The sequence below is a fragment of the Sinimarinibacterium flocculans genome (genome assembly GCF_003201205.1).
Taxonomy (GTDB): Bacteria; Pseudomonadota; Gammaproteobacteria; order Nevskiales; family Nevskiaceae; genus Solimonas; species Solimonas flocculans.
On record NZ_QICN01000001.1, the window covers coordinates 342591 to 400261 of the forward strand.

Below are 57671 nucleotides of genomic sequence, written 5' to 3' on the forward strand. Positions count from 1 at the left end.
CGTTGCGCGCATCCGGACTGAGCAGGCTGCCGACGTAGATCGGCTTGCCCAGCGCGACCTCGCGCAGGCGCAGCAGTTCGTCCTGCGTTTCAGGGAAGTCCTCTATCAGATCGCGGATCGTGATCAGGTCGCCGTCGGCCTCGATGAACTCGACATTGCTCAGGCTGGTGACCTTGCGCGCGAACGGCACCTCGGCTTCGAGTGCGCGCGTGAGTGCGTCGATCTGGCGCATCACCTCGATGTCGAACGGCCCATGTTCGCGGCTGGGCGCGCGATACAGCAGGTAGACGACCTCGTCGGACGAGAAGTCGCGGATGTACTGCTGGTAGGCCGCGAACGCCGCGTCGGATTCGTTGAAGTACGAATCCATGCTGTTGTCCTGGCGGACCTTGGCGGCGCCCCAGAGGCCGACGGCCAGCAGCGCGACGGCGCCGAGCATGACCGTCTTTGCACGTCGGGCGGACCAGTCCGCCATCGATTCGAACAGCCGATCGAGTGCACCCTGCAGGCCGCGCACGCGCGGCGAATGGTCGTTGGTCATCGTTCCTGACTGCTGCGGCTGAAGGGCACCGCGCGACGTCAGGCGGTCCCCTCACCCAGATAGAGGTCGATCATCTTGCGCAGGCCGGCGCCGACCTGCACGTCATCCGTCAGCGGCCCGACGACCGCGGCCTTCGCCGCCTCGACGGGCGTCAGGCCCTCGGCCACCAGACGGCCGGCGGCGATCAGCACCCGCGTCGATGCGACTTCGCGCAGTCCGCCGGTCTCGAGTCGCCGGATCGCCTGGGCCAGGCGCACGAAATCGGCTGCCGTCTTCGGATCGACACCGGACTCGGCGGCGACGATGCGTTCCTCGGCGTCGGCCGGCGGATAGCCGAACTCGATGGCCACCATGCGCTGCCGCGTCGAGTCCTTCAGGTCCTTGAGCACGCTCTGATAGCCGGGATTGTACGAGACGACCAGGCAGAAGCCCGGCGCCGCATCGAGCGTCACGCCGAGGCGCTCGATAGGCAGCTGGCGCCGGTGATCCGCCAGCGGATGCAGGACGACGGTCGTGTCCTGCCGGGCCTCGACGACCTCGTCGAGGTAGCAGATCGCACCATCGCGGACGGCCTTCGTCAGCGGGCCGTCGCACCAGGTGGTCCTGCCGTCGTTGAGCAGGTAGCGCCCGACGAGATCCGCGGTCGTCAGGTCGTCATGGCAGGAGACGGTGATCAGCGGGCGCCCCAGCTCGTGCGCCATCGCTTCGACGAAGCGGGTCTTGCCGCAGCCGGTCGGCCCCTTCAGCAGGATCGACAGCCCCTGTCGGTAGGCGGCCTTGAACAGGCGCTCCTCGTTGCCGCAGGCGAGGTAATAGGGGCGTGCCGTCTGCGCGTGGTCCGGTGGTGTGGAGTCCATGGTGTTCATGTCTATGGGCTTGTGCGGGACGCGTACTCAGAAGTTGTAACGCAGGCGGGCGCCGATGAAGCGTGCGGCGCCGACGTTGCGCGACTCGATGCCGAGCGGCCTGAAGGTCCCTGTCGTGAACACGACATATTCCTCGTCGAGGACATTGGTGGCGAACACCGTGAGGTCGTAGGGTGCCCCGAGGATGCTGGTCCAGCCGATGTTCAAGTTCAGCAGACCGAAGCCGTCGAGCACCGCAAACGGCGAGGAGCTGGTGGCGGCGACGCGTTGCGCGCCGGTGTGCGCGTAGGTGGCGCCCATGTCCACACGCCCCCAGCGCGGGGGCAGCGGAGCCGTCCAGTTGATGTGCGCGACGTAGGTGTGGTCCGGCGCAAACGGCAGTTCGTCGCCGGCCTCGGCGATGGGGGTGCAGGTGAAGCCCTCGATGAATCCGACCGCTTCGACGCGCGAGCAGAAGTCGGCCGACTTGACCAGCTTGGTATCGAGGAACGAGTACGACAGGCTGACGCTCAGGGCCTCGAGCGGCTGGAAGAAGGACTCGATCTCGATGCCGCGGGAGGTGCCTTCACCGGCGTTGAAGATCGCTGTCGTCGGTCCTGAGGTCGTCGACACGTAGCCGCCCTGCAGCTGCATGTCGGTCAGCGTGTTGTCGAACAGCGCGATGTTGAAGCGTCCCGGCACCAGTCCGCCGAAGGTGCTCTTGAAGCCGATCTCGTAGGTGTCGACGGTTTCCGGATTGTGCGTGTCGAGACCGGGATCGGCCAGCATGTTGACCGTACCCTGGCGGTAGCCGCGCGTGTACTTGGCGTAGGTCATCACATCCTCGCGTGGCCGGAAGGCGAATTCGAGGATGCCGGTGGGCGCGGTGCTCTTCACGGTCGGCGTCTGCACGGTGATCTCGGGTGCCTGCTGCACCGTGAGCACGTACGGGAAGAATTCCTTGACGCCGTGACCCCTGGTCTCGTCCCAGGTGTAGCGCAGGCCGAGCGTGATGCTGAAGGGATCGGCAACGTGCCAGGTGCCCTGGGTGTACACGGCCTTGTTGATGTACTCGGTCTTGACCTGGTAGCGGTAGGGGCCGCCGACGATGCCGGCGAGCGGATCGAAGCAGTCGTACTGAGAGGGATCGTTGGTCTCGATCGTCGAGATGTCGCAGTACACCAGCGCCACCGAACTGTTGCCGGAGAATCCGTCCGGACGGCTGTGCTCGTAATACAGCCCTGCCTGCCAGATCAGGCGATTGTCGAAGGACTCGCCCTGCAGCTGCATCTCCTCGACCCAGGTCTCCTGGCGGGTGACGGGCATGTCGGTACGCGGAATCGTGTGGCCGATGCCCAGCACGCGCCGGCCGGTCAGATCGGAAGGGTCGGGGAAGCGGTTGCCGAACACGTTGGAGCTGTTTTCGGTGTGCAGATGCGCATAGGCGAGGATGTTCTTGAATGCCAGCGTATCCGACAGCGTCCACGTGGTCGTGTTGATCAGGCGCCGTTCGCGGATGTCGGTCGACGCGCTCTCGATATCGCTGACGACGTCGAAGCGGCCGGCCTGGCCGGCGGCAGCCTGATCGGCGAGCTGCTGTTCGCAGGCCTGGAACGTCAGCAGGCCCAGCGGGCTGCCGCCCAGCGGAACGCCGGGCAGGGGATTGGTGAGGTCGATGTCGCCGCCGGATGCGATGAGGTCGACCAGGCCGTTGATCAGGGCCTGCACGTCGTACTCGCCCACTTCGGTCAGGTTCTCGACGAGGTTGTTGCAGGCGTAGAGCTGCGAGGTGCTGCCGTTGGTATCCGAGTTCACCATCGAGGCAATCGTGTAGTTCTCGATCGTGTCGGTGACGTCCCAGACCAGGCTCAGGCGGCCGGCGGTGTAGTCCAGATCGGCCAGCTCGTCCGGGCCGATGCCGCTGACGTTGTTGAGCAGTCCGTCGCGCCGGTTGTGGTCGATGCCCAGGCGCAGGCGCAGGCGATCGTTGACCGGATAGTTGAACACGCCCTGGCCGCGCAGGCCGCCGAGCTCCGCGCCGGTGAATTCGGCATAGCCTTCGATCACGTCGGTGGGCTTCTGCGGCACGATCAGGATCGCGCCGCCGGTGGTGTTGCGGCCGAACAGGGTGCCCTGCGGTCCCTTGAGCACCTGGATGTTCTGGAGGTCGAACAGCGTGCCGGGGCCGGCGCCGTCGCCCGAGGTCTGCGTGCTCTGTCCGCGCGGCGCGACCACTTCGGCGAAGTAGGTGCCCACCGACGCCGTGGTGCGCAGGTCCTGCGTGAAGCCGCGGATCGTGAACGTGGCGTTGTCGGTGCCGAAGCGCGTGTTCGCCGACAGCGACGGCGTGTAACGGGCGATGTCGGCGGATGTAGTCATGTTCGCCTTGGAGATCTGCTCCTGGTCCATGACCGTGATCGAGATCGCGACGTCCTGCAGGTTCTCTTCGCGGCGTTGCGCGGTCACGATGATCTCTTCGATCTCGCGGGCCGGCCGGAACATGCGCCTGGCGAGACTGTCCTCGGCAGGCGCCGGTTCGGCGACCGGGACGGTCTGCGCGTAGGGCTCGGGTGTGCGTTCCGGCACGGGGTCGGCGGAGCCCGGCGCTGAGTCCGGGCGGTCCGACGCGCCGTTGCCCTGCAGCAGTGCGTCCAGATCGGAGGCGTCGTTCTGCGCGGTCGCGGCTGTCGCGCAGCCGAGGACGGCGAGCCCCAGCAATGCGAGTGCAGACTTGAAGGTGCCACTGTGCATCCCGTTCTCCTCCCCGGTGCCGGCGGTGTGTCCCGCAGCTACCGGTTATGCGTCCTCAATACCGGCCCGGGCCGGTTCCCCGAAGCGTCAGGCGATCCGCCGCTTCGCCTCTCCATTGCGCAGCGCCGAGCGGAACAGCGGGCCGATCAGCCCGGCCAGCCGATCCGCCTTCGGCACGCTGGCGTGCGCCGCACTGCCGAAGATCCGGCGCAGCGATTCGGTGTCGGTGCTCGCGCCCACGCTCAGGCACAGGCACCCCACGCCGTCGCGGCGTGCTTCAGCCAGCGCCTTGCGTGCGTCGGCGCGGCCGTAGCCGGGTTCGTAGCCGTGGTCGTAGGCGAGGCCGTCCGACAGCACGACGAGCAGGCGCCGCGACGTGCCGCCCTGTTCGATCAGCACGCTCGCGCCGTGGCGGATCGCCGCGCCCAGGCGCGAGTACGCACCCGGCACCAGCCCGAACAGCCGGCGCATGACGGCGCTGTCGAGCGCCTCGTCGAAACGTTTCACCGGCGTCAGGTTCACCGACTGCCGGCCCTGCGAGTGGAAGGCGTAGAGGCTGACGCGATCACCGACCTCATGCAGCACCGTGGTCAGTGCGGCAGCGACGTCCCGCTGCTGCACGTGGACACTGCCGCCTGCGGGACTGTCCTGGGTCGCCGAGCCCGAGACGTCGAGCAGGATCAGCACCGACAGGTCGCGGCGCAGGCGCAGGCTCTCGACGTAGACCGCCTCGTCGGGCGCCGATCCGGCGAGCCGTTCGAGCTGCGATTCGATGGCCGCGTCGATGTCGATGTCGTCGCCCTGTGCACGGCGGTGAATCCGATCGAGACCCATGCCGAGGCGGGCGAGGGGCTTGCGCAGCGCGTGGCCGGCGAGCCATTCCACCGATGCATGTGCGTCGGCCTGCGCCGCGACTTCGTTGACCGTGCACCAGTCAGCGCGGTAGGCGCCACGATGCGTGTCCCACTCGGGGTAGAGGATGCCGCGTCGCGGGCCGAGCAGGCCGTCGAGGCTGTCGGCGCTGGCGCTGGAGGTCACGCTGCGCACGGCGCCGCGCGCGCCGCTGCGGGAACTGTGTGTGGGCGCATCGGCGCCCGGGGCGCCGCCCTCCTTGAGGCTGCGCACCTGCTCGAACAGGCGCTGCAGCAGCTTGCCGATGCCGCCGCCGCCACCGACCGGGCTGCTGACCGTGTCCTCGCCGTCCTCCTCGTCCGCCTGCGCAGTGTCGTCCAGCTCGGTCAGCGCCTGCTGCGCGCTCCGGGGAATGTGCCGGGGGGCGTCAGTGGAACTGCCGGTTGCGACCGGCGCTGCGGACAGCAGCGCGCGGACGTTAACAACGCCGAAGTCGGTCGGCGTCGCCGGCAGCGGCTCGGACGTGCGTGCGAGTGACAGCGAGTCGGCCGGCGATGCCGTGCGCCCGGCGAGTCCGGGATCGATCAGCGAGCGCGCAAGCGGCGGCAGCACCGCATCGAGCGCGAGCAGTGCGCGGTGTGCTTCTAGAACGAGATAGCGTGCCGCAAGCGTTGGCCGTCGCTTGACGGCCTTGAGGAGTCCGGCCTCGAAGCTGCCCGCGGCCAGCAGGGCGCACTGCACGCAGAGCTGGCGCAGCTGCGTGCGTCTCGGGGCCGCGAGATCGACGAAGATCGCGGTGCCATCCGTCCACGGCGCTGCGCCCGGGCCGGCATCCTCGACGCGCACGCCACGCTTCGACAGCGACGACGCGAGCATGTCGAGATCCACGAGATCGGTGCTGCGGGAAGGGGCGGACATGGGCGTCGCTTCGTCCAGCTACGACAGCCGTTGCAGGTCGTCGACGATGGTCTGCAGACGCTCGGCCGGCATCCGCGCCTGCGGGAAGCCGGAGATCTGCCGCAGCGTCAGGCCACGCCCCATGCGCAGCAGCGGACCGGCCGTGGCCATCTCCGGGTAGTGCCGCGCCATCACCGCCTTGGCTTCGGGATGGTCGAGGATGTCGCCGAGCTTGCTGTCGGCGCTGAACGGCGTGGTCCCCGAGGCTTCGGAGGCGCTGTCCTGGCCAAGGCCGCGTCGCGCGCTGATCTGCATCACCTCGTCGACGATCGACGTCGGAACCGTGAACGGCTGCGTGCCGGAGATCTTCGCGAGATTGGCGGCAATGTCTTCCGCGGTCGGTTCGGTGCCGGCCGGCGCGAGCCAGCCCTCGCCGAGTCCGGCGAAGACACGGGCATAGCGTCCGGCACCGGCCGAGTAGTTGTGGTGGCTCAGGGCGCAGGCGCGGCTCGCGAGGAACACCACCATCGGCACGACCAGTCTGGGGTCGATGATCTGCAGGAAGGGAATCTGCGCGGCGGCCTCGTCGCCACCCACGGTTTCCGTGACCATCCGCGAGAAGCCGAAGGGCAGCACGCAGTTGGCCTTGATGCCGTGCTCCTCGCCTTCGATGGCGACGACGTTGGCAAGGCCGAAGGTGCCGGCCTTGGCCGCCGCGTAGTGGGCTTCCTGCGGCTGCCCGAACATTCCGGCCGACGAGGCGGTGAAGACGAAGCGGCCGTAGCCCTGGGCTTTCATCGCACGGAAGGCCGGCTGGCTCAGGTAGAAGCTGCCGTCGAGATGGACGTTGAGCATGCGCCGCCATGCGTCGGCGCTCAGGCGTTCGAAGTCCACCGAGCCGAAGATGCCGGCATTGCTGATCACGGCGTCGAGACGGCCGAAGTGTTCGAGCGCGGTGCGCACGATCGCCTCGCCGCCTTCGGGCGTGGCCACCGAGTCGTGGGAGGCCACGGCCTTGCCGCCGGCCCGACGGATCTCGTCGACGACCTGGTCGGCGACACTGCCGTCGGCGCCGTCGCCGCCCATCGAGCCGCCGAGATCATTGACGACGACGGCGGCGCCGCGACGCGCGAACTCCAGCGCGTACAGGCGTCCGAGACCGCGGCCGGCACCGGTGACGATGACGACCTGGTCCTTGAAGTCGATGGCCGTGGTCTGATGCGGACTCAGAGGCGCGGCGGCCGTCGCGACGGTGGTAGGTGCGGGCGACGGGCTGCGCAAGACGCCCATGCCGGGAATCTTCATCGCCATGCGCACGATGTGATGTACCCACAGCCCCGGTACCCAGCGTGCCATGAAGGCCAGCGCGCCGGCGTCGGGGCCGACGGTGCGGCGCACGATCGGTTTGCGGTCGAGCACGGCCTGCGCCAGCGCGCGCGCGAACTTCTCCGGCGGACTGGCCTTGGCCACGGCCGCCTTGCCGGCGGCGTGGATGCCTTCGTACATCCGGCCGTAGGGGCCGTGATGGTCGCCGTAGTCGGGCGTCTGCTCGGTCAGGATGTCGGTGTTGAAGGTGCCGGTCACCAGAATCGACACGCCCAGTCCGAACGGCGCGATTTCCTGCGACAGCGCTTCGGCCCAGCGTTCGAGCGCACCCTTGGAGGCGGAATAGGCACTGATCACCGGCATGCCGCGCACGGCGCCCATGCTGGAGATGGCGACGATGCGGCCGCTGCCGCGCGCACGCATCGCCGGCAGCAGCGCGCGGGTCAGGGTCACCGGGCCGAACAGGTTGGTGGCAAAGAGCTGCTGCCACGCCGACTCCGGCGTTTCCTCGGCACTGCCGGCGGCGGCCACGCCGGCGTTGTGGACGATCACGTCGGGCGCACCCACGGCGTCGAGCATGGCCTGTGCCGCGACCGGGATCGACGCCGCGTCGGCAAGATCGAGCTTCATGCCGACGATGCGCGGATCGTCGGCCGGGGCGCCTGCCGCCGCGCGCAGCCGTTCCAGGCCGGCATCGACCGAGCGCATCGCGGCGACCACGCGCCAGCCCTGTCGGTACAGGTGAACGGCGGACGCCAGGCCCAGCCCGCGCGACGCGCCGGTGATCAGCACCGTGCGCATCAGCCATTCCCCTTCGGCAGGCAGCCGGGCTCGTCGACCAGCGGATTGACGGCGGGCCGACCGTCGGGCTGGCCGATGGTGATGCGGTTCCAGTAGCCCTCGAAGTACGGTCCGGGCTGGCCCTCGCGCTCGTAGTAGCCCTGCGGGTCGTAGACCTTGGCTTCCGGGTACGGGTAGGGGCAGGCGACCGAGGTGGCGAGGCCGGACACGCGGATCAGCGCGAAGGCGCCGCCGTAGCAGAAGTAGGCGACGTTGAGGAAGCCGAACATCATCAGGAAGCTCGCGAGTACCGGCCGGTGCTGCAGGAAGCGCAGCCGCTGCGCGAGCTTTTCGGCCACGGTACGCCCGGTATCGTCGCGGTAGACGAGGATGCCCGCGGGAATCATCACGAAGGTGACGAAGGTGGATTCCCAGATCAGCGGGAACTGGTACGTGGTGCCGGCGAAGATCGTCCCGAACGGGATGGCCTGCGAGTAGATGTACATGCCGGTCCTGACGAGCGTGACCTCCAGCATCATGTCCATCACGAAGCCGAAGACGAGGATCAGTCCCGCGAGACTCCACAGCGGGTGGCGCCAGACGAAGGCGTCCATCGTCCGCTTCGCCTGCATGCGCCGCAGCATCCACACCGCGGGAAAGTAGGGGCCGAAGTAGAACAGCGCGTAGCCGATGACGACGAAGGGTTCGACCGTCGGCGACAGGTTGATCAGCGGCCAGTCCTCGGGCCAGTGCCACAGCTGCGGGTTGTACACCGCGTACGGCGCCCAGTTCATGATCGGGTCCTGCCAGACGATCGCGGTCGATGCGATCGCCATCAGCACGTAGGGGTGCCCTGGCTGGCGGCGCCATGCCTGGATGCAGACGACGATCAGGACGATCATCGCGACGACGCAGAAGAACTGCTGCAGCTCCAGCCAGTAGTCGAAGCCGAACAGCACCTCGACCGGTCGCGGCACGCCGGTGACCTCGGGGTTGGCGATGCGCGGCGACACCGCGCCGGTACGCGCGAACCACGCAATGACGCCGATGAGTGCTGCCGGAAGCAGCCACCAGAGCCAGCCGGCCGGACTCCGGCCCGGCGTTCCCACCGCTGCGACGCGACCGCTCATGCCCTCTATCTCCTCGTGGACGCCGCTTTCTTCTGGCGGGTGCGGCGCTTGTGGGTGTCTTGAATGCCCAGCAGATGGCGCATCGCGCGCAGGACCTCCCGCTTGAGTCCGGCGACCTGCTCCGCTTCCATGGATGCGGCTTGGTCCTGCTGCGGCACCAGCGTGGCCAGTGCGCCGGCGTAGAAGATCGTGGTCCCGACCACCGAGCTGGCGACCAGAAAGACGTTGTCCTCGACGGGGCGCAACTCGCCGCTGGCGCAGCCTTCCTCGAACAGCGCGAGGAAGCGCATCGCCACCTGGTCGTCGTCGGAGAAGATGCCGTGGGCATGCGGCTCGGGGCCGTCGGCGACGAAGCGCATCAGCAGCCTGGCCAGCGTCGGGCGCGCGACCAGCGTGTCGATCCAGGCGCCGGCAGCCATCTCGATGCGCTCGGCAATGCTGCGATCCGATGCGGCGAGGATGCGCTCGAGCTCGTCCCTGAGCGGACCGAACGCATCCTCAAACATGGCGTCGTACAGCGCCTGCTTGTCCTTGTAGTAGTAGAACAGGGCAGCGCGCGTCATCTGCACGGTGTCGGCCACATCCTCGAGCCGCGCGGCGGCAAAGCCCTTGCGGGCGAACAGATCCTCGGCGGCCGCGAGGATCGCGGCGCGCGTGCGCTCGGCCCGGGCGCTGGTCGGTTCGCTGACGGTGGCGTTGGTCACTGGATGGCTCCTGCACGTGGTTGGGACCGGCATTCTCGCCGCCCGACCACGGGCGGGTGGCGATCTCTCCATGGAACTCTACTTGCGCGACAGTTGAAATTCAACTGGCGAGTCAGTAAAGTTTTGACTGTCGAACAGAAACACGACTGATCCCGATTGGGGCGAGGAGAACGACATGCTTGAGCTTCTGTTGCTGGACGGCCTGCGGCTGTTGTTCGCGTTCGGGGTCTGCGGCCTGGTGATCTGGTTCTGGTACTGGTTCATGGATTCGGTCGGCACGTTCTGATCCGGCGCGCCTCGCGACTCCGCCATGTCGTCCGTCAATGCGCTCGGAATGGAGCGAAGCTGCGCGGTCATCGCTTCGGCGCTGTCCGACGGGCGCTGCGAGGGCGTGCGCCTGATGACCGGGGAGCGGCGGACGTTTGCGATGAACCGGGCGCGCACCGTTGCGCATGTGCCGGTGCCGGCGCTGACGCCGGGGTGGACCCTGCGCACCTGGAGCTGCGGCATCGCCCTGCAGTGCGCGCCGTCCAAGGCGCGGATCGCCGCCTTCACACTCAAGGCCCTGTCGCCGCGTCAGTCGGCAGCGCTGTCCGTCGTCGAAGGGGGCGTCGCGCTGGGGTGGTTGTCCACGCGCTGGCCTGGCCTGGTGCCGGAGCTGCGGCGGTTCCTGCCGGAGCTGCCGATGCGGGATGCCGATCTGGACGGCGTCACGATCCTCGAGGCGGCGATGGCGCTGGCGGATTCACCTGCGCCGCTTCAGCTTCACCCGGTGCTGGGCCAGTTGCCGGTCGGTCTGGCGCCGAGGCGCGGTTTGCTCGAAGCGCTGCGGCGCCGCCAGGGGCGCATGCCCTGGTCCACGCGCAAACGCTACGTGTCGCCGGGCTATGAATCCATCCCGGTCGGAGGGGAGGGCACCATCAAGAGTGCGCGCCTGCCGCCGCCGAGCCGCCCCGAGGACGACGATCCGGAGATCCGTGCGGACCAGCGTGCCGGCGTGCCATACCCGGAATGGAACCTGTGGACGCAGAAGTTCCTGCCGGACCATGTCGCGGTGCTCGAGCGCAAGCTGCCGGTCAGTCGCAAGCCGCCGCGCGCGGTGCCAGCCAATTTGCGGCGCTGGTTCGAAGAACACACGCACCGGGTGATGCAGCGGCGCCTGGAAGACGGCTCCGACCTCGACATCGACCAGTACATCGAATTCCACGTCGACCGGAAGACCGGCAAGGCGTCCGAAGCGCGGGTATTCCGCGACCTGCAGCCGAGCTTTCGCGATGTGACCACCGCCCTGCTGCTGGACGGCAGCGCTTCGCTGGGCGGGCGCGGAGGAACGAGTTTCAAGCTGGAGCTGGATTGCGCCGACGCGCTGTGTCACGCAATGGCGCTGGCCCGCGAGCGTCACGGCCTGTTCGTGTTCAACGGCAAGACGCGCCATCGCGTCGACGTGACCTGTCTCAAGGATTTCAAGGACCCGCACCCGGTGATTCCGGGCGATCTCGGACTCATGACCGGCGGCTACACGCGGCTGGGTGCGCCCCTGCGTCATCTGACCAGTCGGCTACTCGCTCAGCCGACCGAGCGGCGCCTGCTGATCGTCATCGGCGACGGCCTGATCTCCGACGAAGGCTACGAAGGCCGCTACGCCTGGGCCGACAGCGCCCATGCGGTCAAGGAGGCCGAGGACGCCGCGGTGTCGCTGTACTACATCGGTGTCGGGCAGACCAAGGTCGATCCGCTGCCGGACGTGTTCGGCCCGCAGCGCTCGATGCGCATCCGCCGGGTCGAGGAACTCCCGCGCGTTCTGGCGCAAGTACATCGTGAACTGGTGGCCGCGTAATGGATAGCGAACGCATGCAGCAGCATTTCTACCAGAGCAACGGCAACGAGGTTGCGCTGTTCCGGCGCGCCGCCGAGCAGCGCGTGCCGGTGATGCTCACCGGGCCGACCGGCTGCGGCAAGACGCGCTTCGTCGAGTACATGGGCGAGGTGCTCGGACGCCCGGTGGTGACGATCAGCTGCCATGACGACCTGACCAGCTCCGATCTGGTCGGGCGCTTCATGGTCACCGGTGGCGACGTGGTCTGGACCGACGGACCGCTGACGCGCGCCGTGAAAGACGGCGCCATCTGCTACATGGACGAGGTCGTCGAGGCCCGGCACGACTCGCTGGCCGTGCTGCACTCGCTGACCGATCACCGCCGCACGCTCTACCTCGACCGTGCCGGCGAAGTGGTCCGTGCACCGGACAGCTTCATGCTGGTGTGCTCCTACAACCCGGCGTACCGCAGTTCGCTCAAGGAGCTCAAGCCCTCGTTCCGGCAGCGCTTCGTCACCGTGGCCATGACCTATCTGCCACCGGAGCGCGAGGCCGAAGTGCTCGTCGCCGAGGCCGGCATCGACGCCGCTGTCGCCAGGCGCCTGGTCAACTGCGCGACCGCCATCCGCAACGCCGATGACGTGTTCCACTTCGAGCCGCCGTCGACGCGCGTGCTGGTCACCGCGGCCAAGCTCGTCGCCTCCGGCGCCACCGAGATCGAGGCGGCCGACGTCTGCATTCTCGCGCCGTTGTCGAACGACGGCGCCATCACCGACGGATTGCGGGAGCTGGCCGCAGCCAGCCTGTTGGGCGCCGCGACCTCGGACCCCACCGCCACGCACACCCCAGGAGGATCCAGGACATGAGCGGGCACAGCGTCAGTGAGCAGGACCGGCGTCGCAAGAAGGCCATGATCGTGTTCCAGATCCTGATCTACAGCTGGATCTTCGGGACGTTCCTCGTCCAGATGTATCTCTACTCCAAGAGCGACTGGTAGAACGACATGGCAAGCATCCGTCAGAGCGGTTTCGGCGCCTACGACGCGCACCAGGCCGACAGCGCAGCGGCGCAGTGGAAGGCCGACAAGTGGATGATCGCCGGCACGATCCTGATGGGCACCGGCGTGCTCGGCATCATCGGTTTGCCGATGTTCTTCTACGGCATGCACCTGCAGAAGCTCGCCGCGCGCGCCGGCTTCTCCGTGCGGCCGCTGATCGTCACGCTGATCGGCTATCTGGTGATCATCGACTCGGCGCTCAACAGCATGGGCTGGACGCTGGATCTGTTCGCGCACCACACGCTGATCAACCGCGTGCTGACGGTGGGCTGGGGTGCGCTGTTCGATGGCGGCTACTTCTGGCACTACAACGAGCTGTGGGTCGGCGGCGCCGGCGCGCCCGGCGAGAAGGCCTGGGAGATCGCGCTGATTCCCTGCCTGTTCTGTGCACGGTTGGCGGCAGCGATCGGCCTGCTGCAGATGAAGCGCTGGGGGCAGCAGTGGCTGATCGTCACCTGCTGGATGGGGATCATCGTCTGGACCGGCTACAACACCAACATGACGATCTTCGCCGACGTGCGCTACGCGAACATCGCCTTCCCGGTCTGGGGCTGGTGGCTCTACGACATCTGGTACATCACGCCGTTTCTCGCGCTGCCGTACCTGCATACGGTCAACCGCGAAATCTTCTCCGAGTGATGGCGCCCGCCGAAGGACATCCCGATGAACACTTCAACCGATAACAGTCTGCCGCTGGGCACCACCGCACACTACGCGACGATGCACACCTGGCTGCAGCGCGGCCTGTTCGCCTGCCTCGTCGTCCTGGTGATCGAAGCCTCGCTGTCGCTGCCACTGATTGCGGTGTGGATGGGCTGGCCGACACTGTCGCTGACCGAGATCTGCCACGAGATGACCAAGGTCCGCTACTCCAGCGACGCGGCGGAGTGCAAGGTGCCGCATCCGCTGTTCGATCCTTCCGAGGGCGTGGCCTTCAAGGACAGCGCCGAGGATCTCTGGGGCATCCAGCCGCGCCCGCTGTACAAGCGGATCGGCTACCGCGATCTCGTCAGGTTCCGCGACGAACGGCTGGCGCGCGAGGAGGCGGCGCGTTCGCGCAACGCACTCGCGGCGGCCCCGGCACCGATCACCGATGCATCGACACCGGCGCCGGCTTCGGCATCGGCAGAGGACTGATTGATGAGCACTGCCGACAAGGCCAACCAGGTCCAGCAGCCTGCGCACGTTCCGGACGCGCTGGTCTACGCGTTCGACTACAACACCGATCCCGAGTACTGCCGCGATCCGCACGCCCGGGCGGCAGACCTCGTGGAGCGCGCGCCGCCGATCTTCTGGACGCCGTACAACGGCGGACACTGGATGTTCCAGTCGCACGCCGCGGTCGCCGAGGCACTGCGCGACTACGGGACCTTCTCCAGCGAGCACTTCGCACCGGAAGCGTTCAACGCGATGATGGCGGAGCTGCCGGAGGAGGAACGCATTCCGGCGCCCGTGCCCATCTGCATTGATCCGCCGCTGCACGCCAAGCTGCGGCAGCCGCTGTTCTCGACGTTCTCGCCCAAGGCCGTCGCGGCCATGGAGACGAAGATCCGCGCGCTGGCCGAGCGGCTGATCGATGCGATCGCGCAGCAGGGGCATTGTGAGTTCCAGCAGGCGGTCGCCGACGTCTATCCGGTCGAGATCTTCCTGGCGATGTTCGGCCTGCCGATCGAGAAGGAGCGCGAGTACCGCGATCTCGCAAAGTCGCATCTGAAATCGATCACGCCGGATCTGTCAGAGAACATGATGATGATGCAGAGCATCGCTGCGGTGATGCGCGAAACCATCATCGCGCGCCGCGACGACCGCCGCGACGATCTCATCAGCCTGCTGTGGGGGCTGGAGATCGAGGGCGAGCCGATGGCGCTGGACCTGATGCTCAGCTATTGTGTGATCCTGTTCATCGCCGGACTCGACACGGTGGTCAACGCCCTGGGCTTCGGCGTGCGCCATCTGGCGTCCGATCCGGAGCTGCAGAAGACGCTGCGTGCGCGGCCCGATCTGATTCCGAAGGCGACCGAGGAACTGCTGCGCCGCTACGCGTTCGTCGCCCCCATCCGCATCCTCAAGCGGGACACTGTCTTCTCCGGCGTCCAGCTCAAGGAAGGCGAGCGCGTGATGATGTTCCTGCCCGGCGCCAGTGTGGACGCCAGCGTCTACCCGGATCCGCTGCGCTTCGATCTGGAACGCACCAACCAGCCGCACATGGCGTTCGGTTCCGGACCGCACTTCTGTCTGGGTATGCACCTCGCACGTCTGGAACTGCGGGTGATGTACGAAACCCTGCTGCGCAAGCTGCCCGAGTTCCGGCTCGATCCGGATCAGGCGCCGGCATTCCACGGCAGCATCATCGCCGGACCGACGAGCATTCACCTCGTCTGGGGTGCGGGGGCGAAACGGCCGGCAGCCGCAGCGTCCCGGCAGCAGGCAGCGCCCGCGGCGGACACGGTTCCGGTTCCTGCTGCCGCGTCCGCAACGTTTTCTGCTGCGCCGTCGGCTGCACCGGCAGCGACGGCCGGCGCCGTCAATGCCGGTCCGCCGGCGTCCATCGAGGGGGTGTGGACGGTCACGATCTACGGGCCGACCGGACCGCAGGAGACGACGCTGGAACTTGCGCTGGTGAACGGTGCACTGGGCGGTACGCAAGCGGCACTCGGCCAGGTCGAGAAGGTCGACGAGATCGCCTATGACAGCCGCACCGGCAAGGTGTCCTGGGTCAACAAGATCAGCAAGCCGCTTCCGTTGAAACTCAAGTTCGACGGGGTGGTCGAGGGCGGTTCGATGAACGGCAAGATCAAGGCCTCGATCATGGGCTCCTTCCCGTTCACGGCCGTCCGGCACTGAAAAGGCGGTCCGCGTGGGCGCTGTCATCATGCTGGGCTCGCTGGGTGGATTGATCGCGCTGATCTTTGCGCTGGTCGGCCGCCTCGATCCGGAAGCCCGGCGGTCGCCGTCGGGGGCTGGCGTGGAGCACGACGATGCCTGAGCTGAGCCCCGCGTTGCAGTGGGGACAGGCCTTTGCTTATGTCGGAGGGGCGGCGTTCGTCGCCGCCGGGCTGTATCTGAGTGTCCGGCGCGGACGTCTGCATCCGCTGCTGCTGGTCTGCATCTCCGCGATCTCGTTCTCGTGGATCGAGGCGCCCTACGACTGGGCGGTCTACGCGCAGTTTCCCCCGGAGCTGCCGCGCATGCCGGCCTGGTGGCCGATGAACATGACCTGGGGTGGCGGGTTGCCCGCCGCCGTGCCGCCAGGCTACATCGCCTACTTTGTTTTGCCCGCGGTGATCGGTGCCGGGCTCGGCCGTCGCCTGAGCCGTAGGCTGCGATGGCGCAGGCCATACGCGCTGCTGGTCACCGGCCTGGTCGTCGGCTGTGCCTGGGCCTTCGTATTCAATGCGCTGTTCGGGCCGCGCTTCGGTGTCTTCTACTACGGGCGCGTCATCGAGGGTCTCGCGCTCTGGGAGGGGACGCGCTACCAGTACCCGCTGTACGACGCGCTGGCGATGGGCGTGCAGATGATGGTGTTCACCTACCTGCTGGGCCGGATCGATGTGCAAGGGCGCACGATCGTCGATGCCTGGGCCGATGCGAGGACCCGCACGCGCACCCGTTCGGCGCTGCTGTCGATCGCCGCCTTCATCATCGTCGGTCACCTGGCCTACCTGGCGGTGTTCGCTCCGCATCTGGCGACCAAGCAGATGGGGCTGGTCACCGCCGGACCCACCGAGCAACTGTTCGAGGGCGTGCCGAACCAGCCGCAGTGATGCCGCGCTACTTGCGGACGTTTCGCGCGGGTTTTTCGGGTGAGGGCTTCCCGGGGGCAGGCGAGGGTGTCGTGGCCGCGGCTGGCATGATCGGCAGGATCACGAAGCGGTAGAGGATGTCGGCGACGCGTTCGACCGGCAGGCGTGCGTCCTGACGCAGCCACCAGGTCAGGACTTCGATCGTGCCGCTGACGACGAGCAGTGTGCCGATGTCGGGCGGCGGCCAGTCCTGGGGACTCGCGCGACGCTTCGCGATCTCGAGCGAGGTCTGGAGCAGTTCGGCCCGCAGCGCGTCGCCGGCGCCGCCGGTCAGCAGCGTCGACCACAGGCGGCGGTTCTCGCGCACGTAGCGGAACAGTTCGAGCGACGCTTCCTGCACGCCTCTTCCATCGACCATCGGCATGGTCAGCGCCAGCAGCTGGCGCATCTCCTCGGTCGCGATGTCGCTGAGCAGTGCCTCGCGCGTGGGGTAGTGGCGGAAGAAGGTCGTGTAGCTGACCCCGGCCTCGGCGGCGATGTCGCGGATGCTGATCTGGTCGAGCGGCGTCGAGTCCAGCAATGAGAGCAGCGCATCGCGGAACGATGCGCGCGTGCGCACGGCCCGCGCGTCCTGCGCTGTCGAAAGGTGAGGCCGGTAGGTCTTGAATCGCATGAGATATGCAATATGATATTGCATATCTTTTGATGGGCAAAGTCGGGGTAGGCGCTTGAAGGTCCGGGGTTCGTGGTTGTGGTCACAGGGGCGTGCGGCGTTGGTGCTGTGCGCAGCGGGCGTTGCCGGACTTTCGGGCTGTGGCGCGCCGGCGCAGGAGGACATAGCGGCGACCGAGAGTCGCGCGGTACTGTCGGTGGAACTGATCGAGCCGCGAGCCGAGCAGTGGCCCGACCGCCTCAGCGCCAGCGGCGAGATTGCGGCATGGCAGGAGGCGGTGATCGGCACCGAGGTGGCCGGTGTGCGGCTGAAGAAGGTGCTCGCCGACGTTGGCGACGTGGTCAAACGCGGCGATTTGCTCGCACGCTATGACGAGGACAGCCTGCGCGCCGAACTGGCGCGCCTGGACGCGGAGGTGGCGGTTGCCGAAGCGACCCTCGTGGAGGCGCAGGCCGACGCCCAGCGCGTCGATCGCCTGCAGGACACGCAGGCGATCTCGGCGCAGGCGGCGCAGGCCTACCGTACCGCGGCAGCCGTCGCCCAGGCGCGCGTCGAATCGGCGAAGGCGCAGCGCGAGGCGCAGCGGCTCAAGCTGCGCTACGCGCGCATCACCGCCCCCGATGACGGCGTGATCACCTCGCGCTCGGCCACGCTGGGTTCGGTCGGCACGCTCGGCGGGGAACTGTTCCGCCTGCTGCGGGACGGCCGGCTCGAGTGGCGTGCGGAGGTGCCCGCGGCGGATCTGGCGCGACTCGAGCCGGGCATGACGGTCGAGATCGCCCGCGCCGACGGCAGTGTCGTCGCCGGCTCGGTGCGGCAGGTGGCGCCGACGGTCGATGCGCGCACGCGCAACGGCATCGTCTATGTCGATCTGCCGTCAGACAGCGGTCTGGCAGCTGGCATGTACGTCAGCGGTCACTTCGCGCTGGCGCAACGCGAGGCGCTGACGGTGCCGGAGTCGGCCGTCGTGCTGCGCGACGGCAACAGCTATCTGATGCGCGTCGACGCGAATCAGCGCGTGCATCAGGTGAAGGTATCCGGCGGCCGACGCCGCAACGGTGCGATCGAGATTCTCGGCGACATCGGGTCGCAGGACCGCTTCGTGCGCTCCGGCGGCGCCTTTCTCGCCGACGGCGACCGGGTCGACGTGGCCACGGAGTCGCCGGTCTCATGAACTTCTCCTCCTGGGCGATCCGGCAGCCGACGCCGTCGATCCTGCTGTTCTTCATGCTGACGGTGGCGGGGCTGATCGCCTTCGAGCGGCTCGGCATCCAGAGCATGCCGGACATGGAGTTTCCCTCCGTGTCGCTGGTTGCCAACGTGCCCGGTGCGGCGCCCGAGCAACTCGAAGCCGAGGTGGCGCGTCCGATCGAGGATGCGGTGTCGAGCATTGGCAGCGTGCGCCACGTGACGACGACGATCAACGACGGCGCTGTCAGCATGATGATCGAGTTCGCCTACGAGAAGCAGACGCAGGAGGCGGTGATCGACGTGCGCGACGCGGTCGCCCGCATCCGCTCGACGCTGCCGTCGGAGATGCAGGAGCCGGTGGTCTCGCGCGTCGAGATCGCCGGCCTGCCGATGGTGACCTATGCGGTGTCCTCGGATCGCATGGACGAGGCCGACCTGTCGTGGTTCGTCGACGACACCGTGAGTCGGGCCCTGTTGCAGGTTCGCGGCGTTGCCGAAGTGCGCCGGCAGGGCGGGGTGACACGCGAGGTGCGCGTGGAACTCGATCCGATCCGCCTGCAGGCGCAGCAGGTCACGCCGGGCCAGATCAGCAGCCAGTTGCGACGCATGCAGCAGGAGGCGCCGGGCGGTCGTGGCGACCTGAGCGGGCTCGAGCAGACGGTCAGGACGCTCGGCACGGTGACCGACGCGTCGGCGCTGGCTCAGATGTCGCTGCCGCTGGCCGACGGACGCAGGCTGCGGCTTGCCGATGTCGCGGAGGTACGCGACACGCACGCGGAACGCCGCCAGCTGGCGTTGCTGGACGGCGAGCAGGTCGTCGGCGTCGACATCATGCGCGCGCGCGGTCATGACGACGTCACCACCTCGAAGGGTGTCTACGCCGGCATCGAGGCGCTGCAGGATGCACATCCGCAGGTGCGTTTCGTCGAGGTGTCGAACACGGTCGATCACAGCAAGTCCGAATACCAGGCGGCGATGCGTGCGCTCTACGAGGGCTGCATTCTCGCGGTACTTGTGGTGTGGGCCTTCCTGCGCGACTGGCGCGCGACGCTGGTTTCCGCCGTGGCGCTGCCGCTGTCGATCATCCCGACCTTCATCGTCATCATGGCGATGGGGTACTACCTGAACGTCCTGACCCTGCTGGCGCTCACGCTGGTCATCGGCATCCTCGTCGACGACGCGATCGTCGAGGTCGAGAACATCATGCGCCATTTGGAGATGGGCAAGCCGCCGCTGAAGGCCGCGATGGAGGCGGCCGACGAGATCGGTCTCGCCGTCATCGCCACCTCGCTGACGCTGGTCGCGGTGTTCCTGCCGACCGCCTTCGCCGGCGGCATGACCGGCAGCCTCTTCCGCCAGTTCGGCTGGACGGCGGCGGCGGCCGTGCTGTTCTCGCTGCTCGTCGCGCGCCTGCTGACACCGATGATGGCGGCCTATCTGCTGAAGCCGCGCACGCAGGTGCACCACGACGGCCGGCTGATGCTGGGCTACCTCAAGGCGGCGCGCTGGTGCCTCGACCACCCGCGGACGACGGTCGTCGGCGCTGGCGCATTCTTTCTCGTGTCGCTGGTGATGATCGGCCAGTTGCCGATGGCCTTCATCGCCGGCACCGACTCGTCGAACGAGGTAGCGATCGTCGAGGCGCCACCCGGGAGCTCGCTGGAGCAGACTCGGGAGCTGGCCGAGCGCGCGCGCGTGCTACTGGCCGAGCTTCCCTTCGTGGAACTGGTGTACACGACGATCGGCGCCGGCGTGCAGACCGGGAACATCCGCGACAGCCTCGCAGCAGCGGAGGTGCGCACGGCTCAGCTGACTGCGCGCTTCACGGCTGAGGCGGGCCGGCGCCACACGATCGACGAACTGCGCGTGGCGATGCGCGAAGCGCTGGCGCCGCTGCCCGGCGCGCGGGTCAGCATCGGACGCGGTACGCCGGGCGAGAAGATGAACCTGATCCTCGCCGGCGATGACCCGCAGGTGCTGATGCGCACGGCACGCGCGGTCGAAACCGAGTTGCGTACGCTGCGCGGTATCGGCGCGGTGACCTCGTCGGCGAGCCTGCAGCGACCCGAGATCGTCATCCGGCCCGACTTCGCGCGCGCCGCGGAGCTGGGCATCACCTCCGCCGCGATCGGCGAGGTGGTGCGTGTCGCCACGGTCGGCGACTACGACTTCAACCTGCCGCGCATGAACCTGCCGGGACGGCAACTGTATGTGCGCGTGCAGCTCGATCCCGATGCACGCAGCGATCCGGCGATGATCGGTCAGCTGCGTGTGCGCAGCGACGCCGGCTATGCCGTGCCCCTGGCGAATATCGCCGGCATCAGCCTGGCGGGTGGTCCGGCACAGATCGATCGCTACGATCGCAGCCGCGTCGTCAAGCTGTCGGTGGATCTCGAAGGCCGACCGATCGGTGACGTGCTCAAGGAAGCGCGAGCCTTGCCGACGCTGAAGGCATTGCCGTCCGGCGTGAGAGAGATCGAGTCCGGCGACGTCGAGTACATGACCGAGATGGTCGACGGCTTCATGTTGGCCATGCTCGCCGGCATCTTCTGTGTCTACGCGGTCATGGTGCTGTTGTTCCATGACTTCGGTCAGCCGGTCACGGTGCTCGCAGCACTGCCGCTGGCGGCCACCGGTGCATTGGGTCTGCTATGGCTGTTCGGCCTGCCGCTGTCGATGTCGGCGCTGATCGGGCTGCTGATGCTGATCGGCATCGTCACCAAGAACTCCATCCTGCTGGTCGACTACGCGATCATGGCGCGGCGCGACCTGGGCATGAACCGCACCGATGCGCTGATCGATGCCTGTCACAAGCGGGCGCGGCCGATCGTGATGACCACGGTCGCGATGGGCGCGGGCATGATGCCGATCGCGCTGGTGCTCAGCGGCGACGATGCGTTCCGCCAGCCGATGGCACTGGTGGTGATCGGCGGACTGATCACGTCCACCGTGCTGAGCCTGCTGGTCGTGCCGGTCGTGTTCGAGATCGTGGACGAGTTCAAGGCCCGCGTGATGCCGCGCGGGCTCGGTGCGCAGGCAGTCGAAAGCACGGGCTGAGGTCAGGCGGCTTTGGTGCGCGCCTGCTCGCGTTGTGCGTGCCAGTCGATCGCATCGCGCACCGTTTCGGCAATCGGGCGCGGGTTCCAGCCCAGTTCGCGCCGCGCCTTGCCGTTGTCCATTTCGCGGAAGGCGTCGGACAGAAACACGGCGTCGGTGCGGACCAGATAGTCCTTGCGGCCGATCAGCCTGAAGATGCGTTCCGCGACCCAGGCGACTGCGTAGCCGACCCGAAGCGGAATGACCTTGGGCGGCGCGTTGCCACGCAACGCGGCGGCCATGCCATAGAAGTCGCGGTTGCGGATGAACTCGTTGGCGATGATGTAGCGCTCGCCGCTGCGTCCGCGCGCCTCCGCGAGCAGGGCCGCTTCCGCCACGTCACGGATGTCGACGGTCGGTGCCCCGGCGTCGAGGCAGGCCTTGATGCGTCCGTTGGCCGTGTCCCACAGCGCGCCGCCGTGCGGCGTCGGCTGGTAGTCCTCGGGGCCGTAGGTGTTGGCCACGCACAGCGCGGTGCCGGACAGCTGCTTCTCGCGACAGTAGACGAGGAAGCGGTTTTCGGCCTCGACGCGCGCGCGGATGTACGGCGAGGCCCGATCCATCCAGTTGAACGGGATGTCCTCGGTCACCGGTCCGTCCGGATTGAAGCCGAGCGTGCCCATCGAGCTGGTGAAGATGAAGCGCTTCACGCCGCAGGCCAGCGCCGCGTCCATGCTGTTGACCACGCCGTCGACGTTGTTGCGCCAGATCGGCGTCGGGTCGCTGAGCCAGAAGCGCGGATCGACGACGCTATGGAACACCGTATGGCAGCCGTCCATCGCCGTGCGCAGCGACGCCGGATCGAGCACGTCGCCGTAGTGGATCTCGACCGGCAGTCCGTCCAGTGCCTCGGTGCGGCTGGTCCTGCGCAGCAGCACCCGCACGGTGCGTCCGCTCTGCACGAGCAGGCGCGTGATGTGGCTGCCGACGAAGCCGCTGGCGCCGGTCACGAGGACGGGTCGATGGTGATCGATGCTGTGCTGGGTCGTCATGCCTCACGCGCCTTGTTGTTCTTCTCCCCTCTCCCGCTTGCGGGAGAGGGGCGGGGGAGAGGGCCCGCGAAGCGGGTTCTTGCTGCCTGCGCAACTGAGCAACGGCGTAACGGCGCTGCGCGCCGCCCTCTCCCACCCTTCGGGCACCCTCTCCCGCAAGCGGGCGAGGGCAGCAGAATGCTCATTGGGTTCCTAAACGGTGCGCCGCAGCGCGAGCACGCTGCCCTCGGCATCACCGGACAGATACAGCGTACCGTCGGCACCCGCGGCGAGGCCGGCGAATGGCCCCATCGGACCAGACAGAGTGCCGATCGCGCCCAGTGCCTTGGGCACGACGCCGGCCGGTGCGCCGACCGGCAGGTTCGTGGCGAGTACGTCGCGTGCGCCGCTGCCGAGATTGAGACAGACCAGTTCCTTGCGGCCCGCATCGACCACGTGCAGCACGCCGGCGTGCACCAGCAGGCCCTGCGGCTGCTGCAGGCCATCGATGACGGTTTCGGCCTTGCCGCGCGCGAGCTTGACGACGCGGCCGCCTGCGGACTCGCTGACGTAGACCGTGCCATCGCTGTCGACCGCGACGCCGGACGGCTGGTGCAGGCCGCTGGTCAGCGTGTCCGCCGTGCCGTTGGCGAAGGACAACACGCGACCGCCGCCGAGTTCGGCGAACACCACCGCACCACCGGGTGCGACGGCAACGCCGTAGAGCTGGTCCAAGCCGCTGGCCAGCACTTCGCTGGACGGTGCGTCCGGCCGGTAGCGCGCCACATCGCCGTTAGCGGTGGTGACGACGAACGCTCCAGGCCCGCTGTGGGCGACACCGCGCGAATAGCCGGGATAGCCGGGGGCGAACAGGTGGCCGAGCGATGCGCGCGTCCCATCGGGGCGCAGCCGCCAGGAGAACGCACCGTCGGCGACGTAGAGAGAACCATCGTCGTCGACGGCGAGGCCCAGCGGCCAGTTGAAGCCGTCCGGCACCAGCTCTCGCGTCGTGCCGTCCTTGAGCACTTCGACGATATAGCCGGAGATGTTGGAGACGAACAGGCGCTCGCCGACAAAGCTGCAGTTGTCCAGGCCGGGCGTGAGCTGCGCGAGCAGCGTGCGTTCGCCGGTCTGCGGATCGATGCGCAGCACCTGGCCGCTGGCCACCTGCGTGGACACGATGAAGCCCTGCGCGTCGAACTTCACCGAGTCCGGCACGCCCAGATCGCCCGCGACTTTCTCCGGCGCACCGCCAGCGAGGTCGACGCGCCAGATCTCGTTGGTGCCCATGACCGGGAAGTACAGCTTGCCGTCCGGCCCGACCGAGAAGGCGTTGGGCATCGGCACGTCGCTGGCGATGATGCGCGCGCGGCCGTCGTTGCGGTCCAGTTCCATGATGCGGCCGCCGGGGCGGCACTCGCCGACGATCAGGCGACCCTGATGGAAGGTGATCGGGTTGGCGACCGGGATGTCGCCATTGATGACGCGATAGCGGCCGTCGCGCCTGAGCATGCCGATGCGGCCTTCGGTGATCTCGGTGGCGTAGAGGTTGCCGTCGTCGTCGAAGGCGATGTCGTCGGGTGCGACGATGTCGCCGCCCGTCGGGCTGATGACCTCGATCGCGCCGCTGTCGACGTCGATTGCGCTGACCTGGCTGCCCGAGACCTGCGCCACGTAGAGGCGGCCATCGGCGCCGGTGCGCAGGCCGTTGGCGCCGAACAGGCGACTGGGAGGCGTCAGGCGCTCCAGCCGCCAGCCTTCGGCGGTCCGGGCGGACGCGGCGGCGGCGAAACGGCCGGTGTGCTGCGACATTCGGATGTTCTCCTCGCGATGTGCGGGTGCGGCCCTTCGGGTCGCTGTCTCAGATCACTTTCAGGTTCTGCAGCTCGGTGATCCTGGCGTCGTCATAGCCCAGTTCCGCCAGCACCTCGCGCGTGTGCTCGCCGAGCATCGGCGGTGCGCTGCGGATCGTCGCGGGGCTCTTCGACATCTGCGCCAGGGGGCTGGCGATCAGATCCACGTAGCCGGCCGCGGCATAGGCATGCGGGGTGCGCGCCCGCAGCTTCCGGTGCTGGACCTGCGGCTCCTTCCAGACGTCGGGCAGGGTGTTGTAGCGGGCCGAAGGAATGCCGGCCTCGTCCAGCCTGGCGATCATCTCGGCGACCGGGAACTGCCGGCTCCAGGTGTTGATGATGTCCATCAGCTCGGCGCGATGCGTCTTGCCGCGCTTGAAGTTGGTGTTGAAGCGCGGATCGTCGTTGAGTTCGGGCTGGTTCATCAGGACCGTGAGGCGACGGTAGTGTTCGTCGGTGCCGGCGGTCAGATAGACGATGCCGTCCTTGCAGTGGATCAGGTCGGCCGGGCCGCCGCCGTTGCCGCCGTTGCCCAGGCGCGGCGGCGCCTCGCCGCTGATCAGGTAGTCCTGCATGATGTGGCTGACCATCGCCACCGAGCTGTCGAGCAGCGCGATGTCGATGTACTGGCCTTCGCCGGTCCGGTGGCGGTACATCAGCGCGCCCATGATCGCCAGCGCGGTGTTGTGGCCGGTCATGTAGTCGACCAGGCTGGGCCCGGTCTTCAGCGGTCCGGCGCCGGGCTGGCCGTCGGGAATGCCGGTCACCGCCATCATGCCGCCGGTGGCCTGGAACAGGCCGTCGTAGCCGGGCAGGGCGGCCATCGGCCCGGTCTGGCCGAAGCCGGTGACCGAGCAGTAGATCAGCCGCGGATTGATGGTGCTGAGGCTGTCGTAGTCCAGGCCGAAGCGCTTCAGGTCGCCGACCTTGTAGTTCTCGATCAGCACGTCGGCGGTGGCGACCAGCTTGCGCAGGATCTCCTGTCCCTCCGGCTTGGCATGGTTCAGCGTGATCGAGCGCTTGTTGCGGTTGGAGACGGTGAAGAAACTGGAATGGCGGGTCTCGATGCCGTCCTTGCCGGGCACCGAGGAGAAGCCGTAGCCGCGGCCGTCGTCGCCGATGCCGGGACGCTCGATCTTGATCACATCGGCACCGAGGTCGCCGAGGATCTGGGCGCCCACCGGCGCCGCGAAGACGCGGCTCATGTCGATGACGCGGATACCCGACAGGGCGCTGCTGTTGCTGGTCATGCTCGTGCTCGAACTGTCGTCTCCTTCTCCCCGCTCGCGGGGAGAAGGTGCCCGAAGGGCGGATGAGGGGCAGCTTGGTCGCAATGCTCGTGCGCCTTCGGCGCGCCCCTCACCCCGGCCCTCTCCCCGCCAGCGGGGAGAGGGAGCTGCTCTTACCAGCCTGCATTTATAGCGCCGCCGCCGCACGTTGCGGCGCGCGACGGCGGCCTTGTCACGCAGGGACAACGCTCATCTCACGGGCGATCAATACGCCGGCTGCCATCCTGTTCTAGATTGCCGCTACCGTCGCAGCGAGAATCGGCCGGAAGCGTCGTGCCCGCTCGGTGTCGCGGTTCATCCAGACAAGCTACGGACGGGTCAGATGCAGGTAGCCATCGTTACAGGCGCGAGCAGCGGGATCGGATTCGGCACGGCCGTCAAGCTGGCGCAGATGGGCATGGCCGTCGTCGGCGTCGGCCGCGACGAGAACAAGCTGGCCGGTCTCGCCTCCGCCATCGGCAAGCCGGACCAGATCGCCACGCTGGCCGTGGACCTGACCACCGACGCCGCGCCCGAACAGGTCGCGGCGCTGGCGATGTCGCGCTGGGGGCGAATCGACTTTCTCGTCAACAACGCCGGCGTCGGCAGCCCCAAGCCCTTGCACGAGACCGACGACGAAACGCTCGACTACTTCCTCGGCCTGATGCTGCGCGCGCCGTTCCGCATGGCGCGCGAGGCCATCGGCCACATGAAGCCGGGCTCGGCGATCATCAACGTCACTTCCACCTTCGCCGTGGTCGGCGGCATGCGTGGCGGCGCCTACTCGGCGGCGAAGGCAGGCATGACCGGCCTGACCCAGCACATCGCCTGCCAGTACGGCGCGCAGGGCATCCGCTGCAACGCCGTCGCGCCGGGTGTGACGGTGACGCCGATGACCGAGGGACGCCTGCAGGACGAGCGCTTCAAGCGCATCAACGTCGAGATGACGCCACACACGCGCCTGGGCGAGGTCGAGGACATCGCCAGCACCATCGCCTTCCTGTGCACGCCGGGGGCGAGCTTCATCAACGGCCAGACCATCGTCGTCGATGGTGGCTGGAGTTCGACCAAGTACCTGTCCGACTTTGCGCTGACCTCGGAGTGGAAAGCCCGATGAACGATGCAAGGAGTGGGTACCCCAAGCCCCGCGTCGAGCCAAAGCTGCCTGCCGATTGGGGCGAGGCCGAACACGACGCGATGAGCGCGATGCCCGGTGCGCGCGACTTCGTACTTGCGAACTGGCAGAAGGACCCGCGCGGCGTCAACGGCCTCGGCGTCATGCTGCAGCATCCGCTCGCGACCAGGGCCTTCCTGACGTTCAACAATCATGTCGCCGTCACCAGCACGATCGGCAAGCGCGAGCGCGAGTTGCTGATCCTGCGGATGAGCTGGCTGCGCGGTTCGGAGTACGAGTTCCTGCAGCATGTCGTGCTCGGCAAGCGTTTCGGCCTGAGCGATGCCGACATCGAGCGCCTGCAGCGTGGCCCCGAGGCACCGGGCTGGAGCCCGCTCGACGCCGACCTGCTGCGCGCGGTGGACGAGCTGCAGGCCGACGCGCGCATTGGCGATGCGACCTGGGAACGGCTGTCGCAGCACCTCACGCTCGAACAGCGTATCGACCTGATCTACACCGTCGGCTGCTACGAGATCGCCGGCATGCTGTTCAAGACGCTCGGCGCGCAACTCGACGCCGGTGTCGAGCCGCTGCCGGACGAAGTGCGTCGTCGCATGCATGCAAGGAGAACCGACTGATGGCCCTCTCGATCATCCAGGGCAAGCCGCTGGCCGAAGAAGCACTCGGCGCGCTGACGCTTGGCGGCTTCCTGCGCGAGGTCTGCGACGCCAACGGACCGCGCGAGGCCATGGTCTACCACCTGCCGGACGGCACGGTGCTGCGCAAGACTTACACCGAGGTCTGGGACGAGGCCGTGACGGTGGCCCGTGCACTGGTGGCGCGCGGCGTGACCAAGGACACGCGCGTCGGCCTGATGGTGACCAACCGGCCGGAGTGGGTCACCGGCATGTTCGGCATCGCGCTCACCGGCGCGACCTGCGTTGCGCTCAGCACGTTCTCCAAGGGCAGCGAGCTGGAGTACCAGCTGCGCGTCGCCGACGTGTCGCTGCTGATCTTCGAGCGGTCGATCATGGGGCGCGACTTTGCGCAGGAGCTGCTGGAGTTCTGTCCGGCGCTGGGCACGTCGAAGATTCCGATGATGACGCCGGGTCTGCCGTATCTGCGCCAGGCCGTGTGCATCGGCGAGACGCCGGCGGGGGCGTTCGAATCCTGGGACGGTTTCCTGCGCGGCCCGCTCGCGGACAAGGCGCTGGTTGAGGCGATGGCGGCCGAAGTTGCGCCGACAGACCGCGGCTTCATCTTCTTCTCGTCCGGCTCGACCGCCAAGCCCAAGGCGATCCAGCATTCGCATCGCGCCGCGGCGATCCAGTCGTGGCGCTGGAAGCGCATCTACAACGTCGATGCCGACGTGCGCACCTGGTCGGCGAACGGCTTCTTCTGGTCCGGCAACTTCTGCATGGGGCTGGGCACGACCTTCGCCGCCGGTGGCTGCCTGGTGCTGCAGAGCGCCTTCCTGCCCGGCGAGGCCCTGCGCCTGATGCAGGCGGAGAAGGCGACGCTGCCGGTGGCCTGGCCGCATCAGTGGGGCAAGCTGGTCGACGATCCGGCCTATGCGGACACCGACCTGTCGTCGCTGCGCTATGTCGGCGCGCTGTCGCCGCTGCGCGAGCATCCGACGGTGAACGCCGACTGGCAGGAGCCGATCGCCGCCTACGGCAACACCGAAACCTTCACTGTCGTCACCGTCCATCCCAGCGGGACGCCGCCGGCGATCGCCGACGGCAACAGCGGCTTCGCCTTGCCCGGCAACACCATCCGCATCGTCGATCCGCTGACCGGCGAGGTCGTGCCGCAGGGCGAGTCGGGAGAGATCGCGGTCAAGGGACCGACGCTGATGCTTGGCTATCTCGACGTGCCTGCCGAGGACACCTTCGACATCGACGGCTTCCTGCGCACCGGCGACGGCGGTTTCATCGACGAGCAGGGCCGCCTGCACTGGAGGGGGCGCCTCAACGACATCATCAAGACCGGTGGCGCCAATGTGTCGCCGCTGGAGATCAATACCGTGGCGATGCAGTGTCCGGGCGTGAAGATCGCAGCGACCGTGGGCGTGCCGCACGACACCCTGGGCGAGATGGTCGTGACCTGCGTCGTCCCCGAGGACGGCGCGCCGGTCGACGAGCCGACCGTGCGCGGCTTCGTCGCCAGGCAGCTGTCGAGCTACAAGGTGCCGCGCCGCGTGCTGGTCATCGCCGAGACCGATCTGGAGCTGACCGGCTCGAACAAGATCAAGACCGCGGCGCTGCGCGAGTTCGCGGCGAAGCAGCTCGCCGAACAGGCAGCTACTTAGCTCATGATCCGAACGCTGCGCCCCAGCGTCCCCTCTCCCGTTTACGGGAGAGGATCAGGGAGAGGGCGCGGGCGAAGACGGCGTAGCTGTACCGACTCAGCGCTGCGCGCGGCCCTCTCCCCAGCCCTCTCCCGCGAGCGGGAGAGGGAGACAAGTCGTCTATGACTGGCTTCGACGAAACGGTCGACTTCGTCGTCGTCGGCAGCGGCGGCGGCTCGATGTGCGCCGCGCTGGTGCTGCGCGAGGCCGGCAGGCAGGTACTGATCCTCGAGAAGACCGGTCTGGTCGGCGGCACGACCGCGCGATCGGGCGGCGTGATGTGGCTGCCGGACAATCCGTTCATGCGCCGCGATGGCGTCGATGACAGCTTCGAGCAGGCGTCGCGCTACCTCGATGCGCTGTGCGGCGATCAGCCAGACGCGCCCGGATCGACCGTGGAACGCCGGCGGTGCTATCTGCGCGAAGCGCCGCGGATGATCGAGTTCCTGCTCGCCCAGGGCATCAGGCTCGACCGAGTCAAGGAGTGGCCGGACTACTACGACGAACTGCCCGGCGGGTCGGTGCCGGGGCGTACCGTCGTCGCCGAGTTGTTCGATCTCAACGAGCTGGGCGAATGGGCATCGCGGCTGCGACCGAGCTTCGTGCAGATCCCGCTGCCGGCCTCGCTCGAGGAGATGCTCGAACTGCCGGCGATGAAGCGCTCGTGGCGAGTGAAGGGGCTGCTGCTGCGGCTGATCCTGCGCGCCATCGTCGCCCGGCTCACCGGGAAGCGCTGGGTGGCCGGCGGTGCGGCCCTGCAGGGGCGGATGCTGCAGGCGGCGCTGCGCGCAGGCACCGACATCCGCACCGACGCCCCGGTCCAGGCGTTGATCGTCGACAACGGCCGCGTCAGCGGCGTCATCACGACGAGGAATGGCCGTCCCTGGCGGATCGGGGCGCGCCTCGGCGTGCTGGTGAACGCCGGCGGGTTCGCGCGCAACCAGGCGATGCGCGATCGCTACATGCCGGATACGCGGGCGCAGTGGTCGCTGGCGGCGCCCGGCGATACCGGCGAGATGATCGAGGAGATGATGCGTATCGGCGCCGCGGTCGCGCAGATGGACGAGCGCGTCGGCAACCAGCTGACGATTCCGCCGGGTGCCGAGGACGCGGAAGTCAAGCCGACGGCGCAATCGATGACGGCGGCACCGCACTGCATCCTCGTCGACCGCTGCGGCGTGCGCTACATGAACGAAGGCGGCTCGTACATGGCCTATGCCAAGGGCATGCTCGAACGCCACAAGACCGTACCGGCAGTGCCGGGCTGGGCGATCTTCGACAGCCAGTACCTCGCCAGGTACATGCTCGCGGGCACGATGCCGGGCAGCCGCAAGCCGCAACGCTGGTTCGATGAGGGCTATCTGCGGCGCGGCGACAGCCTCGCGGATCTCGCCCGGCAGCTCGACCTTTCTGCGGACACGCTGCAGGCGACGATCGAACGCTTCAACCGCTTCGTCGACGCCGGTCGCGACGCCGACTTCCATCGCGGCGAGCGCGCCTACGATCGCTGGCTAGGCGACGAGTTCCACCAGCCGTCGCCGAGCCTCGGGCGCATCGACCGGCCGCCGTACTACGCGGTGCCGGTGGTGCCCGGCGACGTCGGCACCTATGGCGGCGTGGTCACCGACGCGCATGCGCGCGTCCTGCGTGCCGACGGCTCGGTCATCGACGGCCTGTACGCGACCGGCGTGTCGACGGCGTCGGTGATGGGTCGTTTCTATCCGGGCGCTGGCGCCAGTGTCGGACCGTCGTTCGTCTGGGGCTACGTTGCCGCCCGCCACGCGGCGTCGACTGTGCAGCGTGCAGAACCGGCAGTCTCCGGGGTCGCCGGATGAACGCCATCTGACGCAAGATTGCGCGCGGCTCCGGCAACGACAACCTCAGCATCATCGAAGGACATCCCATGTCGAACAAGGATTTCGAAGAAGGCCTGGCGCGGCGCACGCAGCTGCTCGGCGAGGCCTACGTGACCAAGGCGATGCATCAGGCACCGGCGTTCAACCGCGAGATACAGGAGTACATCACCGGCGCGGTCTGGGGTCGCGTGTGGAGCAGCGGCGAGATGTCGCTGCGCGAGCGCACGCTGGTTACGGTGAGCCTGGTCTGCGCGCTCGGGCGCACGACCGAGATGAAGGTGCATCTGCGCAATGCGCTGCGCAACGGCATCACGCCCGATGAACTCAAGGCGCTGTTCTTCCACGTCGCCGGCTACTGCGGCGCACCGGCGGCCCAGGAGTGCTTCCGCGCCTATCACGAGGTCGTCGCGGCGATGGCCGCCGAAGCGGAAGCGGACGGCGGCGCAAGCTGAGCGCGTCGGCGTGACCGACGGTTCTGTCAGGCCGGCGCGGCGCTGGGCGGCACTGGAGCCGCTGCGCGAGCGCAGCTTCCGGCGCATCTGGTCGGCGAGCCTGCTGTCCAATTTCGGGCAGCTCATTCTCGGCGTGGGCGCCGCCTGGGAGATGACACGGCTGACGCCGTCGCCGGAGATGGTGGCCCTGGTCCAGAGCGCGCTGATGCTGCCGCTGATGCTGGTGGCGATTCCCGCCGGCGCGATCGCCGACATGTTCGACCGTCGCAAGGTGGCGATGAGCGGTCTCGGCTTCGCGACGCTGTCGGCCACGACCCTGACCGTGCTTGCCTCCCTCGGCTGGGTATCGCCGTGGCTGCTGCTCGCGTTCTGCTTTCTCATCGGTGCCGGTGTGGCGCTGTACGGCCCGGCCTGGCAGGCCTCGGTGATCGAGCAGGTGAAGCCGGAAACCCTGCCGGCGGCGGTGGCGCTGTCGTCGGTGAGCTACAACATCGCCCGCAGTTTCGGGCCGGCGCTCGGCGGCGTGATCGTCGTCGCGGTCGGCGCGATGGCGACCTTCGCGCTCAACGCCCTGTTCTATCTGCCGCTGTTGCTGGCGTTCTGGCTGTGGCGGCGTCCGCAGGTCTCGCCGCGCCTGCCGCCGGAAGCCATGCATCGTGCCATCGTCTCCGGTGCGCGATACGCGATTCATTCCGAGGCGGTGCGCAACGTCATCGTCCGCGCCTTCGTTTCCGGTTTTGCCGGCGCCTCGGTTGTGGCGCTGACACCGCTGGTGGCGCGCGATCTGCTCGGCGGCGATGCGAGGACCTACGGCCTGCTGCTCGGTGCCAACGGCATCGGCGCCGTTGCCGGGGCCTTTGCCGTCGGCGCGATCCGCGAGAGACTCAAGCCCGAACATTCGGCGTGGATCTGCGCGACGGTGGCCGGCCTGATGATCATCCTGCTGGGCCTGAGCCGCAGTCCGTGGCTGTCGGCCCTGACGCTGCTGTTCATCGGGTCCTCGTACATGCTGCTGGTCACGCTGCTGAGCGTGGGTGTGCAGCTTTCCGCGCCGCGCTGGGTCGTTGCGCGCGCCCTGTCGTGGTTCCAGTCGGCGCTGACCGGCGGCATCGCCGTCGGGGCCTGGTTCTGGGGCGCGACGACGGCGAAATGGGATCTGAGTACGGCGATGGTCGTTTCCGGCGCGTCGCTGATGCTGACGCCCCTCGTCGGTCTGCTGCTGCCGATGCCGCGCGTCTCGCACGTCGACATCGAGCCGGCCGAGCTCAACAGCGAACCCGAGGTCGGCTTGCCGCTGACGCTGCGCAGCGGGCCCGTGGAGATCGAGATCGACTATCGCGTCGACCCCGCGGACGCACGCCAGTTCTACGAGGTCATGCAGAAGCTGCAGCGCGTGCGCCTGCGCAACGGCGCCTTCGGCTGGTCGCTGTCGCGCGACATCGCCGACGCGAGGCTGTGGACCGAGCGCTTCCACTGCCCGACCTGGGGCGACTACCTGCGTCAGCGCAGCCGCCTGACGCTGGCCGACCGCGAGCTGCAGAACCGGGCCGACAGTTTCCACACGCCGGGCCCCGGCTCGCGTGTGCGCCGGCGCCTGGAGCGACCGTTGGGGTCGGTGCGCTGGCGTGCCGACACGCCGGCCCCCAGCGGCGACCACATGCCGCTGTATCCGCCGCAGTAGACTCGGGCAGTAATAGGCAACACTGTCGACTAATTGTGCCGCGCGCCGATATACTCGGCGGACCAACCGATCGACCGGCGCGGGCACTTCTGCCGCGCGAGGAGAGCCGAATGTCCGAAGCCCTGATCATCGATGCCGTGCGCACGCCGCGCGGCATCGGCAAGCCCGGCAAGGGTGCGCTGACCGGCATGCATCCGCAGCACATTGCCGCGACCGTGCTTGCGGCACTGGCCCGCCGCAACGATCTGAACACCGGCGACGTCGACGATGTGATCTGGGGCACCAGCGCACAGAAGGGTCTGCAGGGCGGCGACATGGGGCGCATGGCCGCGCTCGATGCCGGCTATGACGTGCGCGTCAGCGGCGTGACGCTGGACCGCTTCTGCGGCAGCGGACTGACCGCGGTGAGCCTCGCCGCCGGGCAGATCCGCGCCGGCATGGAAGAACTGATCGTGGCCGGCGGTTGCGAGATGACCTCGCAGATCGCGGCGATGCAGGCGGCCGAGCAGGCGGCGGGCCTGAGGTCGCCGGGCCTCGGCACCGGCAACCGGCGCCTGCAGGCGCGCTACCCGCAGTCGCACCAGGGCGTCAGTGCCGATGCGATCGCGTCGATGGAAGGCATCGGTCGCGAGGCGCTGGATGCCTTCGGTGTCGAGAGCCAGAAACGCGCCGCGCGGGCGATCGCCAACGGCTGGTTCGACCGCTCGCTCGTGCCGGTGGTCGACGAGGACGGCAAGCTCGTGCTCGACAAGGACGAGTACCCGCGTCCGGACACGACGCTGGAAGGCCTCGCCGCGCTCAAGCCGGCCTTCGCGCAGTTTGCCGACATGCCGCTCGACAAGGACGGCACGACCTTCCGCAAGCTCATCAACAAGGTCTATCCGGACCTGAAGATCGAGTCGCTGCATCATGCCGGTACCTCGTCGGGCAACGTCGACGGCGCCGCGGCGCTGCTGCTGGCGTCCGGGAGCTATGCGCGCAGGCACGGCCTGAAGGCACGGGCGCGCGTGATCGCGAGCGCTAACGTCGGCGACGACCCGACGCTGATGCTCAATGCGCCGGTGCCGGCCGCGCGCAAGGTGCTCGCGCGGGCCGGTCTGACGCTCAAGGACATCGATCTTTTCGAGGTCAACGAGGCCTTTGCCGTTGTCGTCGAGAAGTTCATCCGCGACCTGGACATCGACCGCGAGCGGATCAATGTCAACGGCGGTGCCATCGCGCTCGGTCATCCGATCGGCGCGACCGGTGCGATGCTGATCGGCACCGTGCTCGACGAGCTGGAACGGCGCGATGCGAAGCGCGCGCTGGTGACGATGTGCGCCGCGGGCGGCATGGCGCCGGCCATCATCATCGAACGCGTCTAGGAACAGGACGGATGAGCGACAAGAACAGCATGTTGCCGTGGCCGGCCGACGACCTGTCGAGCTACGGCCCGGTCGAGAGTCAGCCGGTCGGCAGGATCCAGCAGTTCGTCGGTCGCGTGATGCACCGCAACTGGAGCCTGATTCCGCATGTCACGCATCACGACGATGCCGACATCACCGGTTTCGAGCAGCGCCGCAAGGCCTGGAATGCGGCCAACCCGGACCGCAAGCGCTCGCTGCTGGCGGCGCTGGTCAAGGCGTCGGTCGCCGCGCTGCAGCAGTACCCGCGCTTCAACAGTGCGCTGTCCGCGGACGGCACGACGCTGACCGCGCGCAAGTACTTCCACATCGGCATCGCGGTGGACGTGCCGAGCGGGCTGCTGGTGCCGTCGCTGCGCGACTGCGATACGAAGAGCATCGACGCCATCAACGAGGAGATCGCCCGCATCTCCGACAAGGCCCGCACCAAGGGCCTGTCGATGGCCGAGATGTCTGGTGGCTGTTTCACGCTGTCGTCGCTGGGACATATCGGCGGCACCGGCTTCACGCCGATCATCAACGCGCCGGAAGTGGCGATACTCGGCATCTGCCGCACGCGCGGCCAGTTCGTGCCGGACGCCCAGGGGCAACCGGTGCTGCGCCAGCTGCTGCCGCTGTCGCTGAGTTACGACCATCGGGTGATCAACGGTGCCGACGCCGCGCGGTTCGTGCGCGCCATCGCCGATTGGCTGAACGCCTACGACTTCTCCGGCTGAGCCCGTCTCTGGCAAATTGCTTGCTTGTCCCACAAAATGCCTGCTGGTGCAGGGTTTTACGGGGACAGTGAATTGACGCGGAGAAGCAAGCGGAATCCGGATGGAACGCGCACGGCGATCCTGCAGGCTGCGGGGAAGCTGCTGGCGCAGGACGGACCGGAAGGCCTGAGTGTCTCCCAGGTGGCCCAGCTTGCTGGCGTCAATCGCGGTACCGCCTATCAGCACTTCCCCAGTCGCGAGCTGCTGCTGGCCGCGACGACCGCCTGGGTCAGCGACCAGCTGCGACAGGCGGTGTTCGGCGACGATCCCTCGAGTGAGCACACCCCGGGTGCGATGGATCCGATGCGCATGACCGAGCAGATGGCGGCGTTCGCGATGGAGAACCCGGAATTCGGCCGTGTCTGGCTGTTCGAGGTGCTCAGTTCCAGCAAGCCGACGAACGATCCGTTCTGGAGCCAGTTCCGCAGCCTGTTCGAGAAGTTCGCGCAGACGGATCTGGCCCAGCCAGGCATCGACGTCGAGGTGCACGCGGTGATCATGCTGATCGGCACCTTCCTGTGGCCGGTGTTCGCGCGTGCGCATTCGCGAACCGCCAAGGAGCGCCAGCAGATGGCCAAGCGCTTCTCCAGCGAGATGCTGCGGCTGAGCCTGCACGGCACGATGCGCCCCGAGAAGTTCCCCGAACTCAGTGCCCGCGTCGACAAGGCCGTCGGGACGCGCAAGAAGGCGAAGTAGACGCGCATTGCGTTTGCGTCGTGCGCGCGCATCAGCGTGTGCACGATCCGTCTCCTCCGCCGACGCTTCCAGTCAACAACACTGTTGACGATGACCGGGGCCTGAATTAGCGTTGTGCGACCCCACCGGCGGCCGTCCGGGCCGCACGCGCCAATTCCGCACGAGGAGCGCACAGCATGTCACTTGCAGGCAAGACCGCCATCGTCACCGGCGCGGCATCGGGCATCGGCCTGGCGACGGCGCGGCGGCTGGCCGTCGCCGGTGCCAGCGTCGCGATCTGGGATCTGAACGAGGAAGGCGCTCAGGCCGCCGCTGCGGCACTGGTCGGCGAGGGGCGCCGCGCCATTGCCTCGCGCGTCGACGTGTCGAAGCGGGCCGACGCCGATGCGGCGGTCAAGGCCGCGCGCGAGCAGCTCGGTCCGGTCGGCATCCTCGTGAACAACGCCGGCATGTCGGCGTTCACGCCGTTCATGGAGATCGGCGAGGAGCTGTGGGACCGCATCATGACGGTCAACCTCAAGAGCCTGCTGGTCTGCACGCAGGCGGTGCTGCCGGACATGCTGGAGGCGAAGTGGGGACGCGTGATCAACGTGTCCTCGTCGAGTGCGCAGACCGGTGCCGCGACGATGGTGCACTACGCCGCGTCCAAGGGCGGCGTCATCGGCTTCACCAAGGCGCTGGCCCAGGAACTCGCCGCGACCGGCATCACCGTCAACAACGTGCCGCCCGGCTTCGTCGACACGCCGATGCTGCGTGAGCAGCTCAAGGACCGGGTCGACATGATCGCCGCCGCGTCGCCGATGAAGCGCCCGGGTCGGCCGGAAGACATGGCCGCGGCCATCGCCTTCCTCGCGTCGGAAGAGGCGGGCTACATCACCGGGCACACGCTGAGCGTCAACGGCGGCCGTTATTCCTCGTAAATCCAGATCGCAGACATGACCAGCAAGACGCTCGACTGTTCCGACATCGACCGCTATCTCGGCAAGCCGATGCAGCCGGGCCGCACGCGCGATCCGGTCGCCAACAACGACATCCGTCGCTGGGCGCAGGGCATGCACTTCCCGAACCGACTGCACTACGACGACGACTTCGCCGCCGAGAGCCGCTTTGGCCGCCTGATCGCGCCGCAGTCGTTCCCGGTGGCCACCGATGACGGCCACGGCGCTGCGCCGGCCTGCGTCGGCACGATTCCGGACTCGCACCTGATCTTCGGCGGCGACGAATGGTGGTTCCACGGCCCCCGCATCTTCGCCGGCGACCTGATCCGCAACGAGCGCGTGCCGTTCGACTACGTCGTCAAGGAAACCAAGTTTGCGGGGCCAACCTGCTTCCAGCGCGGCGACAACGTGTACTACAACGACCGCGGCGAGAAGATCGCGACGCAGCGCTCCACCAGCATCCGCTACCTCGCCGAGGCCGCCCGCGAGATGGGCTCGCTGAACGCCGCGTCGGAGGAGCCGGTGTGGACACGCGAGCAGATCGAGGAACTCGAAGCGAAGAAGTTCGAGTACGTGCAGACCCTGCACGCGCTGGGACACGGCAAGCGTCTGTGGGACGACGTGAACATCGGCGACAAATTGCCGACGCGCATTTTCGGGCCGCACAGCATCGCCAGCTTCACCACCGAGTGGCGCGCCTACCTGTTCACAATCTGGGGCAGCATGCATCGCCGCACCGACCTGGATCTCGAGGCGCTGGGCTTCACCAAGGACATGGCCGGACACGAGAACGATCCGGTCATGGAGCGGCAGAACCCGGAACTGACCGACGGCGCCTACTACGGTCCGTCGCGCGGCCACCTGTTCCCCGAATGGGCGCGCACCATCGGCATGCCCCGCGGCTACGGCTACGGCGCGTCGATGGGCGCGTGGATCATCGACTACTTCTCCGGCTGGGCCGGCGAGTGGGGGCGGGTGTTGCACTCGAACGCGGCCTACCGCGGCCCGGCCTTCACCGGCGACATCACGGTGATGAACGCCAGCATCATCGACAAGAGCGTGGACGAGCAGGGCCGCGCCATCGTGCAGGTCGACTGCAAGATGACCAATCAGCTCGGCACCGTCATGGCGACGGCCAGGGCCGAGATCGAGCTGCCGAAGAAGTAGTCCGGCAGTCAGGCGCTCACGAAAAAGGCGGCCACTGGCCGCCTTTTTCGTTACGCGGGGCCTTCGTCAGTCCGATGACGGCAGCGGCTTGGCTTCCTTGAGCTGCAGGGCCACGCCGCCGATCGACAGCGAGCCCTTGCCGGGCTTGGTGCACAGCAGTTCGACATTGCCGTCGGCATCGACGTAGCGCTTGCCGATCTGCGAGCCGTTGGCGAACCCGGGGTCCAGCGCGGCCGGTGTGGCCGGCTTGTCCGGGCCCATCGGCGCGCCACCGCAGTCGACGACGACGTCCTTGCCGCGCACGACCATGACCTCGGTGTCGCAGGCGGCGCTCTTGAGCTTCATTCCGGGCTTCATGGCGGGTCTCCTTACGACGCGCGGATGCCGATGGCCTTGGTCTCGAGGAACTCCTCGATGCCTTCGACGCCCCACTCACGACCCATGCCGCTCTGCTTGTAGCCGCCGAACGGCAGGTCGCCGGTGATGCTCATGCCGCCGTTGACCGACAGCGCGCCGGCGCGGATGCGCCTGGCGATGCCCAGCGCCCGCTGGGTGTCGCCGAACACGGCGCCGCCGAGGCCGTAGATGCTGTCGTTGGCGATGCGCACGGCATCGTCATCGTTCTCGTAAGGGATCACGACCAGCACCGGCCCGAAGATCTCCTCCTGGGCGATGCGCATGTCGTTGCGCACGTCGACGAAGCAGGTCGGCTCGATGAAGAAGCCCGTGCCCTTGTCGGTGCGGACCTTGCCGCCCGCGAGCAGGCGTGCGCCTTCCCGCTGGCCGATCTCGATGTAGTTCTTCACGCGCTCGAGCTGCTTCTTCGAGATCACCGGGCCCATGATGCAGGTCGGCTCGTCGAAGTTGCCCCACTTGTCGGCGAAGCCGGCATAGGCCATCTCGAGGATCTTGGTGACTTCCGCATAGCGCGACTTGGGCACCAGCAGGCGCGTGGGGTAGGCGCAGCCCTGGCCGGCGTGGAACACGACCATCGACGAGGCGATGACCATCGGGAAGTTGGGGCAGTCGTCGAGCACGATGTAGGCCGACTTGCCGCCGAGTTCGAGGAACACGCGCTTCAGCGAATCCGCGCCGTTCTTCATGATCAGCTTGCCGACTGCGGTCGAGCCGGTGAACGAGATCAGGTCGACGCGCGGGTCCCTGGTCAGCATCTCGCCGGCCATCGCCGGGTCGGCCGAGGTGATGACGTTGAACACGCCCGGCGGGAATCCGGCCTCGGCGGCCAGTTCGCCCATGATCGCGCCCATCAGCGGCGTGTCCGGCGCCGGCTTGAGCACGACCGTGCAGCCGGCGAGCAGCGCGGCGACGACCTTGCCGATGTTCACATACAGCGGCACGTTCCACGGCGTGATTGCGCCGACGACGCCCATCGCCTCGTTGACGACCAGGCGCTGGGTGTCGAAGCCGTACTCGTTCTTCTTGCCCAGATCCTTCTGCCAGGTGACCTTCGGGAAGCAGTCGAGCAGGCCGTCGAAGCCGTTGAGCGCACCGTCGATCTGCGCGCGGGCGGCGGCACCGATGGCCGAGCCTGCCTCGAGACGTGCGATCTGCACCAGCTTGTCGCGGTTGGCCTGCAGCAGGGCGCGGTATTTCTTGAGCAGTTCGACGCGCAGCTCGCGATTGGTCGACCAGTCGGTCTCGTCGAAGGCGCGACGCGCGGCGGCAATCGCTTCGTTGACGTCATCGGCCGAGGCATCGGCCGCCTTGCCGACGACCTCGCCGGTCCACGGGCCGATGTTGTCGTAGGTCTTGCCGCCGGCTGCGGGACGCAGCTTGCCGTCGATGTACAGCTTGGCCTCTGGGAGCATCACGATCGGGTTCTCCTGAAACGGAATTCGAATGAATGGTCGTCGCTGCGGGCGGACGGGGCGCTCAGGCGCGCGTCGCGGTGAACGAGTAGGACCCCATCAGGCCGGCCTTGCACTTGCCTTCCATCGTGTCGCCGCTGACGGTGGCGGTGAAGACGACCTTCATCTTCAGCGGCTTGGTGACGTGGTTGGTCCACACCAGCTTGCTGCCGTCGAAGCTGGCATCGCTGATCGGCGTGCTCGTGCCGTTGCCCGTCTGCGATCCGGTGATGGTGCCGCTGCTCTCGGCGAGTTCGAGTACCGTCTTCTGCGGACCGGTCGGCGCCTTGATCGTGACGTTCCACTTGCCTGCGATGGACATGGCGTCTCTCCTGCCAGTGATTCGAAGCGGCGCTCAACCGCGCCCGTAGGCCGAGAGGTCCCCGGCGTAGGCGATGCCGCCGGGCCAGAACTTCTCGCCGCTGACCTTGCGGAAGTAGTGCACCGTGCGCGCGACCGAACCGGACGCGGAGCGTGGCTGCATGGCGATTCCGCTGGGGCTGCGCCCGCCCGCCCTTGCGCTGAAATCGCCGATCGTCAGGTTGAGATCGTCCGTCTGCTGCGCACACAGGATCAGCTGGTCGCCCGGGCAGTAGTGGCGCGGTTCGATCTGGAACGGCGAGAGTTCGCCGCGCTTCATCGCGACGTGGCCGGGGACGTTGATCACCTCGACGCTGTGCACCTCGTCGTACCACTTGTGGTACTCGGCGGCACGGCCCGGCACGTAGTTGCCGAGGATGATGCTGACGCCGGACAGCGGCTCGTCGCGCCGCCAGTTGTCGCTGCCCTTCCAGTCCGAGTACATGCGGTAGGTGTAGATCTTCTCGGTCTCGTCGTCGGCGATCAGTCCGCGGTCGCGCGCATCGGCGATCAGCGGTCCCAGGGCCGGCACGTCGAGCGCCGGGTCGGGCAGGTCGAAGTCGTAGATGCTCAGGTAGCGCCACGGCTGCGGGATGTCGCGCATGATCTGTTCGGGCGTCACCTCGTAACGGTCGGCAGCCGTGAGACCGCGCAGGCCGGCCAGCGCCTTGCGGTGCGCGCCGTCGAACCACGACGCGTACTCGGCGTCGCGTCCGGTGGCGACGTTGTGCAGATGAATGGTCGTGTACAGGGCCATGTCCGGGCAGCTTGTGATCGTGGGACTCCTCCGGCGGCATGATAAGCCAGATCACTGACAAGTAAACAGCACTGTTGTATGGTTGCGGGCGCCGCATCCTGTGCGGACAGTTCCGGAGGGGACATGAGACAAGCCGCGCCGGCGGGCGCCGCCGCAGCGGGGCCCGCACAGCCTGATTCCCTGCTCGATCTGCACGGTCAGGTGGCGTTCGTCAGCGGTGCGGGGCAGGGCGCCGGCCGTGCGATCGCGCTGATGCTGGCGCGAAACGGCGCGGGCGGGATCGCCGTGAACGATTTCGTCGGCGAGCGTGCCGAGGCGGTGGCGGCGGAGATCCGGACGCTCGGTGTGCCGGCAGTGGCTGTGCCTGCGGATGTCGGCGATCTCGATGCCGTGCGCGGAGCGTTCGCGCAGGCGCAGGCGCTGGGGCCGGTGACACTGCTGGTCAACAATGCCGGCAACGCGGGGCCGGCGCAGCAGATGCGGCCGACGCCGCTGTTCTGGGAGACCGATCCCGCGGACTGGGACCGCTTCCTGCGCACCAATCTCCAGGGGGTGCTGAACTGCTGCCACGCGGCGTTGCCGGTCATGGTCGCACAGCAGCGTGGCCGCATCGTCACCATCGTCTCCGATGCCGCCCGCACCGGCGAAGCGCGCCTGTCGGTCTATGCCGCGGCCAAGGCCGGCGCCGCGGGCTTCATGCGCTCCTTGGCGAAGGAGGCGGGCCGCTACGACATCACGGCGAACTGCGTGTCGCTGTCGACGCTGGAGCCGGCACTCGACGAGCCGGCGAAGTCTGCGTTTCTCTCGAGCGAGCAGGCCAGGGCGCATGTCGCGCGCTACTCGATCCGGCGCTTCGGACAACCGGACGATGTCGCCGCGATGGTGCTGTTCCTGTGTTCGGACGCGGCCGCCTGGATCACCGGCCAGACCTATCCGGTCAACGGGGGCTACAGTGCCGCGCTCTGAACGCAGGCGACGTCGCTGCACGGCAGACCCGCGATGAGCTACTTCGCCGAACTGCGCACGCACTGGCGCCCGCTCGCGGCCTCCACGATCGGGCATGGCGTCGGCATCGGCGTGATGGCCTATGTCGTCGGCACCTTCGCGCCGCATCTGCTCGCGGAGTTCGGCTGGACCCGGTCGCAGTTCGCGCTGCTGGGAACGGCCACGTTGCTGACGCTGGTGTTCCTGCCGGTGGTCGGTCGCGCAGCCGACCTGTTCGGCGTACGCCGCACGGCGCTGCTCGGCGTGATCTACATGCCGATGTCGTTCTACGCGTTGAGCACCATCGGCGGCGACTTTCGTGTGTTCATCGCCATCGTCATCTCGCAGGTCGTGCTCGGCATCGGCACGTCGACGACGGTCTACAGCCGCCTCGTCGCCGAGCGCTTCGTACAGGCACGCGGGCTCGGCCTGGCGATCATGGCCAGCGGTCCGGCCATCGTCGGTGCCATCGGCTCGCCATTGCTGAGCGACTACATCGACGAGCACGGCTGGCGTGCCGGGTACCGCCTGATGGCGGCATTCACGGCCTGTCTCGGCGTGCTGGCGCTTGCGCTGGTGCCGAGCGGGCAGCAGCCGGCACCCGCTGCCCGGCGCGCACGCAGTGCGCCCCGCGACTACGCGGCGATTGCGCGCAGCCGCGCGTTCTGGCTGATTGCCGGCGGCATGTTCCTGTGCAACATCGCCGCGCCGCTGCACGGTCCTCAGCTCAAGCTGATGCTGCTCGATGCCGGCGCACCGGCACTGGATGCCGCGCGGCTGGTGTCGCTCTACGCCATCGGCGTGATCGTCGGCCGCTTCGCCTGCGGACTGGCGCTGGACCGTTTCGCCGCGCATCGCATCGCTGCGCTGAGCATGGGCCTGCCGGCGATCGGCATGTTCCTGATCGCATCGCCGCTCGACGCCTGGTGGACCCTGTGGGTCGCGGTGTCTCTGATGGGCCTGTCGCAGGGCGCCGAAGGCGATATTGCCGGCTACCTCGTCGTCCGCCACTTCGGGGTCGGCATCTTCAGCAGCGTGCTCGGGCTCATCATCGCCGCGCTGGGTGTGGCGTCGTCGCTCGGCGCCCTGCTGCTGAGCCTGTCGCTGTCGCCGACCGACAGCTACGCGCCGTTTCTCGCTGCGAGCGCGGTGGCGGTACTCATCGGCAGTCTGTTGTTCCTGGGGCTCGGTCGCAGCGGCGAATTCGTCGACCCTGCCGCAGAGACCGCGCCCGCGTCAGCCGCCTGAGCGTCGCAGGTCGGGAATGAAGGCCGGCAATTCGCTCGACAGCCGGATGCCGGGCGCCGCGGCGCAGACGTAGGCCACGGCGTTGACCGCGCGGTGGGCGGTGTAGCCCGGGGTCGTCGCCGCCTTGTGCTCGGGCGCGACGGTGAAGCGCAGGTCCAGTTCCAGTGGCGCATCGCCGTCGAGCTGCAGGCGCCAGCCGTCGCCGCGCAGATCCCAGTCCCGGTCGAGTTCGGTGGTCACGAACCAGTTGGCGGTGAAGCCGATCAGCGGCTTGCCATTGCGCAGACCGTTCACGGTGGCGCGCTGGGCGGCGACGGTACCGGCCTTGACCTCGCCTGCGGCGATGCGCGTGTCGCGGCGGGCGAGGGCGACCTCGCCATGTGCCTCGATGTCGTCGAAGGCCAGGCCAACGGCCTCGGCGACCGCCTGCAGCGAAGGGCCGAAGGCGTGACGCAGATGCAGCGCGCGACCGGCGTCGGCCTGCGGATTCGGCGCGCGGCCGAAGCCCATCAGGTCGAACAGCATCTCCGGCGAGTTGCGCGAGCGCATGTCGGCGAACTCGTGGATGTGCAGGCGGTCGAGCCGGCGCTGGATCGACAGCAGCGCCAGCGGCACCGCCTCGGTGATGAAACCCGGGCTGCTGCCGGTGCTGTGGATCGATGCGCCGCCCCGCGTGCAGGCGGCGTCGATGCGTTCGCGCAACGCCGGATCCATGCGTGCCGGCAGGTGGAACTCGGTGCGCGTCGTGACGACGTTGATGCCGGCGTCGAGCAGGCGGCACAGGTCGTCGGCTTCGGTGCGTTGCGGCATGTAGAGCACGCAGTCCGGCTCGAGCGCGAGGATGTCGTCGATGCTGCGCGTCGCTTTCACGCCGACGGGCGGCAGGCCGCACAGCTCGCCGGCATCGCGGCCGGCCTTGGCATCGGCGTAGACGTAGAGGCCGACCAGTTCCAGCGTGGGGTGTTCGATGACGGCGCGCAGCGAGCGCGTGCCGATGTTGCCGGTGGCCCATTGCACGACACGCAGAACGCGGTCGCCGGTGCGGGTGCTGCTCATCGGTGTCTCCTCGGGGTGTAGCCCGGACGATGAGCCGACTATGGCCCGTCACCGCGCGACACGGTCGGTGTCGTCGCGCCCGCTGCCGTCGCGGTCAACAGCCGCTTCAGCGCACGGCAAGTCCCGGTCCGCCGCAGCCGGTCCAGGTGGAGACCCGGCGGATGTATAGGCGGCTGCAGGTTCTGACGAGACGGTCCCGGCGCCTTCTCGCACCATCGCGGTCAACCTGCCGGCGGGGGCGCTACCCGCCGTCGCGCCGGCATCACGAAGAGAACCGTGCGGAGACCGCCATGTCATTCGAGCTGAACCGGCGCCTGGCCGCCCGTCGCGAGCCGCTGCCGACCTCGGCGACCGTGGACCCGGTCACCGCGAGCATCATCCGCGGCGCGATGGAGACCGTCTGCTTCGAGGCGGCGACCCATCTCGGGCGCGCGGCCTCGTCGCCGATCATCAACTCCTCGAACGAGCGCAACGCCAGCATCATCGACGCGCATGGCCGCCTGGCGGCAGTGGCCATCGGCACGCCGCACCTGACCTTCGTCTCGCAGCTCACCGTACGCTACGGGCTGGAGATGTTCAAGGACTTCGACTGGGGGCCGGGCGATGTATTTCTGGGCAACGATCCCGACTACGGCGGCGGCCATCTGCCGGACTACAACGTCTATGCGCCGGTGTTCGACGACAACGGCGAGCTGATCCTGATCCAGGCGCTGCAGGCGCACCAGGGCGATACCGGCGGTAAGGACCCGGGCGGCTTCACGCTGGAGGCGACCGACATCTTTACCGAAGGTCTGGCGATTCCCTGCCTCAAGCTGCTGCATCGCGGCGAGAAGCGGCTCGACGTGATCCGCATGATCGAGCGCAACAACCGCTTCGCGACCTTCCGCGGTGACCTCGCGGCGATGATCAGCGCCGTGCAGCTCGCGGTGCGCCGGCTCGAAGATGTGATCCGCAAGTGGGGCGCCGATGCGGTCAAGGCGACGATCAATGCCGAGATCGAGCAATCCGAGAAGCGTTTGCGCGAGGAGGTGTCGCGCTGGAAGGACGGCACCTACGAAGCCGATGTCTGGATCGACCATGACACCCAGGGCACCAAGGACATCAAGGTCCATGCCGCCTGCACGATCCAGGGTGACCAGCTCACGGTGGACCTGACCGGCACCGATGACCGGCCGAACCTCGTCGGCGTGTGGAACACCTACGGCAACACGCGCAGTTACATCATGGTGCAGGTCGCCGCGGCGATCGATCCGGGCATCGTCAAGAACGAGGGTCTGTTCAACGCCGTCGAGATGATCGTGCCGGAGGGCTGCATCGCGCACCCGCCGCCGAACAAACCGGCGGCGCTCGGCTCCTTCCATCCCGCCTGCGAGATCACCGAGGCGGTGTGCATCGCGCTGTCGCAGGTCGTGCCGGAACGGGCGACGCCGCAGGTCTACAAGATCGGCATGCCCAACGCGGTCATCGGCTTCGATGCGAAGGGCCAGATGTGGATGGACCAGGGTGTCGATGCACGGTCGATGGACTCGTCGGCGGTGCAGGGCATCGACGGCTGGGGCTCGTCCTGTGTCGGCCTGGGCAACCTGCTGCTGTCCGAGGCCGAGGATCTGGAGAGCCGCTTTCCGATCATCAACCTCAGCCGCGAGATGACGACGGACACCGGTGGCGCCGGCCAATGGCGCGGCCAACCGGGCAGCCTCAACGTCAAGAAGGTGCTCGCACCGACAATGGCAATGGCATGGATGGTCTCGTCACGGCATCCGCTGCGCGGCCTCTGCGGCGGCGAGGACGCGGGCGGCTACGAGAACCGCTTCGAGGTCGGCACCCCCAACGAACGCAGGATCGAACTCTCGGCACTGGCGCAGCTGCCGGCCGAGGCGGTGATCGCCTACCAGCACGGCGGCGGCGGCGGCTTCGGCCCGGCCCTGTTGCGCGATCCGGAGGCGGTGAAGGACGACGTGCTCGACGAGAAGGTCAGCCTGCAGGCCGCGCGCGACAAGTACGGCGTGGTGCTGACCGGCTCGCTCGACGATTATGACCTCGCGGTCGATGTCGCGGCAACGGCGGCACTGCGCGAGCAGATGGGCAGCGCGAAAGCGGCATAAGGCAAGGAACGTCAAATGGGCTATCGCGTCGGCATCGACATCGGCGGCACCTTCACCGACTTCGCGCTGTTGAAGGGCGACGAAGTCATCCTGCACAAGAACCTGAGCACGCCGGAAGACCGCTCGGTCGGCGTGATGACGGGCCTGAAGAAGCTCGCCGAGAAGGAAGGACTCGCGCTCGCGGACTTTCTGGCGCAGTGCGACGCCATCGTCCATGGCACGACCGTCGCCGACAACACGCTGATCGAGATGAACGGCGCGCTGACAGGCCTGATCACGACGGAAGGTTTTCGCGACGAGATCGAGTACCGGCGCGGCTACAAGGAGAATATCTGGGATGTTCGCCTCGATCCGCCGAAGGAGATCACGCCGCGGCGCCGGCGTCTGACGGTGCCCGAGCGCGTCCTCGCCGACGGTTCGGTCTACAAGTCGCTGGACGAGGCGGCCGTCCGCGAGGCCTGCCGAAAGCTGGTCAAGCAGAAGGTCGAGTCGGTCGCGATCTCGCTGCTGTTCTCCTTCGTCAATCCGGCGCACGAGAAGCGCGTCGCCGAGATCGTCGCCGAGGAAATGCCGGGCGTGCCGATCTCGCTGTCGCACCAGGTGCTGCCGCGCGCGCCCGAGTACGACCGCACCAGCACGACCGTGGTCAACGCCTATGTCGCGCCGCGCGTGAACCACTATCTCGAACGGCTGGTCGAGCGGCTGCACGAGGCGGGTTATCAGAAGCGGCTGATGGTGATGCAGGCCAGCGGCGGCGTGATGACGCGCGAGTACATCGAAGGGGCGCCGATCCGCGTGCTCGCGTCCGGACCGGCCGGTGGCGTGATCGGCTCGGCGCATGTCGGTGCGGCGAAAGGCCATCCGAACCTGCTGTGCGTGGACATGGGCGGCACGTCATACGACATGTCGGTGGTGCTCGACGGCGCCGCACCGGCCGAAGCCGGCTGGAACATGCACCACCGCTATCTGATCGGCGTGCCGATGGTGCAGGTGGAGACGCTCGGCGCCGGCGGCGGTTCGATCTGCCATGTGCACAACGGCGCGCTGCAGGTGGGACCGGCCTCGGCCGGCTCCGAACCCGGGCCGATCTGCTACGGCCGTGGCGGCGTGCAGCCGGCGATCACCGATGCGCTGCTGATGCTCGGCATTCTCGAAGCGGATACCGACTTCGCCGGCGGCAGCTTCTCGCTGACGCGCAAGGGGGTCGACGCAGCGTTCGCGAAGATCGGTGCCGAGATGGGTTATGGCGCCGAGGATGCCGCCTTCGATTGCTGGCGGATGGTCAACGCCAACATGTCGCAGGCCGTGCGCCGCACTGTTGCCAGCAAGGGCCTCGATCCCAAGGACATGGTCATGCTCGCCTACGGCGGCAACGGACCGGTGTTCGCCGCGATCCAGGCCGAGGACCTGGGCATCGCCAAGGTGCTGGTGCCCAAGGCCTCGCCGACGTTCTCGGCGCTCGGCACGCTGGTCGCCGATCCGGCCATCGACGAGGAACGGTCCTATCTCTCGTCGGCGGACAAGGTCGACGGCGAGCGGCTCAAGGGGCTGTGGCAGGACCTGGAAGCACGCGCCGGCCGCTACTTCACCGACGCGCAGTTCGCCAACGACCAGATCAAGGCGCGCTACCAGCTCAAGATGCGTTATCCGGGCCAGAACTGGACGCTGGCCTTCGATGTTCGCGTCAACCAGGGCCTGGGCGATCTGTCCTTCGTCGATGCGGGTATCGGCGTGCGTGCGGTCGAGCTGTTCAACGAACGCCACATGGCCGAGTTCGGTCACGTGCGCGACGACGAGATGCCGGAGATCACCGGCCTGCGACTGGTGACCTCGGTGCAGACGCCGTCGCCGCAGGTGAGCGCCGGCACCTCGGCGCCGCGCGCAGCGGCCAAGGCCGCCCGCAGCCGTCGCGCCAACCTCGGCCGCGGCTATGCGGACACGCCGGTGTTCCGCGGCAGCGATCTGCGGGCGGGCAGTGAAGTGGCGGGCCCGGCGATTATCGAGGAGACCTTCACGACCATCGTCGTCTATCCGGGCTGGACCGCATGCGTCGACGACGCGGGCGACTACGAACTCGTCCGCACCTGATGTCCGCGCTGAACGGATTCCGCGTGCTGGAGCTCGCCGAGGGCGTGGCCGGCGAGTATTGCGGCAAGTTGCTCGCGGACTTCGGCGCGGAGGTGATCAAGATCGAAGCGCCGGATGGCAGTCCGACGCGCCGGCTCGGTCCCTTCGCCGACGGCGAGCCGGGTCCCGAACGCAGCGGGTTGTTCGCCTACCTGAACACCAACAAGCGTTCGGCGACGCTCGATCTCGGCAACGCCAACGGTGTCGCGACGCTGCAGCGCCTGCTCGATCGCGTGGATGCGGTGATCGACGATCACGCGCCGGGCTGGCTAACCAGCGCCGGTCTCGATCCGCTGCAGGTCGGGACGACGCATCCGGCACTGGTGCTGTGCGCGATCTCGCCCCATGGCCAGGACGCGCCGGAAGAGCGGCGACACGCCACGGACCTGACCGTGTTCCACGCCAGCGGCTGGGGCTTCCATACGCCCACCGGCGCCGACCCGGCGCGGCCCCCGCTCAACGGGGCCGGGCGCTTCCTGCCGAGCTACGAGGCCGGCCTCGATGCGGCGCTGTGCATCGTGGCGGCACTCTTCGAGCGCGAGCAGTCCGCGCGCGGCCGCGTCATCGACATCGCCATGCAGCAGGTGCTCGCGTCGCGCGCGGACTACGTGCTCGCGCAGATGGTCGCCGGGGACATGGAGGCGAGCACGAGCCGTACGGCCTTCGACCTCGCCGGCCCGGCCGGCATCTTCCGCTGTGCCGACGGCTATGCCTACATCTGGATGTCCGCGCCTGCCCACTGGGACGCGCTGCGCACGCTGCTCGGCGACCCGGCATGGATGCAGACGTTTCCCGAGCGCTGGCTCGAGCGCGCCTGCACGCCGGAGCGTGTCGCCGAGTGCCGTAAACACCTTGCGGCGTGGCTGGCAACGCAGCACAAGGCGCAGGTGGCGGCCGAGGCACAGGCGCTGGGGCTGACGCTGGTGCCGGTCAACGACGCGGAGGATCTGCTGGCATCGCCGCAGCAGGCGTTCCGGCGATACTTCGTCGAGGTCTGGCACCCGGTGCTGGGCCGCATGCCCTATCCGGGCGTGCCGTACCGGATGAGCGCCACGCCGCCGCGCATCGACCGGGCGGCGCCGGTTCTGGGCGCTCATACGCAGGACGTGCTCGCCGGCGGAGACGCGGCATGATGCCGCGCGATCGGGGTGGTCCGCTCGCCGGCGTGCGCGTCGTCGAGCTGACCAAGGTCTGGGCCGGGCCCTATGTCGGCAAGCTGCTGGCGTACCTGGGCGCCGAGGTGATCCGCGTCGAAAGCCTCGGCTCGCTCGACGTCACCCGCGTCTACGGCGTCGACGACATGAACAACGCACCGGGTTTCCAGTCGGTGAATCCGCAGAAGCTCAGCGTGCAGATCGACATGAAGCAGCCCGAGGGCGTGAAGCTGATTCTCGACCTGCTGGCGAAATCCGACATGCTGGTCGAGAACCTGCGACCCGGCGCGGTGAGGCGCCTGGGGCTGGGCTACGACGTGGTGAAGCAGTCGCGTCCGGACATCGTCTACGTGTCGATGGGCATGTACGGCAGCGAAGGACCGCTGGCATACCAGACCGGCTACGCGCCGTGCTTCGCCGCACTGGGCGGCGTCAGCGGACGGGTCGGCTACGAGAACGAACCGCCCAGCGGCATGAACGTGCGCTACGCGGACTCGACCTTCGGTGCCGCCGCGGCCTATGCGGCCACGGTCGCGCTGCTGCACCGGCGCCGCAGCGGGCAGGGCCAGTTCATCGACGTGTCGGCGGTCGAAAGCATGACCAGCATGATCGGCGACGAACTCGTCGGCCACGCGATGGGGCAGGTCCTGCGGGCGGACGGCAACCGCCATCCGGACATGGCACCGCATGGCGTCTATCCCTGCCGTGACGGCGAATGGATCAGCCTGGCGGCGACCACGGACGCAGCCTGGGCGGCCCTGGCCGGCGCGATGGAGCAGCCGGCGCTGGCCACCGACGCGCGCTTTGCCGATCTGCCGGCGCGCAAGGCCCACGAAAGCGAGCTGGATGCTCTGATCGGCGCGTGGACCGCCCGTCGCGATGCCGCCCAGGCCGCGGCATGGCTGCAGCGCCACGGGATTGCCGCGGCCAAGAGCCAGAGTTCCGTCGACCTGGTCTCCGATCCGCACCTGTGGGCACGCGGCTTCTATCGCGAGCTGCGGCAGCCGGACGGCAGCTCGAAGCTCACCGTGGGACCGTCGTGGAAGATGACGCGCGAAGCCGCGATCGAGGATGGCGCGCCGCATCTCGGGCAGCACAACGCCTACGTCTTCGCCGAGATCCTCGGACTCGACGCGGAGGAACAGTCGCGTCTGGCCGCGGCCGGCGTCGCCCGTTGAGGCGGGGGAATGGGCTTGCGGGCAGCGCTCCGGGCAGGGCGCGGGCGATGCGCCAAATGTATAGCGGGCAGCGCCCTCTGCGGGGACGCGGCCCGGGGGCGTCGATACCATCGGCTCGAGTGTCCTGGCGCCTGCGGTCGCGGTGAACGCGGTCTGCAGGACGACATGCCCGACGCGTGAGGAGCGCGCGAGGCTCCGGATCGGAGACTGAACCGTGACAGAAACCCTATTCGCCTTCGACAAGCGCAACTATCGCGACTGTCAGAGCAGCTTCCGCGGTCCCAAGAACCAAGAGTACTACCTGGGCGACTACTCGATCGAGGCCGGCAACGTCATCGACGTGCGCGCCGAGCGCAAAACCGTCGGCTCCTGCTCGATCATCCGCCTGCGCTCGAAGACGCGGCTGTCGTTCCGGCGCTCGTGGTCGCATCTGCGCGAGGACGGCATCGATGTCGCGGTCCTGTGGTTCGTCAAGCGCGGCCGGCTGAGCATCTCGCACCAGCGCGGCCAGACCGTCGCCAAGCCCGGCGACTTCGTCGTCACCCGTTCGATGACGCCGTTCACGGTCGAATGCCTCACCGACGAGATGTCCGAGCACGAGGTGCTGCACATGATCGTGCCGGCCCACGTGTTCCGCCGCTTCATGAGCCACGACGTGCCGACCGGTTTCAGCCTGCCGGCGCAGGGACGGGCGTTCGCGTTGGCCGAGCGCATCCTCATCGACATCTTCGAGGACCCGGGCCGCTTCGAGGAGCATGCCGTCCAGCTGCTGGTCGACAGTGCGCTGTCGGTGCTCAGCACTGCCATCCGCCAGCACGACGTCGCGGTTCCGGTGCGCCAGACCATTTCGGAAAGACGCCTGCAGGACGTGCTCAAGTTCATCGACGTCCACCTCTCCGATCCCAAGCTCAGCAGCACCTCGGTGGCCACCGGCGTCGGCATCTCGACGCGCTACCTGTCGTTCCTGCTCAACCAGCACGGCACGCCGTTCTCGACGCTGGTCTGGGACAAGCGGCTCAAGGTCGCTGCGCAGTGGCTGGCATCGGCGCGACCGGGTGAGGCGTCGATCAGCGAGATCGCCTACAGGGTGGGCTTCAAGTGCCCGGCGCACTTCAGCCGCATGTTCAAGCGCGGGTTCCAGATGAGCCCCCGCCAGTACCGCGCCGCGAAGCTGGCGGCGGTCACGCCGCCGCCGGTGCAGATGCCCGAATCCGGCGCGCAGCTCCAGCACTGAATCCCAGCGCAAGGCAGGTTACAGATGAGTTCGAGTGAGGCCATGGCATCCGGCTGTCCGGTCGCGGGATCGCTGGCGAATGCGTCGTTCGCCGATCCGCAGGTGCGGGCGCAGCCGAATGCGTTCTACGAGACGCTGCGCCGCGAAGCGCCGGTTCACTACGACGAAAAGCTCAAGATGTGGCTGGTGTCGCGTTACGAGGACATCGTCACGCTGCTGCGCGATCCGCTCACGTACTCGGACAAGCATGGCTACGAGGCGATGTACGCCAGCGGCCACTTCGAGGAGTTCAAGCAGATTCTCGAACGCGATGGCGGCGGCTTCTTTCCGGACGCGATCAAGGACGACCCGCCCGCGCACACGCGCGTGCGGCGCCTGCTCGACAAGGCCTTCACCGCGCACCGTGTCGCTTCGATCGAGCCGCGCATCACGGCGGTGATCGTCGACCAGGTCGAGAAGCTGGCCGAAAAGGCGAAGAACGGCACCGTCGTCGACGGCATCAAGGATTTCTCGGTGCCGGTGACGATCCGCATCATCTGCGAGCAGATGGGCATCCAGCAGTTCAATGCCGACAAGATCCAGCGCTGGTCGGGTGCGATCACCGCGCAGATCTCGAAGATGCAGGACCGCGAGCAGATGATCGGCAACGCCGCGCTGATCTGCGAGCTGCAGAACTTCATCATCAGCGAGATGAAGGCGCGCGAGGCCGAGCCGCGCGAGGACATGATTTCCGACATCGTCCATGCCACGCTCGACGACGGCAGCAAGCTGACGTTTGCGGAAGCCGTATCGCTGGTGCGCGCCCTGATCATCGCCGGCAACGACACGACGGCCACGGCCCTCGGCAACCTGCTGTTCCTGCTGGCCACGCGGCCCGAGGTGGGTGTCGCGCTGGAGGCCTCGGTCGACGACGACCGTGCGCTGAACCGTTTCGTCGAGGAGCTGCTGCGCCTCGAACCCCCGGTACGCGGTCTGGCCAAGATGACCACCTGCGAGACCGAACTCGGTGGGGTCAAGCTGCCGAAGCACGCGCACATGCTGGTGCTGTATGCGTCCGGCAACGACGATGCCGACAAGTTCGCCTGCCCGCGGAATTTCGACATCAATCGCAGCAACCTGATGCAGCACGTCGCCTTCGGCGTCGGCGTGCATCGCTGCATCGGTGCCGCGCTGTCGCGCATGGAGATCAAGGTCGCCGCGCGCGAGATCCACAGGCGCCTCGCCGACATCCGTCTTGCGGTCCCCGTCGAGCAGATCACCTATCTGCCGACGGTGGCCACGCGCTCGATCGAGCATCTGCCGCTGCAGCTCAAGGCCCGTTAGCTCTCGTACCGGCGCCGGCTCCCGGCCGGCGCGCCACCCGGAGAAGGCAGTGACTCAGGAACTGGCCGGAAAGGTCGCGATCGTCACCGGCGGCGCCAGCGGAATCGGGCGGGCGACCGTCGAGCTGTTCGCTGCGGAGGGCGCCAAGGTCGTGCTGGCCGACGTTAACGATGCGCAGGGCGAGGCGCTCGCCGCCGGACTCGGGTCTTCGGTGCTGTACAAGCGCACCGACGTGTCGCAGCGCGAGCAGGTGCAGGCGCTGGTCGACTTCGCGATCGAGCGCTTCGACGGGCTGCACATCATGTTCAACAACGCCGGCATCTCCGGCGCCCAGCACGCCCGCTTTATGGACGATCCGCTGCAGGACTTCGACAAGGTCATCGGCATCAACTTGTTCGGCGCGCTGGTCGGTACGCAGTGCGCCGCGCGGCATATGAAGGACCATGGCGGCGGCGTGATCCTGAACAATGCCTCGATCGCCGGGGTGCTGCCGGGCCAGGCACTGATCACCTACCGGGCGTCGAAGGCGGCGCTGATCATGATCAGCAAGTCCAACGCCATCGACCTCGCCGAGTACAACATCCGCGTCAACGTGCTCGCCCCCGGGCACATCCGCACGCCGCTGACCTCGTTCGCGCCGCCGGATGCGAGTCCCGAGGTCGCGGCGCGGGTGAAGCAGGCCGTCGGTGCGGCCTTCGACGTGAACCAGCCCCTCAAGCGCACGGGTCGCCCGGAAGACGTCGCGCAAGTCGTCTTGTTCATGTGCAGCGACCGCTCGGCACAGATCACCGGCACCGTGCTGCCGGTCGACGGCGGCATCACCGCCGGCGATCCGGTGAACCATCTGAACGACATCATGCGGGCCCGCGCCGAGGCGCTGGCGGGCGCCGGGGAGCAGCTGCAATGAGCGGAGCGGAAACATTCGATGTCATCGTCGTCGGCTCCGGAGCTGCCGGCGCGACGGCCGCACTGCGCGCGCACGAGGCCGGCCTGTCGGTGCTGATCGTCGAGAAGGCGCACAAGTATGGCGGGACCTCGGCGGCCTCCGGCGGTGTCATCTGGGTGCCGAACCACCAGTTCACGTCGAACGACGACAGCCGCGAGAAGGCCCTGGCCTATCTCGATGCCCTGATCAGAAAGCCGGTGAACCGCGAGCGGCTCGAGGCCTACGTCGATCAGGCGCCGGAGATGCTGCGCTTCGTGAAATCGCTCGGCGTGCCGGTGGCGCCGGCACCGTACTACCCGGACTACTTTCCGGATGCGCCGAACGCGCGTGTCGACCGTTCCATCCTCTGCGATACCTTCGACGGGCGCGAACTTGGCGACAAGTTCGTGCTCATGCGCGAGCAGTACGCGCGCTTCAAGATTCTCAACCGCTACGCGATGGACGTGCTGCAGTTCTTCTCCATCTCCACGCGTGCGCCGGGGTGGATCAGGACCTTTCTCAAGATGGCCTGGACCTACTGGTCGGATGTGTCGACGCGCATGCTGACGCGCCGCGACCGCCGCTTCACGCAGGGCGCGGCGCTGATGGGGCACCTGTACAAGCGCGTGTTCGATCGCGGCATCGAGCTCCGGCTGGAAACGAAGCTCGACGAGCTGGTCGTGTCCGACGGCAAGGTCACTGGCGTCAAGCTGAGCCACTTCGGGCGGCGTTACGAAATCGGCGCACGGCACGGCGTCGTACTCGCCGCCGGCGGGTTCGAGTGGAACCAGGAACTGCGCGACCGCTTCTTCCCGGTGCCCGGCCTGACGCGGCACAGCTCCACACCCGAGGATGCCAACCGCGGCGAGGCCCTGATCGCCGGCATGAAAATCGGCGCATCGACCGAGCACACGGAAGCCGGCTGGTGGATTCCGACGATGCACATCCCGATGGAAAGCCGCTCGAACTTCGAGGACATCGTGCAGGCGGCCTTCGATATCGGTCGTCCGCACAGCGTCTGTGTCAACCGCAACGGCGTGCGCTTCGTCAACGAAGCCTGCAGCTACGACGAATTCGGCGCGGCAATGGTCGAGGACCAGCTCAGGACGGGAGCGAATACCCCGTGCTGGCTGGTGTTCGACGCGACGTTCCGCCAGAAATTCACCGCCGGCGGCATCATGCCGACGATCCTGATGCCGGACCGTCGCATTCCGCCGGACTGGTGGGATCACTACATCTTCCGCGCCGATACGCTTGATGCGCTGGCCGCCAAGATCCATCTGCCGGCGGCGACGCTGAAGCAGACCGTCGACACGATGAACCAGTACGCGGTGTCGGGCGTCGATACGCAGTTCAGGCGCGGCGCCAGTCCCTACGACCAGATGTTCGGCGATGCCAACGTCAAGCCGAACCCCTGCCTGGGGCCGATCGACACCGCACCGTTCTATGCCGTGCCGATCAACCTCGGCGATCTCGGTACCAAGGGTGGCCTCAGGTGCGATGCCCTGGCGCGCGTGCTCGACGGCAATGACCAACCGATTCCGAACCTGTACGCGGCCGGAAACAACGCCGGCAGTCCCTTCGGCAACCTGTACCCCGGCGCCGGTGGCACGATCGGCCCGGCGATGACCTTCGGCTACGTGGCGGCCAGCCATATCGCCACGCAGGCGCAGGGCGACGCAGGGACACAGCGGGCGGCTGCCTGAGTCGCGCACGACACTCGAACCACCGGAGCCCATCGTGGCGAAGAAGACTGCAGGAAAGAAGGCCGCGGCAAAGAAGAAGCCGGCGGCGAAGCGGCCGAAGCCCGAAGACATCATCCGCTACCACAAGGACCCGAAGACGCGGATCGCGACGATCACGCTCGACCGCCCGGACCATCTCAACGCGCCGACCATTGCCGCGCGTCTGCGCTACGCCGACCTGATCCATCGCGCCAACGTCGACGACGAGGTCAAGGTGCTGGTGATCCGCGGTGCCGGCAACAACCTCGGCGCCGGCGCCGACCTGCCCGAGCAGGAGGAGATGCTCAACGACGATGGCGAGTACTCGCTGTTGCACGAGTTCCGCATCGGCGAGAACGAGGGGGTCAAGTACCCGCCCAAGGGCAGCTTCCGCTACCTCGGCCAGCTCAACCAGCTCTACGCCAATTCGAATTTCGGCTGCCGCAGCCTGCAGGACTTCAAGAAGATCAGCATTCTCGAAGTGAAGGGCTACTGCTACGGCTGGCATTTCTACCAGGCCGCCGACGCCGATCTGGTGATCTCGTCCGACGACGCGCTCTACGGGCATCCCTCGTTCCGCTATGTCGGCTGGGGCCCGCGCATGTGGCAGTGGGCGCAGACCATGGGCCTGCGCAAATTCCAGGAAATGGTCTTCACCGGCCGTCCGTTCACGGCCAAGGAGATGTACGACTGCAACTTCCTCAACAGCGTCGTGCCGCGCGAGCAGCTCGATGCCGAGGTGCAGAAGTACGCGCTGGCCTGCAGCCGTACGCGTCCGACCGACGTGGTGGTCATGCAGAAGCAGTTCTTCGAGATCATGAAGCAGCACCAGGGCGAGTACATGGGCAGTCTGCTCACGTCCTGGCTCGAGGGCATGTTCCCGGCCGTGCGCAACGACGCCGACGAACTCACGCTCAACAAGGAAACCTTCGGCAAGGGCCTGAACAACGCCGTGAAGGACAACGACGACCTCTATCCGCCGGAGTTCCGCCTGAGCAAGGGCGCACGCAAGGCGAAGAAGTAGTGCCGCACAGCGCGACGCTTCAGTCAGTTCCCCCTCTCCCGCTTGCGGGAGAGAGAAGGGGGGAGGGCCGCGCGAAGCGCGGAATCGCCGGCTTCGCCGGCGCCCTCTCCCGGCCCTGCGGGCCACCCTCTCCCGCGCGCGGGAGAGGGGAGGGCTGACCTGCCGATGCAATACACCGTCCTCGGCAGCACCGGCCTCGTTGTTTCGCGCCTCGGCTTCGGCGCGCTGACCTTCAGTGGCGGCAACACCAGCCTGCCGTCGGTCTACAAGGTCGGTGCGAAGCTCGCGGACGAGCTGGTCGGGCGTGCGCTCGATACCGGCGTCAATTTCTTCGACACCGCTGACGTTTATGCGGACGGCGAATCGGAAGCGCTGCTCGGCGCGGCGCTCAAGCCGCATCGCGAGAAGGTGGTCATCACCACCAAGGTCGGCAATCGCGGCAGTCGCGAACTGCTGCATGCCGGCTTGTCCAAACGCCACATCCTGTGGTCAGTCGATCAAAGCCTGAAGCGCCTCGGCACCGACTGGATCGACTTCTACGTCGCTCATCGCGAAGACCCGTATACCCCTCTGGAGGAAACGCTGGAGGCGTTCGACACGGTGGTGCGTGCCGGAAAGGTCCGCTACATCGGGTTCTCCAACTGGTCCGCATGGACCGCCGCTGCGGCGCTGGAGATTCAGAAGGCCAACGGCCTCGC

48 protein-coding genes and 2 pseudogenes (2 of these 50 cut by a window edge) are annotated in these 57671 nt (G+C 67.9%); 33 read left to right on the forward strand and 17 right to left on the reverse strand.

The features are described from left to right. The 8 genes and pseudogenes from C8D93_RS01530 to C8D93_RS01565 all read right to left on the reverse strand — a co-directional run. Positions 1 to 541 carry the 5' portion of an efflux RND transporter permease subunit gene (locus C8D93_RS01530; protein ID WP_110263397.1) on the reverse strand. 1946 nt of this gene lie to the left of the window's left edge, so only the first 541 of its 2487 coding nucleotides appear in the window; its start codon is at positions 539 to 541; the stop codon falls past the left edge of the window. A gap of 38 nt (positions 542 to 579) precedes the next feature. After that, on the reverse strand, positions 580 to 1407 hold the full coding sequence (locus C8D93_RS01535) for a CbbQ/NirQ/NorQ/GpvN family protein (RefSeq protein ID WP_110263398.1): 828 nt from the start codon (positions 1405 to 1407) through the stop codon (positions 580 to 582). 27 nt (positions 1408 to 1434) lie between these two features. Beyond that, positions 1435 to 4137, reverse strand: coding sequence for a TonB-dependent receptor (locus C8D93_RS01540; RefSeq protein WP_110263399.1), 2703 nt, complete (start codon positions 4135 to 4137; stop codon positions 1435 to 1437). Between the two features lie 87 nt (positions 4138 to 4224). After that, positions 4225 to 5907: a nitric oxide reductase activation protein NorD gene (locus C8D93_RS01545; protein WP_211307144.1), complete on the reverse strand. Its 1683-nt coding sequence runs from the start codon at positions 5905 to 5907 to the stop codon at positions 4225 to 4227. A gap of 267 nt (positions 5908 to 6174) precedes the next feature. Beyond that, positions 6175 to 7092, reverse strand: a pseudogene (locus tag C8D93_RS21285) (SDR family NAD(P)-dependent oxidoreductase); the annotation flags it as partial. 342 nt (positions 7093 to 7434) lie between these two features. Then, positions 7435 to 8013, reverse strand: a pseudogene (locus C8D93_RS21290) (SDR family NAD(P)-dependent oxidoreductase); the annotation flags it as partial. Continuing rightward, entirely contained in the window at positions 8013 to 9122 is a 1110-nt protein-coding gene (locus C8D93_RS01560; RefSeq protein ID WP_110263400.1) for a spirocyclase AveC family protein, read from the reverse strand. The gene C8D93_RS01560 and the pseudogene C8D93_RS21290, both read right to left, overlap by 1 nt. Before the next feature lie 5 nt (positions 9123 to 9127). Further along, positions 9128 to 9826 (reverse strand): TetR/AcrR family transcriptional regulator, encoded by a 699-nt coding sequence (locus tag C8D93_RS01565; protein ID WP_170123850.1) that lies wholly within the window; start codon positions 9824 to 9826, stop codon positions 9128 to 9130. A 310-nt stretch (positions 9827 to 10136) separates the two neighbouring features. Between C8D93_RS01565 and C8D93_RS01570 the strand changes: the two genes are divergently transcribed. The 8 genes from C8D93_RS01570 to C8D93_RS01595 are packed head-to-tail and all read left to right on the forward strand — an operon-like array spanning position 10137 to position 16463. Further along, the gene (locus C8D93_RS01570; RefSeq protein WP_110263402.1) at positions 10137 to 11663 is read left to right on the forward strand and encodes a nitric oxide reductase activation protein NorD; all 1527 of its coding nucleotides are present in this window, start codon (positions 10137 to 10139) and stop codon (positions 11661 to 11663) included. 14 nt (positions 11664 to 11677) lie between these two features. Continuing rightward, positions 11678 to 12508, forward strand: coding sequence for a CbbQ/NirQ/NorQ/GpvN family protein (locus C8D93_RS01575; RefSeq protein ID WP_110263819.1), 831 nt, complete (start codon positions 11678 to 11680; stop codon positions 12506 to 12508). Then, positions 12505 to 12639: a hypothetical protein gene (locus C8D93_RS21205; protein ID WP_281269266.1), complete on the forward strand. Its 135-nt coding sequence runs from the start codon at positions 12505 to 12507 to the stop codon at positions 12637 to 12639. The genes C8D93_RS01575 and C8D93_RS21205 overlap by 4 nt, the downstream gene beginning before the upstream one ends. A 6-nt stretch (positions 12640 to 12645) precedes the next feature. Beyond that, positions 12646 to 13338 (forward strand): hypothetical protein, encoded by a 693-nt coding sequence (locus C8D93_RS01580; protein WP_110263403.1) that lies wholly within the window; start codon positions 12646 to 12648, stop codon positions 13336 to 13338. Positions 13339 to 13362: 24 nt separating this feature from the next. Further along, complete coding sequence (locus C8D93_RS01585) at positions 13363 to 13836, forward strand: hypothetical protein (protein WP_211307146.1); 474 nt, start codon at positions 13363 to 13365, stop codon at positions 13834 to 13836. 3 nt (positions 13837 to 13839) lie between these two features. Further along, positions 13840 to 15543 carry a cytochrome P450 gene (locus C8D93_RS01590; protein WP_110263404.1) on the forward strand — a complete coding sequence of 568 codons (1704 nt, stop codon included), beginning with the start codon at positions 13840 to 13842 and terminating at the stop codon, positions 15541 to 15543. 13 nt (positions 15544 to 15556) lie between these two features. Next, entirely contained in the window at positions 15557 to 15685 is a 129-nt protein-coding gene (locus tag C8D93_RS21210; RefSeq protein ID WP_281269267.1) for a hypothetical protein, read from the forward strand. Continuing rightward, complete coding sequence (locus C8D93_RS01595; RefSeq protein ID WP_110263405.1) at positions 15678 to 16463, forward strand: spirocyclase AveC family protein; 786 nt, start codon at positions 15678 to 15680, stop codon at positions 16461 to 16463. Before C8D93_RS21210 ends, C8D93_RS01595 begins: the two co-directional genes overlap by 8 nt. A 7-nt stretch (positions 16464 to 16470) precedes the next feature. Here the strand turns inward: C8D93_RS01595 and C8D93_RS01600 are convergent, their stop codons facing one another. Continuing rightward, a complete protein-coding gene (locus C8D93_RS01600) occupies positions 16471 to 17061 on the reverse strand; it encodes a TetR/AcrR family transcriptional regulator (RefSeq protein ID WP_170123851.1) in 591 nt (196 codons plus the stop codon). Between the two features lie 250 nt (positions 17062 to 17311). Between C8D93_RS01600 and C8D93_RS01605 the strand changes: the two genes are divergently transcribed. Both C8D93_RS01605 and C8D93_RS01610 read left to right on the forward strand, forming a co-directional pair. Continuing rightward, a complete protein-coding gene (locus tag C8D93_RS01605) occupies positions 17312 to 18289 on the forward strand; it encodes an efflux RND transporter periplasmic adaptor subunit (protein ID WP_211307147.1) in 978 nt (325 codons plus the stop codon). After that, positions 18286 to 21363, forward strand: coding sequence for an efflux RND transporter permease subunit (locus C8D93_RS01610; protein ID WP_110263407.1), 3078 nt, complete (start codon positions 18286 to 18288; stop codon positions 21361 to 21363). Before C8D93_RS01605 ends, C8D93_RS01610 begins: the two co-directional genes overlap by 4 nt. A 2-nt stretch (positions 21364 to 21365) precedes the next feature. Here the strand turns inward: C8D93_RS01610 and C8D93_RS01615 are convergent, their stop codons facing one another. The 3 genes from C8D93_RS01615 to C8D93_RS01625 form a co-directional block, all read right to left on the reverse strand. Next, complete coding sequence (locus tag C8D93_RS01615) at positions 21366 to 22394, reverse strand: NAD-dependent epimerase/dehydratase family protein (RefSeq protein WP_110263408.1); 1029 nt, start codon at positions 22392 to 22394, stop codon at positions 21366 to 21368. 192 nt (positions 22395 to 22586) lie between these two features. After that, the gene (locus tag C8D93_RS01620) at positions 22587 to 24185 is read right to left on the reverse strand and encodes an SMP-30/gluconolactonase/LRE family protein (protein WP_110263409.1); all 1599 of its coding nucleotides are present in this window, start codon (positions 24183 to 24185) and stop codon (positions 22587 to 22589) included. A 49-nt stretch (positions 24186 to 24234) separates the two neighbouring features. Further along, a complete protein-coding gene (locus C8D93_RS01625) occupies positions 24235 to 25476 on the reverse strand; it encodes a CaiB/BaiF CoA transferase family protein (RefSeq protein WP_110263410.1) in 1242 nt (413 codons plus the stop codon). Positions 25477 to 25837: 361 nt separating this feature from the next. Between C8D93_RS01625 and C8D93_RS01630 the strand changes: the two genes are divergently transcribed. The 11 genes from C8D93_RS01630 to C8D93_RS01680 all read left to right on the forward strand — a co-directional run bounded on the left by C8D93_RS01630 (position 25838) and on the right by C8D93_RS01680 (position 37906). Continuing rightward, entirely contained in the window at positions 25838 to 26611 is a 774-nt protein-coding gene (locus C8D93_RS01630) for an SDR family NAD(P)-dependent oxidoreductase (RefSeq protein WP_110263411.1), read from the forward strand. Further along, positions 26608 to 27246, forward strand: coding sequence for a carboxymuconolactone decarboxylase family protein (locus C8D93_RS01635; protein ID WP_110263821.1), 639 nt, complete (start codon positions 26608 to 26610; stop codon positions 27244 to 27246). The genes C8D93_RS01630 and C8D93_RS01635 overlap by 4 nt, the downstream gene beginning before the upstream one ends. Next, the gene (locus C8D93_RS01640; protein WP_211307148.1) at positions 27246 to 28919 is read left to right on the forward strand and encodes a class I adenylate-forming enzyme family protein; all 1674 of its coding nucleotides are present in this window, start codon (positions 27246 to 27248) and stop codon (positions 28917 to 28919) included. Before C8D93_RS01635 ends, C8D93_RS01640 begins: the two co-directional genes overlap by 1 nt. 161 nt (positions 28920 to 29080) lie before the next feature. Continuing rightward, positions 29081 to 30793, forward strand: coding sequence for an FAD-dependent oxidoreductase (locus tag C8D93_RS01645; RefSeq protein WP_110263412.1), 1713 nt, complete (start codon positions 29081 to 29083; stop codon positions 30791 to 30793). Positions 30794 to 30861: 68 nt separating this feature from the next. Then, complete coding sequence (locus C8D93_RS20865) at positions 30862 to 31266, forward strand: carboxymuconolactone decarboxylase family protein (protein ID WP_110263413.1); 405 nt, start codon at positions 30862 to 30864, stop codon at positions 31264 to 31266. A gap of 10 nt (positions 31267 to 31276) precedes the next feature. Continuing rightward, complete coding sequence (locus C8D93_RS01655) at positions 31277 to 32947, forward strand: MFS transporter (protein WP_211307149.1); 1671 nt, start codon at positions 31277 to 31279, stop codon at positions 32945 to 32947. Between the two features lie 110 nt (positions 32948 to 33057). Then, entirely contained in the window at positions 33058 to 34311 is a 1254-nt protein-coding gene (locus C8D93_RS01660; protein ID WP_110263415.1) for an acetyl-CoA C-acetyltransferase, read from the forward strand. Positions 34312 to 34322: 11 nt separating this feature from the next. Next, complete coding sequence (locus C8D93_RS01665) at positions 34323 to 35066, forward strand: 2-oxo acid dehydrogenase subunit E2 (protein ID WP_110263416.1); 744 nt, start codon at positions 34323 to 34325, stop codon at positions 35064 to 35066. A 72-nt stretch (positions 35067 to 35138) separates the two neighbouring features. Beyond that, positions 35139 to 35801: a TetR/AcrR family transcriptional regulator gene (locus C8D93_RS01670; protein ID WP_211307150.1), complete on the forward strand. Its 663-nt coding sequence runs from the start codon at positions 35139 to 35141 to the stop codon at positions 35799 to 35801. A 176-nt stretch (positions 35802 to 35977) separates the two neighbouring features. Beyond that, complete coding sequence (locus tag C8D93_RS01675) at positions 35978 to 36721, forward strand: SDR family NAD(P)-dependent oxidoreductase (protein WP_110263418.1); 744 nt, start codon at positions 35978 to 35980, stop codon at positions 36719 to 36721. 15 nt (positions 36722 to 36736) lie between these two features. Then, complete coding sequence (locus C8D93_RS01680) at positions 36737 to 37906, forward strand: FAS1-like dehydratase domain-containing protein (protein WP_110263419.1); 1170 nt, start codon at positions 36737 to 36739, stop codon at positions 37904 to 37906. Between the two features lie 66 nt (positions 37907 to 37972). Here the strand turns inward: C8D93_RS01680 and C8D93_RS01685 are convergent, their stop codons facing one another. From C8D93_RS01685 to C8D93_RS01700, 4 genes are read right to left on the reverse strand one after another with little or no spacing between them, the layout of a single operon-like run. Beyond that, a complete protein-coding gene (locus C8D93_RS01685) occupies positions 37973 to 38263 on the reverse strand; it encodes a hypothetical protein (protein WP_110263420.1) in 291 nt (96 codons plus the stop codon). 11 nt (positions 38264 to 38274) lie between these two features. Further along, the gene (locus C8D93_RS01690) at positions 38275 to 39741 is read right to left on the reverse strand and encodes an aldehyde dehydrogenase family protein (protein WP_110263421.1); all 1467 of its coding nucleotides are present in this window, start codon (positions 39739 to 39741) and stop codon (positions 38275 to 38277) included. 58 nt (positions 39742 to 39799) lie between these two features. Continuing rightward, positions 39800 to 40096, reverse strand: coding sequence for a hypothetical protein (locus tag C8D93_RS01695; RefSeq protein ID WP_110263422.1), 297 nt, complete (start codon positions 40094 to 40096; stop codon positions 39800 to 39802). 33 nt (positions 40097 to 40129) lie between these two features. Continuing rightward, entirely contained in the window at positions 40130 to 40891 is a 762-nt protein-coding gene (locus tag C8D93_RS01700) for a hypothetical protein (protein ID WP_110263423.1), read from the reverse strand. A gap of 123 nt (positions 40892 to 41014) precedes the next feature. Between C8D93_RS01700 and C8D93_RS01705 the strand changes: the two genes are divergently transcribed. Both C8D93_RS01705 and C8D93_RS01710 read left to right on the forward strand, forming a co-directional pair. Further along, positions 41015 to 41857: an SDR family NAD(P)-dependent oxidoreductase gene (locus C8D93_RS01705; protein WP_110263424.1), complete on the forward strand. Its 843-nt coding sequence runs from the start codon at positions 41015 to 41017 to the stop codon at positions 41855 to 41857. Positions 41858 to 41890: 33 nt separating this feature from the next. Continuing rightward, a complete protein-coding gene (locus C8D93_RS01710; RefSeq protein WP_110263425.1) occupies positions 41891 to 43123 on the forward strand; it encodes an MFS transporter in 1233 nt (410 codons plus the stop codon). On the opposite strand, the gene C8D93_RS01715 is transcribed toward C8D93_RS01710, so the two are convergent. Further along, a complete protein-coding gene (locus C8D93_RS01715; protein ID WP_110263426.1) occupies positions 43112 to 44179 on the reverse strand; it encodes an NAD(P)H-dependent amine dehydrogenase family protein in 1068 nt (355 codons plus the stop codon). The genes C8D93_RS01710 and C8D93_RS01715 overlap by 12 nt on opposite strands. Positions 44180 to 44469: 290 nt before the next feature. Here C8D93_RS01715 and C8D93_RS01720 point away from each other — a divergent pair, with 290 nt between their 5' ends. The 10 genes from C8D93_RS01720 to C8D93_RS01765 all read left to right on the forward strand — a co-directional run. After that, positions 44470 to 46284, forward strand: a complete 1815-nt coding sequence (locus tag C8D93_RS01720) for a hydantoinase B/oxoprolinase family protein (RefSeq protein ID WP_110263427.1) — start codon at positions 44470 to 44472, stop codon at positions 46282 to 46284. Positions 46285 to 46299: 15 nt separating this feature from the next. Beyond that, positions 46300 to 48372, forward strand: a complete 2073-nt coding sequence (locus C8D93_RS01725; RefSeq protein WP_110263428.1) for a hydantoinase/oxoprolinase family protein — start codon at positions 46300 to 46302, stop codon at positions 48370 to 48372. Continuing rightward, complete coding sequence (locus C8D93_RS01730; RefSeq protein WP_110263429.1) at positions 48372 to 49544, forward strand: CaiB/BaiF CoA transferase family protein; 1173 nt, start codon at positions 48372 to 48374, stop codon at positions 49542 to 49544. The genes C8D93_RS01725 and C8D93_RS01730 overlap by 1 nt, the downstream gene beginning before the upstream one ends. Further along, positions 49541 to 50743, forward strand: coding sequence for a CaiB/BaiF CoA transferase family protein (locus tag C8D93_RS01735; RefSeq protein ID WP_211307151.1), 1203 nt, complete (start codon positions 49541 to 49543; stop codon positions 50741 to 50743). The genes C8D93_RS01730 and C8D93_RS01735 overlap by 4 nt, the downstream gene beginning before the upstream one ends. Positions 50744 to 50957: 214 nt before the next feature. Then, the gene (locus tag C8D93_RS01740; protein WP_110263430.1) at positions 50958 to 51977 is read left to right on the forward strand and encodes a helix-turn-helix domain-containing protein; all 1020 of its coding nucleotides are present in this window, start codon (positions 50958 to 50960) and stop codon (positions 51975 to 51977) included. A gap of 42 nt (positions 51978 to 52019) precedes the next feature. Further along, a complete protein-coding gene (locus tag C8D93_RS01745) occupies positions 52020 to 53300 on the forward strand; it encodes a cytochrome P450 (protein ID WP_110263431.1) in 1281 nt (426 codons plus the stop codon). Between the two features lie 49 nt (positions 53301 to 53349). Then, positions 53350 to 54207 (forward strand): SDR family NAD(P)-dependent oxidoreductase, encoded by an 858-nt coding sequence (locus C8D93_RS01750; protein WP_110263432.1) that lies wholly within the window; start codon positions 53350 to 53352, stop codon positions 54205 to 54207. Then, positions 54204 to 55931, forward strand: a complete 1728-nt coding sequence (locus C8D93_RS01755; protein ID WP_110263433.1) for an FAD-dependent oxidoreductase — start codon at positions 54204 to 54206, stop codon at positions 55929 to 55931. The genes C8D93_RS01750 and C8D93_RS01755 overlap by 4 nt, the downstream gene beginning before the upstream one ends. Positions 55932 to 56040: 109 nt before the next feature. Further along, on the forward strand, positions 56041 to 56973 hold the full coding sequence (locus tag C8D93_RS01760; RefSeq protein WP_110263824.1) for an enoyl-CoA hydratase/isomerase family protein: 933 nt from the start codon (positions 56041 to 56043) through the stop codon (positions 56971 to 56973). A 165-nt stretch (positions 56974 to 57138) separates the two neighbouring features. Next, positions 57139 to 57671: the 5' portion of an aldo/keto reductase gene (locus C8D93_RS01765; protein ID WP_110263434.1), read on the forward strand. 496 nt of this gene lie beyond the right edge of the window; 533 of the gene's 1029 nt are visible here — the first part of the coding sequence; its start codon is at positions 57139 to 57141; the stop codon falls past the right edge of the window.

Excerpts from the sequence above, each read along its gene's own strand:
- C8D93_RS01535 (WP_110263398.1), bottom strand. The coding sequence starts at position 1,407 with ATGAACACCATGGACTCCACACCACCGGACCACGCGCAGACGGCACGC.
- C8D93_RS01540 (WP_110263399.1), bottom strand. The coding sequence starts at position 4,137 with ATGCACAGTGGCACCTTCAAGTCTGCACTCGCATTGCTGGGGCTCGCC.
- C8D93_RS01545 (WP_211307144.1), bottom strand. The coding sequence starts at position 5,907 with ATGTCCGCCCCTTCCCGCAGCACCGATCTCGTGGATCTCGACATGCTC.
- C8D93_RS01560 (WP_110263400.1), bottom strand. The coding sequence starts at position 9,122 with ATGAGCGGTCGCGTCGCAGCGGTGGGAACGCCGGGCCGGAGTCCGGCC.
- C8D93_RS01570 (WP_110263402.1), top strand. The coding sequence starts at position 10,137 with ATGTCGTCCGTCAATGCGCTCGGAATGGAGCGAAGCTGCGCGGTCATC.
- C8D93_RS01575 (WP_110263819.1), top strand. The coding sequence starts at position 11,678 with ATGCAGCAGCATTTCTACCAGAGCAACGGCAACGAGGTTGCGCTGTTC.
- C8D93_RS21205 (WP_281269266.1), top strand. The coding sequence starts at position 12,505 with ATGAGCGGGCACAGCGTCAGTGAGCAGGACCGGCGTCGCAAGAAGGCC.
- C8D93_RS01580 (WP_110263403.1), top strand. The coding sequence starts at position 12,646 with ATGGCAAGCATCCGTCAGAGCGGTTTCGGCGCCTACGACGCGCACCAG.
- C8D93_RS01585 (WP_211307146.1), top strand. The coding sequence starts at position 13,363 with ATGAACACTTCAACCGATAACAGTCTGCCGCTGGGCACCACCGCACAC.
- C8D93_RS01590 (WP_110263404.1), top strand. The coding sequence starts at position 13,840 with ATGAGCACTGCCGACAAGGCCAACCAGGTCCAGCAGCCTGCGCACGTT.
- C8D93_RS01595 (WP_110263405.1), top strand. The coding sequence starts at position 15,678 with ATGCCTGAGCTGAGCCCCGCGTTGCAGTGGGGACAGGCCTTTGCTTAT.
- C8D93_RS01610 (WP_110263407.1), top strand. The coding sequence starts at position 18,286 with ATGAACTTCTCCTCCTGGGCGATCCGGCAGCCGACGCCGTCGATCCTG.
- C8D93_RS01615 (WP_110263408.1), bottom strand. The coding sequence starts at position 22,394 with ATGACGACCCAGCACAGCATCGATCACCATCGACCCGTCCTCGTGACC.
- C8D93_RS01620 (WP_110263409.1), bottom strand. The coding sequence starts at position 24,185 with ATGTCGCAGCACACCGGCCGTTTCGCCGCCGCCGCGTCCGCCCGGACC.
- C8D93_RS01625 (WP_110263410.1), bottom strand. The coding sequence starts at position 25,476 with ATGACCAGCAACAGCAGCGCCCTGTCGGGTATCCGCGTCATCGACATG.
- C8D93_RS01630 (WP_110263411.1), top strand. The coding sequence starts at position 25,838 with ATGCAGGTAGCCATCGTTACAGGCGCGAGCAGCGGGATCGGATTCGGC.
- C8D93_RS01635 (WP_110263821.1), top strand. The coding sequence starts at position 26,608 with ATGAACGATGCAAGGAGTGGGTACCCCAAGCCCCGCGTCGAGCCAAAG.
- C8D93_RS01640 (WP_211307148.1), top strand. The coding sequence starts at position 27,246 with ATGGCCCTCTCGATCATCCAGGGCAAGCCGCTGGCCGAAGAAGCACTC.
- C8D93_RS01645 (WP_110263412.1), top strand. The coding sequence starts at position 29,081 with ATGACTGGCTTCGACGAAACGGTCGACTTCGTCGTCGTCGGCAGCGGC.
- C8D93_RS20865 (WP_110263413.1), top strand. The coding sequence starts at position 30,862 with ATGTCGAACAAGGATTTCGAAGAAGGCCTGGCGCGGCGCACGCAGCTG.
- C8D93_RS01660 (WP_110263415.1), top strand. The coding sequence starts at position 33,058 with ATGTCCGAAGCCCTGATCATCGATGCCGTGCGCACGCCGCGCGGCATC.
- C8D93_RS01665 (WP_110263416.1), top strand. The coding sequence starts at position 34,323 with ATGAGCGACAAGAACAGCATGTTGCCGTGGCCGGCCGACGACCTGTCG.
- C8D93_RS01675 (WP_110263418.1), top strand. The coding sequence starts at position 35,978 with ATGTCACTTGCAGGCAAGACCGCCATCGTCACCGGCGCGGCATCGGGC.
- C8D93_RS01680 (WP_110263419.1), top strand. The coding sequence starts at position 36,737 with ATGACCAGCAAGACGCTCGACTGTTCCGACATCGACCGCTATCTCGGC.
- C8D93_RS01685 (WP_110263420.1), bottom strand. The coding sequence starts at position 38,263 with ATGAAGCCCGGAATGAAGCTCAAGAGCGCCGCCTGCGACACCGAGGTC.
- C8D93_RS01695 (WP_110263422.1), bottom strand. The coding sequence starts at position 40,096 with ATGTCCATCGCAGGCAAGTGGAACGTCACGATCAAGGCGCCGACCGGT.
- C8D93_RS01700 (WP_110263423.1), bottom strand. The coding sequence starts at position 40,891 with ATGGCCCTGTACACGACCATTCATCTGCACAACGTCGCCACCGGACGC.
- C8D93_RS01705 (WP_110263424.1), top strand. The coding sequence starts at position 41,015 with ATGAGACAAGCCGCGCCGGCGGGCGCCGCCGCAGCGGGGCCCGCACAG.
- C8D93_RS01710 (WP_110263425.1), top strand. The coding sequence starts at position 41,891 with ATGAGCTACTTCGCCGAACTGCGCACGCACTGGCGCCCGCTCGCGGCC.
- C8D93_RS01715 (WP_110263426.1), bottom strand. The coding sequence starts at position 44,179 with ATGAGCAGCACCCGCACCGGCGACCGCGTTCTGCGTGTCGTGCAATGG.
- C8D93_RS01720 (WP_110263427.1), top strand. The coding sequence starts at position 44,470 with ATGTCATTCGAGCTGAACCGGCGCCTGGCCGCCCGTCGCGAGCCGCTG.
- C8D93_RS01725 (WP_110263428.1), top strand. The coding sequence starts at position 46,300 with ATGGGCTATCGCGTCGGCATCGACATCGGCGGCACCTTCACCGACTTC.
- C8D93_RS01730 (WP_110263429.1), top strand. The coding sequence starts at position 48,372 with ATGTCCGCGCTGAACGGATTCCGCGTGCTGGAGCTCGCCGAGGGCGTG.
- C8D93_RS01735 (WP_211307151.1), top strand. The coding sequence starts at position 49,541 with ATGATGCCGCGCGATCGGGGTGGTCCGCTCGCCGGCGTGCGCGTCGTC.
- C8D93_RS01745 (WP_110263431.1), top strand. The coding sequence starts at position 52,020 with ATGGCATCCGGCTGTCCGGTCGCGGGATCGCTGGCGAATGCGTCGTTC.
- C8D93_RS01755 (WP_110263433.1), top strand. The coding sequence starts at position 54,204 with ATGAGCGGAGCGGAAACATTCGATGTCATCGTCGTCGGCTCCGGAGCT.